Origin of the sequence: Streptomyces sp. TRM68416 (assembly GCF_014596915.1) — a bacterium.
Classification (GTDB): Bacteria; Actinomycetota; Actinomycetes; order Streptomycetales; family Streptomycetaceae; genus Streptomyces.
The window spans coordinates 111,627-169,297 of the sequence record NZ_JACVWU010000015.1 but is presented as its reverse complement, the minus strand read 5'-3'; the positions used below and the strand labels follow the sequence as shown (position 1 = coordinate 169,297).

At 73.0% G+C, this 57,671-nt stretch carries 48 protein-coding genes and 1 pseudogene (2 of these 49 cut by a window edge); 27 read left to right on the top strand and 22 right to left on the bottom strand.

The window, feature by feature from the left end:
• Positions 1–643, bottom strand: the 5' portion of a protein-coding gene (locus ICC28_RS24060; protein ID WP_188290760.1) for a Gfo/Idh/MocA family oxidoreductase. The gene continues 380 nt to the left of window position 1, outside the view; 643 of the gene's 1,023 nt are visible here — the first part of the coding sequence; it begins with the start codon at positions 641–643; its stop codon lies beyond the left edge, outside the window.
• A gap of 128 nt (positions 644–771) precedes the next feature.
• Here ICC28_RS24060 and ICC28_RS24055 point away from each other — a divergent pair, with 128 nt between their 5' ends.
• The 8 genes from ICC28_RS24055 (at position 772) to ICC28_RS24020 (ending at position 12,041) form a co-directional block, all read left to right on the top strand.
• Positions 772–1,509: a GntR family transcriptional regulator gene (locus ICC28_RS24055; protein WP_188290824.1), complete on the top strand. Its 738-nt coding sequence runs from the start codon at positions 772–774 to the stop codon at positions 1,507–1,509.
• Positions 1,510–1,668: 159 nt separating this feature from the next.
• Positions 1,669–2,673 carry a sugar ABC transporter substrate-binding protein gene (locus ICC28_RS24050; RefSeq protein WP_188290759.1) on the top strand — a complete coding sequence of 335 codons (1,005 nt, stop codon included), beginning with the start codon at positions 1,669–1,671 and terminating at the stop codon, positions 2,671–2,673.
• Positions 2,670–3,701, top strand: a complete 1,032-nt coding sequence (locus ICC28_RS24045; RefSeq protein WP_188290758.1) for an ABC transporter permease — start codon at positions 2,670–2,672, stop codon at positions 3,699–3,701. The genes ICC28_RS24050 and ICC28_RS24045 overlap by 4 nt, the downstream gene beginning before the upstream one ends.
• Positions 3,698–4,468: an ATP-binding cassette domain-containing protein gene (locus ICC28_RS24040; RefSeq protein WP_282701320.1), complete on the top strand. Its 771-nt coding sequence runs from the start codon at positions 3,698–3,700 to the stop codon at positions 4,466–4,468. The genes ICC28_RS24045 and ICC28_RS24040 overlap by 4 nt, the downstream gene beginning before the upstream one ends.
• 183 nt (positions 4,469–4,651) lie before the next feature.
• On the top strand, positions 4,652–5,800 hold the full coding sequence (locus ICC28_RS24035; RefSeq protein WP_188290757.1) for an ROK family glucokinase: 1,149 nt from the start codon (positions 4,652–4,654) through the stop codon (positions 5,798–5,800).
• Positions 5,797–6,390 (top strand): sugar kinase, encoded by a 594-nt coding sequence (locus tag ICC28_RS24030; RefSeq protein WP_188290756.1) that lies wholly within the window; start codon positions 5,797–5,799, stop codon positions 6,388–6,390. Before ICC28_RS24035 ends, ICC28_RS24030 begins: the two co-directional genes overlap by 4 nt.
• A gap of 324 nt (positions 6,391–6,714) precedes the next feature.
• The gene (locus ICC28_RS24025) at positions 6,715–9,537 is read left to right on the top strand and encodes a DEAD/DEAH box helicase (protein WP_188290755.1); all 2,823 of its coding nucleotides are present in this window, start codon (positions 6,715–6,717) and stop codon (positions 9,535–9,537) included.
• Positions 9,538–10,142: 605 nt separating this feature from the next.
• Positions 10,143–12,041, top strand: a complete 1,899-nt coding sequence (locus ICC28_RS24020) for an SWIM zinc finger family protein (protein WP_223189355.1) — start codon at positions 10,143–10,145, stop codon at positions 12,039–12,041.
• A 68-nt stretch (positions 12,042–12,109) separates the two neighbouring features.
• Here ICC28_RS24020 and ICC28_RS24015 read toward each other — a convergent pair whose 3' ends face one another.
• From ICC28_RS24015 to xylA, 4 genes are all read right to left on the bottom strand, one after another.
• Positions 12,110–13,162: a Gfo/Idh/MocA family protein gene (locus ICC28_RS24015; RefSeq protein WP_411158622.1), complete on the bottom strand. Its 1,053-nt coding sequence runs from the start codon at positions 13,160–13,162 to the stop codon at positions 12,110–12,112.
• Between the two features lie 125 nt (positions 13,163–13,287).
• Positions 13,288–16,548: a glycoside hydrolase family 3 N-terminal domain-containing protein gene (locus tag ICC28_RS24010; protein WP_188290753.1), complete on the bottom strand. Its 3,261-nt coding sequence runs from the start codon at positions 16,546–16,548 to the stop codon at positions 13,288–13,290.
• A 24-nt stretch (positions 16,549–16,572) separates the two neighbouring features.
• Positions 16,573–18,066: an MFS transporter gene (locus ICC28_RS24005; protein ID WP_188290752.1), complete on the bottom strand. Its 1,494-nt coding sequence runs from the start codon at positions 18,064–18,066 to the stop codon at positions 16,573–16,575.
• Positions 18,067–18,108: 42 nt separating this feature from the next.
• Positions 18,109–19,257 (bottom strand): xylose isomerase, encoded by a 1,149-nt coding sequence (xylA, locus tag ICC28_RS24000; RefSeq protein WP_188290751.1) that lies wholly within the window; start codon positions 19,255–19,257, stop codon positions 18,109–18,111.
• A gap of 285 nt (positions 19,258–19,542) precedes the next feature.
• On the opposite strand from xylA, the gene ICC28_RS23995 reads away from it, so the two are divergent.
• The 7 genes from ICC28_RS23995 to ICC28_RS23965 all read left to right on the top strand — a co-directional run bounded on the left by ICC28_RS23995 (position 19,543) and on the right by ICC28_RS23965 (position 29,319).
• Positions 19,543–21,468 carry an FAD/NAD(P)-binding protein gene (locus ICC28_RS23995; protein WP_188290750.1) on the top strand — a complete coding sequence of 642 codons (1,926 nt, stop codon included), beginning with the start codon at positions 19,543–19,545 and terminating at the stop codon, positions 21,466–21,468.
• A 256-nt stretch (positions 21,469–21,724) separates the two neighbouring features.
• Entirely contained in the window at positions 21,725–22,996 is a 1,272-nt protein-coding gene (glyA, locus tag ICC28_RS23990; RefSeq protein ID WP_188290749.1) for a serine hydroxymethyltransferase, read from the top strand.
• Between the two features lie 180 nt (positions 22,997–23,176).
• Positions 23,177–24,598: a glycosyltransferase gene (locus ICC28_RS23985; protein WP_188290748.1), complete on the top strand. Its 1,422-nt coding sequence runs from the start codon at positions 23,177–23,179 to the stop codon at positions 24,596–24,598.
• Positions 24,583–25,227 carry a hypothetical protein gene (locus tag ICC28_RS23980; RefSeq protein ID WP_188290747.1) on the top strand — a complete coding sequence of 215 codons (645 nt, stop codon included), beginning with the start codon at positions 24,583–24,585 and terminating at the stop codon, positions 25,225–25,227. The genes ICC28_RS23985 and ICC28_RS23980 overlap by 16 nt, the downstream gene beginning before the upstream one ends.
• 94 nt (positions 25,228–25,321) lie before the next feature.
• Positions 25,322–26,890, top strand: a complete 1,569-nt coding sequence (locus tag ICC28_RS23975) for a GMC oxidoreductase (protein ID WP_188290746.1) — start codon at positions 25,322–25,324, stop codon at positions 26,888–26,890.
• Positions 26,891–26,973: 83 nt separating this feature from the next.
• A complete protein-coding gene (locus tag ICC28_RS23970) occupies positions 26,974–28,122 on the top strand; it encodes a Gfo/Idh/MocA family protein (protein WP_188290745.1) in 1,149 nt (382 codons plus the stop codon).
• An 87-nt stretch (positions 28,123–28,209) separates the two neighbouring features.
• Positions 28,210–29,319 (top strand): Gfo/Idh/MocA family protein, encoded by a 1,110-nt coding sequence (locus ICC28_RS23965; RefSeq protein ID WP_188290744.1) that lies wholly within the window; start codon positions 28,210–28,212, stop codon positions 29,317–29,319.
• A gap of 297 nt (positions 29,320–29,616) precedes the next feature.
• Here the strand turns inward: ICC28_RS23965 and ICC28_RS23960 are convergent, their stop codons facing one another.
• A complete protein-coding gene (locus ICC28_RS23960) occupies positions 29,617–30,834 on the bottom strand; it encodes an ROK family transcriptional regulator (RefSeq protein WP_188290743.1) in 1,218 nt (405 codons plus the stop codon).
• Between ICC28_RS23960 and ICC28_RS23955 the strand changes: the two genes are divergently transcribed.
• Genes ICC28_RS23955 through ICC28_RS23940 form a run of 4 tightly spaced genes read left to right on the top strand, consistent with a single transcriptional unit; the run spans position 30,833 to position 33,848 of the window.
• Positions 30,833–31,030, top strand: coding sequence for a hypothetical protein (locus ICC28_RS23955; protein WP_188290742.1), 198 nt, complete (start codon positions 30,833–30,835; stop codon positions 31,028–31,030). The two genes, ICC28_RS23960 and ICC28_RS23955, sit on opposite strands and share 2 nt — an antisense overlap.
• A 30-nt stretch (positions 31,031–31,060) precedes the next feature.
• Positions 31,061–32,368: a 4-carboxymuconolactone decarboxylase gene (gene pcaC, locus ICC28_RS23950; protein ID WP_188290741.1), complete on the top strand. Its 1,308-nt coding sequence runs from the start codon at positions 31,061–31,063 to the stop codon at positions 32,366–32,368.
• Positions 32,369–32,402: 34 nt separating this feature from the next.
• Complete coding sequence (locus tag ICC28_RS23945) at positions 32,403–33,038, top strand: MBL fold metallo-hydrolase (RefSeq protein WP_188290740.1); 636 nt, start codon at positions 32,403–32,405, stop codon at positions 33,036–33,038.
• A gap of 30 nt (positions 33,039–33,068) precedes the next feature.
• Entirely contained in the window at positions 33,069–33,848 is a 780-nt protein-coding gene (locus ICC28_RS23940) for an exodeoxyribonuclease III (RefSeq protein ID WP_188290739.1), read from the top strand.
• 11 nt (positions 33,849–33,859) lie between these two features.
• Here ICC28_RS23940 and ICC28_RS23935 read toward each other — a convergent pair whose 3' ends face one another.
• A complete protein-coding gene (locus ICC28_RS23935; protein ID WP_188290738.1) occupies positions 33,860–35,620 on the bottom strand; it encodes an SGNH/GDSL hydrolase family protein in 1,761 nt (586 codons plus the stop codon).
• 129 nt (positions 35,621–35,749) lie between these two features.
• Positions 35,750–36,073, bottom strand: coding sequence for a ferredoxin (gene fdxA, locus ICC28_RS23930; protein ID WP_188290737.1), 324 nt, complete (start codon positions 36,071–36,073; stop codon positions 35,750–35,752).
• A gap of 259 nt (positions 36,074–36,332) precedes the next feature.
• On the opposite strand from fdxA, the gene ICC28_RS23925 reads away from it, so the two are divergent.
• The 4 genes from ICC28_RS23925 to ICC28_RS23910 all read left to right on the top strand — a co-directional run bounded on the left by ICC28_RS23925 (position 36,333) and on the right by ICC28_RS23910 (position 39,148).
• On the top strand, positions 36,333–37,292 hold the full coding sequence (locus ICC28_RS23925; protein ID WP_188290736.1) for an EamA family transporter: 960 nt from the start codon (positions 36,333–36,335) through the stop codon (positions 37,290–37,292).
• Between the two features lie 210 nt (positions 37,293–37,502).
• Positions 37,503–37,658: a hypothetical protein gene (locus ICC28_RS23920; RefSeq protein ID WP_188290735.1), complete on the top strand. Its 156-nt coding sequence runs from the start codon at positions 37,503–37,505 to the stop codon at positions 37,656–37,658.
• Positions 37,655–38,971, top strand: a complete 1,317-nt coding sequence (locus ICC28_RS23915; protein ID WP_282701306.1) for a glutamate-5-semialdehyde dehydrogenase — start codon at positions 37,655–37,657, stop codon at positions 38,969–38,971. The genes ICC28_RS23920 and ICC28_RS23915 overlap by 4 nt, the downstream gene beginning before the upstream one ends.
• A 15-nt stretch (positions 38,972–38,986) precedes the next feature.
• A complete protein-coding gene (locus tag ICC28_RS23910; RefSeq protein WP_188290734.1) occupies positions 38,987–39,148 on the top strand; it encodes a hypothetical protein in 162 nt (53 codons plus the stop codon).
• A 73-nt stretch (positions 39,149–39,221) separates the two neighbouring features.
• On the opposite strand, the gene proB is transcribed toward ICC28_RS23910, so the two are convergent.
• Genes proB through ICC28_RS40735 form a run of 3 tightly spaced genes read right to left on the bottom strand, consistent with a single transcriptional unit; the run spans position 39,222 to position 42,750 of the window.
• A complete protein-coding gene (gene proB, locus ICC28_RS23905) occupies positions 39,222–40,421 on the bottom strand; it encodes a glutamate 5-kinase (protein WP_282701305.1) in 1,200 nt (399 codons plus the stop codon).
• Positions 40,418–41,413 carry an alpha/beta fold hydrolase gene (locus tag ICC28_RS23900; protein WP_188290733.1) on the bottom strand — a complete coding sequence of 332 codons (996 nt, stop codon included), beginning with the start codon at positions 41,411–41,413 and terminating at the stop codon, positions 40,418–40,420. Before ICC28_RS23900 ends, proB begins: the two co-directional genes overlap by 4 nt.
• Entirely contained in the window at positions 41,410–42,750 is a 1,341-nt protein-coding gene (locus tag ICC28_RS40735) for a WhiB family transcriptional regulator (RefSeq protein WP_223189328.1), read from the bottom strand. The genes ICC28_RS23900 and ICC28_RS40735 overlap by 4 nt, the downstream gene beginning before the upstream one ends.
• A 423-nt stretch (positions 42,751–43,173) precedes the next feature.
• Between ICC28_RS40735 and ICC28_RS23890 the strand changes: the two genes are divergently transcribed.
• Positions 43,174–44,235 (top strand): type III polyketide synthase, encoded by a 1,062-nt coding sequence (locus tag ICC28_RS23890; RefSeq protein WP_188290732.1) that lies wholly within the window; start codon positions 43,174–43,176, stop codon positions 44,233–44,235.
• A 95-nt stretch (positions 44,236–44,330) separates the two neighbouring features.
• Here ICC28_RS23890 and ICC28_RS23885 read toward each other — a convergent pair whose 3' ends face one another.
• The 10 genes from ICC28_RS23885 to ICC28_RS23840 all read right to left on the bottom strand — a co-directional run bounded on the left by ICC28_RS23885 (position 44,331) and on the right by ICC28_RS23840 (position 54,482).
• The gene (locus ICC28_RS23885; protein ID WP_188290731.1) at positions 44,331–45,056 is read right to left on the bottom strand and encodes a TetR/AcrR family transcriptional regulator; all 726 of its coding nucleotides are present in this window, start codon (positions 45,054–45,056) and stop codon (positions 44,331–44,333) included.
• Between the two features lie 168 nt (positions 45,057–45,224).
• Complete coding sequence (locus tag ICC28_RS23880) at positions 45,225–45,791, bottom strand: TetR/AcrR family transcriptional regulator (RefSeq protein ID WP_188290730.1); 567 nt, start codon at positions 45,789–45,791, stop codon at positions 45,225–45,227.
• 130 nt (positions 45,792–45,921) lie between these two features.
• Positions 45,922–47,547: an FAD-dependent oxidoreductase gene (locus ICC28_RS23875; protein ID WP_188290729.1), complete on the bottom strand. Its 1,626-nt coding sequence runs from the start codon at positions 47,545–47,547 to the stop codon at positions 45,922–45,924.
• A complete protein-coding gene (locus ICC28_RS23870; protein WP_188290728.1) occupies positions 47,531–48,799 on the bottom strand; it encodes an MFS transporter in 1,269 nt (422 codons plus the stop codon). Before ICC28_RS23870 ends, ICC28_RS23875 begins: the two co-directional genes overlap by 17 nt.
• A gap of 22 nt (positions 48,800–48,821) precedes the next feature.
• A complete protein-coding gene (locus ICC28_RS41315; RefSeq protein ID WP_317454083.1) occupies positions 48,822–49,667 on the bottom strand; it encodes an SAM-dependent methyltransferase in 846 nt (281 codons plus the stop codon).
• Position 49,668: 1 nt separating this feature from the next.
• On the bottom strand, positions 49,669–50,466 hold the full coding sequence (locus tag ICC28_RS23860; RefSeq protein WP_188290727.1) for a class I SAM-dependent methyltransferase: 798 nt from the start codon (positions 50,464–50,466) through the stop codon (positions 49,669–49,671).
• A 44-nt stretch (positions 50,467–50,510) separates the two neighbouring features.
• Positions 50,511–51,227, bottom strand: coding sequence for a hypothetical protein (locus ICC28_RS23855; RefSeq protein WP_188290726.1), 717 nt, complete (start codon positions 51,225–51,227; stop codon positions 50,511–50,513).
• A gap of 4 nt (positions 51,228–51,231) precedes the next feature.
• On the bottom strand, positions 51,232–52,704 hold the full coding sequence (locus ICC28_RS23850; RefSeq protein ID WP_188290725.1) for a coproporphyrinogen-III oxidase family protein: 1,473 nt from the start codon (positions 52,702–52,704) through the stop codon (positions 51,232–51,234).
• 201 nt (positions 52,705–52,905) lie between these two features.
• Positions 52,906–53,064, bottom strand: a complete 159-nt coding sequence (locus tag ICC28_RS23845) for a hypothetical protein (RefSeq protein ID WP_188290724.1) — start codon at positions 53,062–53,064, stop codon at positions 52,906–52,908.
• A 116-nt stretch (positions 53,065–53,180) separates the two neighbouring features.
• Entirely contained in the window at positions 53,181–54,482 is a 1,302-nt protein-coding gene (locus ICC28_RS23840) for a radical SAM/SPASM domain-containing protein (RefSeq protein ID WP_188290723.1), read from the bottom strand.
• 166 nt (positions 54,483–54,648) lie between these two features.
• On the opposite strand from ICC28_RS23840, the gene ICC28_RS23835 reads away from it, so the two are divergent.
• Together ICC28_RS23835 and ICC28_RS23830 are read left to right on the top strand one after the other, a co-directional pair.
• Complete coding sequence (locus ICC28_RS23835; RefSeq protein WP_188290722.1) at positions 54,649–55,089, top strand: DUF6278 family protein; 441 nt, start codon at positions 54,649–54,651, stop codon at positions 55,087–55,089.
• A gap of 128 nt (positions 55,090–55,217) precedes the next feature.
• A pseudogene (locus ICC28_RS23830) lies at positions 55,218–55,429 on the top strand (ATP-binding cassette domain-containing protein); the annotation flags it as partial.
• 372 nt (positions 55,430–55,801) lie between these two features.
• Here ICC28_RS23830 and ICC28_RS23825 read toward each other — a convergent pair.
• Positions 55,802–56,560, bottom strand: coding sequence for a hypothetical protein (locus ICC28_RS23825; protein WP_188290721.1), 759 nt, complete (start codon positions 56,558–56,560; stop codon positions 55,802–55,804).
• Positions 56,561–56,642: 82 nt separating this feature from the next.
• Here ICC28_RS23825 and ggt point away from each other — a divergent pair, with 82 nt between their 5' ends.
• Positions 56,643–57,671: the 5' portion of a gamma-glutamyltransferase gene (ggt, locus tag ICC28_RS23820; RefSeq protein ID WP_188290720.1), read on the top strand. Its footprint extends 762 nt past the window's final position; only the first 1,029 of its 1,791 coding nucleotides appear in the window; its start codon is at positions 56,643–56,645; its stop codon lies off the right edge, out of view.

Below are 57,671 nucleotides of genomic sequence, written 5' to 3'. Positions count from 1 at the left end.
GCGTGAGGAGCGCCGCCGCGGTGTCCACGTCCCCCGCCTCGCGGAACATCGCGGGCCCCGCGTCCGACCCGGCCGCGTACACATCGACCACCTCGCGCCCGGTCACCCAGCGCAGCACGTCGAAGTCGTGGATCAGCGTGTCCCGGTACAGCCCGCCGGACTGCGGCAGATACGCGGCCGGTGGCGGCGCCTGGTCGCTGGTCAGCGCCCGGACCGTGTGCAGCCGCCCGAGCCGTCCGGACCGCAGGGCCTCGCGGGCACCCGCGTAGCCCGCGTCGAAGCGGCGCTGGAAGCCCATCTGGAGGATCGTTCCGGCCGTCTCGACCTCGGAGATCGCCTGGAGGGTGCCGGGCAGGTCGAGCGCGATGGGCTTCTCGCAGAACACCGGGAGGCCCGAGCGTGCTGCCCGACCGATCAGTTCGGCGTGCGCCGACGTCGCCGTCGTGATCACCACGGCGTCCACGCCCCACTTGAAGATCTCGTCCACTCCGGGCGCCGCCGTCTCGCCGAGCCGCAGGGCCAGCTCCTGGGCGCGCGCTGGATCGGCGTCGGTGAGGATCAGCGAACCGACCTCCCGGTGCCGGCTGAGTGTGTTCGCATGGATGGTGCCGATGCGGCCTGTACCGATGACTCCGATGCGCATGGGACCAAAGTGCGGCCGGATCCCGCCCCTGTCAATGCGTATGTCCGGACAACCGAACTACACGACTTCCCGTCAACCGGCCACGGAGCTACGCTCGGCCCGTGCCGAAACCAGAAGTGGACCCGACCGTGTCGCTCGACCTCAGTGTGGACCGGAGCAGCCCGGTGCCGTTGTACTTCCAGCTGTCCCAGCAGTTGGAGGCCGCGATCGAGCACGGAGCGCTCACCCCCGGCAGCCTGCTGGGCAACGAGATCGAACTCGCCGCGCGCCTCGGCCTGTCCCGGCCCACCGTCCGCCAGGCCATCCAGTCCCTCGTCGACAAGGGCCTGCTGGTGCGCCGCCGCGGAGTGGGCACCCAGGTCGTGCACAGCCAGGTCAAGCGCCCGCTGGAGCTCAGCAGCCTCTACGACGACCTGGAGGCCGCCGGCCAGCGCCCCGCGACCACGGTGCTGGTCAACACGGTCGTCCCGGCCTCCGCCGAGGTCGCGGCCGCGCTCGGCGTCACCGAGGGCAGCGATGTGCACCAGGTGGAGCGGCTGCGCCTGGCCCACGGCGAGCCGATGGCGTACCTGTGCAACTACCTGCCGACCGCCCTGCTCGACCTGGACACCGCGCAACTGGAGGCCACCGGCCTGTACCGGCTGATGCGCGCCGCCGGGATCACCCTGCACAGTGCCCGCCAGTCCATCGGGGCCCGCGCCGCCACCGCCGCCGAGGCCGAGCGGCTCGCCGAGCAGGAGGGCGCCCCGCTGCTCACCATGCAGCGCACCACCTTCGACGACACCGGCCGTGCGGTCGAGTTCGGCGACCACATCTACCGGCCGAGCCGTTACTCCTTCGAGTTCCAGCTGCTCGTGCGCCCCTGAGCGACGCCCCGACCTCCTCGTAATGTCCGGACAATGCGACCGACTCGCGGTCCCCGGTCGTCCGGCGGATGATCCCTGTGTTTGATACTGGGGCGTTTGGGGCTGGTGAGTCACCAGCCCCGTGAGCACCTCAGAACACAGCAAGAAGGGCACCGCCTCGTGGCACGCTTGAGGACCTGGGCAGGAATCGCGCTGGCGGGGGCACTGTGCGTGTCCGTCGCCGGATGCAGTAGCACCGGCGGCAAACGCGCCGAGGACGCCCGCAAGGCCGCGGCGGCCCAGGGGAAGGCGGCGGTCAACACCCCCCGCTGGACCTTCGCGATGATCACCCACTCGGGTGACGGCGACACCTTCTGGGACATCGTCCAGAGCGGCGCGAAGCAGGCCGCCGTCAAGGACAACATCAACTTCCTGTACTCGCACGACGACGAGGCCCAGCAGCAGGCGCAACTCGTCGACGCCGCCGTGGACAAGAAGGTCGACGGCATCATCGTCACCCTCGCCAAGCCCGACGCCATGAAGGCCGCCGTGGCCCGCGCCCGCAAGGCCGGCATCCCGGTGATCACCGTGAACTCCGGCTCCGAGGAGTCCAAGGAGTTCGGCGCCCTCACCCACATCGGCCAGGACGAGACCATCGCCGGCCAGGCGGTCGGCGAGGAGCTGAACAAGCGCGGGAAGAAGAAGGCGGTCTGCGTCCTGCACGAGCAGGGCAACGTCGGCCACGAGCAGCGCTGCGCGGGCGTCAAGGAGACCTTCGACGGGACCGTGCAGAACCTGTACGTCAACGGCACGAGCATGCCGGACGTGCAGTCCGCGATCAGCGCCAAGCTCCAGGCCGACGCGTCCGTCGACGCCGTCGTCACCCTGGGCGCCCCCTACGCCGACACCGCGGTGAAGGCCCGGCAGGACGCGAACAGCAAGGCCGAGATCGACACCTTCGACCTCAACGCCAAGGTGGCCGCCTCGCTCAAGGACGGCACCCTCGGCTTCGCCGTCGACCAGCAGCCCTACCTCCAGGGCTACGAGGCCGTCGACCTGCTGTGGCTGTACAAGTACAACAACGACGTCCTCGGCGGCGGCAAGCCCGTGCTCACCGGCCCGCAGATCATCACCAAGGACCAGGCCGCCGCGCTGCAGGAGTACACCGAGCGGGGCACCCGATGAGCGCGACCACCGTGGACGAGCGGCTGCTGGAGACCTCGCCGCTGCGCAAACTGCTCGGCCGCCCCGAACTGGGCTCGGTCGTCGGCGCGATCGCCGTCTTCGTCTTCTTCGCGTTCGTCGCCGACGGCTTCCTGCGCGCCTCCAGCCTCAGCACGGTCCTCTACGCCTCCTCGACGATCGGCATCATGGCCGTCCCCGTCGCGCTGCTGATGATCGGCGGCGAGTTCGACCTGTCGGCCGGCGTCCTGGTGACCTCCTCGGCCCTGGTGTCGTCGATGTTCAGCTACCAGCTCACGGCGAACGTATGGGTCGGAGTGGGCGTGTCCCTGCTGGTCACCCTGGCCATCGGCGCCTTCAACGGCATCATGCTCACCCGCACCAAACTGCCCAGCTTCATCATCACGCTCGGCACCTTCCTGATGCTGACCGGCATGAACCTCGGCTTCACCAAGCTGATCGACGGCACCGTCTCCACGAAGTCCATCTCCGACATGGAGGGCTTCCCCAGCGCCCACGACGTCTTCGCCTCCACCCTGACCGTCGGCGACGTCGACTTCAAGGTCACCATCCTGTGGTGGCTGGGCCTGGTCGCCCTCGCCTCCTGGATCCTGCTGCGCACCCGCGCCGGCAACTGGATCTTCGCGGTCGGCGGCAACCAGGAAGCGGCCCGCGCCGTCGGCGTCCCCGTCACCAAGACCAAGATCGGCCTCTACATGGGCGTCGGCCTCGGCGCCTGGATCTCCGGCCAGCACCTGCTCTTCTCCTTCGACGTCGTCCAGTCCGGCGAGGGCGTCGGCAACGAGCTGATCTACATCATCGCGGCCGTCATCGGCGGCTGTCTGATCACCGGCGGCTACGGCAGCGCGGTCGGCTCGGCGGTCGGCGCGTTCATCTTCGGCATGACCAGCAAGGGCATCGTCTTCGCCGAGTGGAACCCCGACTGGTTCAAGTTCTTCCTCGGAGCGATGCTGCTCCTCGCGACCCTGCTCAACGCCTGGGTCCGCAAGCGCGCGGAGGCCACCAAGTGACACTCGTCGAACTGACCGACGTCAGCAAGCGCTACGGCAACATCCGCGCCCTGGAAGGCGTCTCCCTCAAGGTCGACGCGGGCGCCATCACCTGCGTACTGGGCGACAACGGAGCCGGCAAGTCCACCCTCATCAAGATCATCGCCGGGCTGCACCAGCACGACGGAGGCGTCCTGCGCCTCGACGGCGAGGAGACGAGGCTGTCCTCCCCGCGCGAGGCCCTGGACCGCGGCATCGCCACCGTCTACCAGGACCTGGCCGTCGTACCGCTCATGCCGGTGTGGCGGAACTTCTTCCTCGGCTCCGAACCGCGCAAGGGCGTGGGCCCCTTCAAGCGCATGGACGTCGACTTCATGCGCCGCACGACCCACGCCGAGCTCCTGCGCATGGGCATCGACCTGCGCGACGTCGACCAGCCCATCGGCACCCTCTCGGGCGGCGAGCGCCAGTGCGTGGCGATCGCCCGCGCGGTCTACTTCGGCGCCAAGGTCCTCGTCCTGGACGAGCCCACGGCGGCCCTCGGCGTGAAGCAGTCGGGCGTGGTCCTGAAGTACGTGGCGGCGGCCCGGGACGAGGGCCTGGGCGTTGTCTTCATCACACACAACCCGCATCACGCGTACCTGGTCGGCGACCACTTCGTCCTGCTGAAGCGCGGCGCGATGGTCGGCAACCACACCCGCGACGAGATCACCCTCGACGAGCTGACCAGGCAGATGGCGGGCGGAAACGAGCTGGACGACCTGCGCCACGAGCTGCAGCGCCGCTAGGGCCTGTCCGGCGGATGGGCGTGCCAGGCCCCGCGTCTGCGGCATGATCCGCCGGACAGGCCCCAGGGGCGCGGGGAACTGCGCGACAAGCCACAAACGACTTGTAGACCGCGTACGGCATCAACCACCCCCATTGCTTCCCCGTACGGCACCGAGCCCGACGGTGAGGCAGAATCGGGCCTGATGAGCACCTACCGCGACTTCAGCGCCCCGATCGGCTCCCGGCGCGCCACCGTGCTCCGCACGGTGGGCACCCGGGAGCGCCGCTCCCATCTGACGGCACCCCGCGTGCCCACCGTGGGGATCGACATCGGCGGCACAAAAGTCATGGCGGGCGTCGTCGACGCCGACGGCAACATCCTGGAGAAGGTCCGCACCGAGACCCCGGACAAGTCCAAGAGCCCCAAGGTCGTCGAGGACACCATCGTCGAGCTGGTGCTGGACCTCTCCGACCGGCACGACGTGCACGCCGTCGGGATCGGCGCGGCCGGCTGGGTCGACGCCGACCGCAACCGCGTCCTGTTCGCCCCCCACCTGTCGTGGCGCAACGAGCCGCTGCGCGACCGCATCGCGGGCCGCCTCGCCGTGCCCGTCCTGGTCGACAACGACGCCAACACCGCCGCGTGGGCGGAGTGGCGCTTCGGCGCCGGCCGCGGCGAGGACCACCTCGTCATGATCACCCTGGGCACCGGCATCGGCGGCGCGATCCTGGAGGACGGGCAGGTCAAGCGCGGCAAGTACGGCGTCGCCGGCGAGTTCGGGCACATGCAGGTCGTCCCCGGCGGCCACCGCTGCCCGTGCGGCAACCGCGGCTGCTGGGAGCAGTACAGCTCCGGCAACGCCCTCGTGCGCGAGGCCCGCGAACTGGCGGCGGCGGACTCCCCGGTGGCGTACGGCATCATCGAGCACGTCAAGGGCAGCATCTCCGACATCACCGGCCCGATGATCACCGAGCTGGCCCGCGAGGGCGACGCCATGTGCATCGAGCTGCTCCAGGACATCGGCCAGTGGCTGGGCGTCGGCATCGCCAACCTGGCGGCCGCCCTCGACCCGTCCTGCTTCGTCATCGGCGGCGGCGTCTCGGCCGCCGACGACCTGCTGATCGGCCCCGCGCGGGACGCCTTCAGGCGCCATCTCACCGGCCGCGGCTACCGCCCCGAGGCCCGCATCGCGCGTGCCCAGCTCGGCCCCGAGGCCGGCATGGTCGGCGCCGCCGACCTCGCCCGCCTGGTCGCCCGGCGCTTCCGGCGCGCCAACCGGCGCCGGGTGGAGCGCTACGAACGCTACGAGCGGTTCGCACAGGCCCGCCGCGCGCCCCAGGGGCCCGCGTGACCCCTGATCTGCCCCGCCAGGCCGAGCCGCCGGACGAGCCGTCCCGGCGCACCGAGGACCGGCGGCACGTGATCCGCCGCCGGTCGCTCACCCTGCTCATCATCGTCCTGCTGATCGGCGTGCCGGCCGGCTACCTGGTGATCTCCGCCAACCAGAGCCGCAACAGCGGCAAGGACAAGGAGGCGAAGTACTCGGCGACCGGCCTCACCGAGGGCTGGCCGTCCAAGCTCCAGCGTCGCCTGTACCAGGTGCCGGTCCCGCACCCGGCGAACCAGGTCGCGTACTACGAGACGAACAACTGGAAGACCAGCCGTCTCTACGTCCAGTTCCAGACCACGCACGAAGGCCTGGACACCTTCCTGGCCGACATCGGCATGAGCCGGGACGACCTGAAGGAGGGCGACATCACCATCGGCGCCCGCGACCGGGCGGTCACCGGCTGGAAGTTCTCCGGCGAGGGCTCACGACCGGGCGCCTACTACGGCCTGGTCCACAAGCAGGAGAACCCGGCGCCGACGCTGGACGTGGTCGTGAACACCGGGAACCCGACGTATCCGATGGTGTACGTGGTCTCGCGCACGGTTCCCTGATCCGGGACGGTCCGCTGGACCTCCCTGAGCGGGAGGGCTCCCCGGGGATTGCCTGAACCGGACGGCTCGCCGGGGGCGCTTGCACCGGACGCCCCGCCGGGAGTTTCCCGAGCCCGACGCCCCGCCGGGAGTTTCCCGGGCCCGACGCCCCGCCGGGAGTTTCCCGAGCCCGACGCCCCGCCGGGAGTCTCCCGAGCCCGACGCCCCGCCGCGAATCCCCGGGCCCGACGGCCCGCTGGGAGCGGCCCCGGGGCCGATTGTCAGACCCCGCCCGTAGAGTCGAAGACGTCTGATCCGACTCACGGCCGGGAGGTGACACAGCGTATGAGCGACATGGCCACGGTGGCCGCGGCCACGGCGGAGACCGTCCCCGTGCGGCTCGCCGCCGTCTTCCTGCCCGCGCCCCTGCCGCGCGAGGGCCGGATCGCCTTCTGGGACCCCGAGGACGGCCCGCTGCCCGCCCGGCACACCGACCTCACCGTCGTACGGCGGCACGGCTCCGGAGTACGCCGCCGCACCACCCCGGCCGTCACGCTCCCGCTCGGTGAGGCCCTGCCGCTGCTCGTGCGCGCCCGGCGCGACCCGGCCGCCCACCCCGCCACCGCCTGCTGGGGCGCCGCCGCCCTGCACGCGCTGCGGCTGGTCGCGCGCGGGAGGCTGCTGCCCGGCCTGACCGCCACCGGCCACGACGCCTGGCGGGCGGGCCCCCTGGACCCCGACGACATCGCCCACCTGCGGGCGATCGCTGCCGCCCTGCCCTCCGAGGGCCACGCGGTGCCGCTCCCGGGTTCCGGCCCGCTCCGGCTGCCCGAACCGGAAGCGCTGATGCGCTCCTTCCTGGACGCGGTCGCGGACACCCTGCCCCGCACCCCGGCCGCGCCGTACGCCTCCGGGAAGCCCTTCGCCGACCGGCGGCCGCAGCGCCTTCCCGAAGCCCACGACTGGGCGGCCGAGGTCGCCGCCGGCATGGATGCGGGCGTCAGGATCTCCCTCCGCCTGGACCTGTCCGCGTACGAACTCTTCGACGGCGAGGGCGGCGTCCGTACCGCCGGGGCCGCGATCGTGCAGGTGCACAGCCTCGCCGACCCCACCCTCGTGGTCGACGCGGCGGCGCTGTGGGCGGGCGAGGCGGACTCCGCCTTCGGCCCCCGCGCACGCGTGGACGCCGCCCTCGCGGTGCGCCGCGCCGCCCGCGTCTGGCCGCCCCTGGACCGGCTCTCCGAGCAGGACGTGCCCGACGTACTGGCCCTGTCCGACGAGGAGTTGGGCGATCTGCTCGGGGTGGCGGCGTCCCGGCTCGCGGCGGCGGGGGTCGCCGTGCACTGGCCCCGGGACCTGGCCCAGGACCTGACCGCGACCGCGGTGGTACGGCCCGCGCCGGGCTCGGCGACCGACGGCACCGGGTTCTTCGAGAGCGAGGAACTGCTCCAGTTCCGCTGGCAGTTGGCCCTCGGCGGCGATCCGCTCAGCGAGGCCGAGATGGACGCCCTTGCCGAGGCGCACCGCCCGGTCGTGCGCCTCCGCGACCACTGGGTGCTGGTCGACCCGGCCCTGGTCCGCAAGGCCCGCAAGCGCGAACTGGGCCTGCTCGACCCGGTCGACGCCCTGTCCGTCGCCCTCACCGGCACGGCGGACGTCGACGGAGAGGCAGTCGAGGCCGTTCCGGTCGGCGCGCTCGCCGCGCTGCGCGACCGCCTGACGGCCGGGATCCGCCCCGCCGAACCGCCGCCCGGCCTGGCCGCCACCCTGCGCGACTACCAACTGCGGGGCCTGGCCTGGCTGGACCTGATGACCTCCCTCGGACTCGGCGGCTGCCTTGCCGACGACATGGGCCTCGGCAAGACGATCACGCTCATCGCCCTGCACCTGAAGCGGGCCCGCACCGAACCGACCCTGGTGGTCTGCCCCGCCTCACTGCTGGGCAACTGGCAGCGCGAGATCACCCGCTTCGCCCCCGGCGTCCCCGTCCGCCGCTTCCACGGCCCCGACCGCACCCTGGACGACCTGGCCGGCGGCTTCGTCCTCACCACCTACGGCACCATGCGCACGGCCGCGCCGACGCTGGCCGGACAGCCCTGGGGCATGGTCGTCGCCGACGAGGCGCAGCACGTGAAGAACCCCTACTCGGCGACCGCGAAGGCGCTGCGCACGATTCCGACGCCCGCGCGCGTGGCCCTGACCGGCACCCCGGTCGAGAACAATCTCTCCGAGCTGTGGGCGCTGCTGGACTGGACGACCCCCGGCCTGCTCGGGCCCCTGAAGTCCTTCCGCGCCCGCCACGCGCGCGCGGTGGAGAACGGCGAGGACGAGGAGGCGGTCGAACGGCTGGCCCGGCTGGTGCGCCCCTTCCTGCTGCGCCGCAAGAAGTCCGACCCCGGCATCGTGCCCGAGCTGCCGCCCAAGACGGAGACGGACCACCCGGTGCCGCTCACCCGGGAACAGGCCGCCCTGTACGAGGCGGTGGTCCGCGAGTCGCTGCTGGCCATCGAGACGGCGGAGGGCATCGCACGCCGGGGCCTGGTGCTCAAGCTGCTGGGCGCGCTGAAGCAGATCTGCGACCACCCCGCGCTGTACCTGAAGGAGGAGGTCCCGCTCCATGCCGCGGACCGCCTGATGGCCCGCTCGGGCAAACTGGCCCTGCTGGACGAGCTGTTGGACACCCTGCTGGCCGAGGACGGCTCCGCGCTCGTCTTCACGCAGTACGTCGGGATGGCCCGGCTGATCACCGCCCACCTCGCCGCCCGTGCGGTCCCGGTGGACCTCCTGCACGGCGGCACACCGGTACCCGAGCGCGAACGCATGGTGGACCGCTTCCAGAGCGGCGCGACGCCGGTGCTGGTGCTCTCCCTGAAGGCGGCGGGCACCGGCCTCAACCTCACCCGCGCGGGCCATGTCGTCCACTTCGACCGCTGGTGGAACCCGGCCGTGGAGGAACAGGCCACCGACCGCGCCTACCGGATCGGCCAGACCCAGCCCGTCCAGGTCCACCGCCTGATCACGGAGGGCACCGTCGAGGACCGCATCGCCGAGATGCTGCAGGCCAAGCGCGCCCTGGCCGACGCGATCCTCGGCTCCGGCGAGTCCGCCCTCACAGAACTCACCGACCGCGAACTGACCGACCTGGTTCGCCTCCGGAGGACGACATGACCCCCCGCCCGTCGGACGAGGCCCGCCGCGCCCTACGGGCCGCACGGGAACGCGACCGGCAGGGGAAGCGGACCGACGGGACGGACCCGGCGGGACCGCGCGAGAAGACCTCGGCCCCCGAGGAGACCCCCACCCCGGCCACCCCGACGCCAACCGAGCTCCACCCCCGCCCGGCGGACGCGGCCCGCGCCGCCCTCCGCCGCGCCACAAGGGGAGACGCGGCCGACGCCGGTGGAAGGGAGGCCATGTCGGGCGGTTCGGATGGGGCCAGTGCCGTCATGCCGGGTGGCGTCGGCGCGGCGGACGCCTCCACGCCGGGCGCCGGCGGCGAGCCGGGTGCGTCCACGCCGGGTGCTGCCGGGGCTGGCACGTCCGCCGTCGGCGGTGCGGTTGAAGCGGGTGGGTCTGCTCCCGGTGGTCCTGGTTGGGTGGATGAGTCCGCGTCGGGTGGTCCCGGCGGGGCGGGTGTGTTCATGCCGGGTGGCGTCGGCGCGGCGGACACCTCCACGCCGGGCGCCGGTGGCGAGCCGGGTGCGTCCACGCCGGGTGCTGCCGGGGCTGGCACGTCCGCCGTCGGCGGTGCTGCCGAAGGGGGTGGGCCCGCTCTGAGGGGGCCCGGTGAGGCGGGTGGGTTCACGCCGGGCGGTGTTGGCGGGCCGGGTGCGTCCACGCAGGTTGCTGCGGAAGCAGGCGGGCCCGCCCCGGGTGCTGCCGAGTCAGGTACGTCCACTCCGAGTGGTGCTGCCGGGGCGGGCACGTCCATCCCCGGCGGGGACTTCATCGCGGGTGGGCCCACCCCCAGCGGTGCCGCCCGCGCGAGTGGGCCCGCCCCGGGCGGTGCCGCTCCCGTAAGTGGGGCCGGGGCGAGGGGGGCCGTCGGTTCGGCGGGTGCGCGGCCCGGGGATGTCGCTCGTGAGGCGTTGCGTGCTGCGCGGCGTGACCGGGAGCGGGGGCGGTCCGAGCGGGATGCGGCGGCCAAGGGGGCCGCGTCGGCCCGCGCAACGCGTCGCCCCGTGCCTCCGGTGCCGCCGGTGCGGAACGAGTCGTCCGTCGCTCGGGCGCGTGAGCTGCGGGAGTTGCTCGCGGGGGCGTTCCGGATGCCCACCGGGGCGGACGGGCCGGAGGAAGAGACCTCCCCGGGCCGGTCGGAGACCGCCCGCACCGAAGCCCACGGGGACACCGCGGCCGACCATGCCGCCCCCGCCCCGGCGCCCCCTCACCTCCCCCGCTCGATGGCCGCCCCCGACCGCGACGGCGACCTGCGCCGCACCTTCCCCGCCTTTCCCGCGCGGAGCACCGAAGGTGCCGCAGGCGCCGCCTTCGCGGAGACGTGGTGGGGCAACGCGTGGGTGTCCGCCCTGGAGGAAGGGGCGCTCGACGCCAAGCGACTGGTGCGCGGGCGGGCGTATGCGGAGCAGGGGAATGTGGACGCCATCACCGTGACGCCGGGGCTCGTCCTCGCGTATGTACGGGGCAGCCGGCCCCGGCCGTACCGCGTCCAGGTGCGGCTGCGCACCCTGGACGACGCCGACTGGGAGCGATTCCTGGACGCCGCCGCCGAACGGCCGGGCCACATCGCGGCCCTGCTCGACAAGGAGATGCCCCAGTCCCTCGCCGCGTGCGGGGTGCCGCTGCTGCCCGGCCCACGCGATCTGGACCCCCGGTGCAGCTGCCCCGACTCCGGCCACCCCTGCAAGCACGCCGCCGCCCTCTGCTACCAGACGGCACGCCTGCTCGACGAGGACCCCTTCGTGCTGCTCCTGCTGCGCGGCCGGGGCGAGCGCGAACTGCTCGATGCCCTGTCCCGCCTGAGCGCCGCCCGTACGGCCCGGGCCGCCCAGGAGCGGGAACCGGAACCCCTGCCGGGCGTACGGGCGAGCCACGCCCTCGCACCCCGCGAACTTCCGCCCCTGCCACAGCCGTTGCCCCCGCCCCCGCACCCCGAACAGCCCCCGGTCTACCCGGCGGCCCCGGGCGGCCCCGACCCGTTCGCGCTGGACCAGCTCGCGACCGACGCCGCCGCCCGCGCCCACGCACTGCTCGCCACCGGCCGCGACCCGGTCGGCGAACTGACCCTGTGGCAGGACGCGGTACGGCTCGCCGCGGCCCGCCCCGGTTCCGGACTCACGGCAGGCAGCCGCGCCCTGTATGCCTCGCTCGCCTCCGCCGCCGGCCGCACCCCCGCCGAGCTGGCCCGCGCGGTCGCCGCCTGGCGGCAGGGCGGCCCGGCCGGCCTCGCCGTGCTCGAAGAGCCCTGGGACCCCCCGGCCGGCCGCTTCGACCGTGCCCGCCCGCTCCTCGTCGCCGCCGACCTGCCGGCCTTCCGCCCCTGGCGCAACCACCTCACCCACCCCCGAGGCCACGTCCAGCTCCGCCTGGGCCGCGACGGCCTCTGGTACGCGTACGAGTCGGAGCCGGGCCACGAGGACTGGTGGCCCCGAGGCACCCCGGACCTCGACCCGGTCGGCGCCCTGACCGGACTGGGCGGTCCCGGCGAACCATGACGGCACCCGGCGTCCCCGGTGACGGCGGGTCCGGGCCGCCCGCGGTCACCGACCCGGCGCCACCGGCATCAGCTCGGGAAAGGCTCGTCGCCTCGCCCCAGAGCCCCGCCGACCGTGTCAGGGACGAGACGGCGCTCGCCCGGCGAGGCCTCGCCCGGATAGCGGACCCCGGCTCGCGCGCGGATCGCGTCCAGCGTGGCCATCACGGCCAAGGTGCCGTCCAACGGCACGAGCGGCGACTCGGTCAGCCCGGCCCGCAGGCAGCGCATGACCTCGGCGGCCTCGAAGTGGTACCCGAGCCCCGGGGAGACGGGGCACCGGAACGTCTCGGGGCCGGTGCCGCGGCGGTGCAGGGTGAAGCCGTCGGCGGCGAAGAAGCCGCGGGGGAGATCAATGCGTCCCTGCGTACCGGAGATCGACGCGGCCCCCGCGTTCTCGGCCCCGATCGAGCAGGTGAGCGTGGCGACCGCCCCACTGTCGTACCCCAGTAGCGCACCGGTCGTCTCGTCGACGCCCTCCGGCGTGAGGCCGGCCCACGCCTCGACGTGGTCGGGGGCGCCCAGGATCAGGTGGGCGAGCGCGACCGGGTAGACGCCCACGTCCAGCAGGGCGCCCCCACCCGCTCGTGGGTCGCGCAACCGGTGCCCGGGGTCGGAAGGGGCGACGAACCCCAGGTCGGCCTGTACACACCGCACCTCACCGATCGCGCCCGCGCGGACGAGTGCGGCGATCTTGCGAACGGCCGGCAGGCAGTACGTCCACATGGCCTCCATCAGGAACAGACCGCGGGCCCGGGCGGTCGCCACCAACTGCCCGGCCTCGGCCGCGTTGAGGGTGAAGGGCTTCTCGCACAGGACGTGCTTCCCCGCGTCCAGGCACAGCCGGACGGCCGGGTGATGCGCCGCGTGCGGGGTCGCGACGTACACGACGTCGATGTCCGGGTCCGCGGCGAGCCCGGCCCAACTGCCGTAGGCCCGGGAGACGTCGTGCCGCTCGGCGAACCGCCGCGCCGACGCCTGCGCGCGCGACCCGACCGCGAGCAGTTCCGCGTCGGGCAGCGGCGCCAGCTCCTGAGCGAAGGCGGCGGCCATGGCGCCGGTCGAGAGAATGCCCCATCGCACAGTGCGGTACCTCCGTCGTCGGGGGAACGGTCGGCGGTGGGCCGGGACGCAGCACTCCGGCCGGCCGCCGACCGTGGCCCGGACGGGTGCCTGCGGGTGTACGCGATGTCTGCGGCAGCGTCCGCCTACAGCGGCCGCACGGTCACCGGCACCGTGAGCACCCGGTCCGTCCCGAGCACCCGTTCCGGGCCCTCGATCCGGTACGAACCGCGCAGCGGCAGGTCGGTGCAGGACCGGCCGACCTCCACACCGATCTCTCCGGGCTCCACGACGCGCCGGAGGTCCTTCCCGGTGAAGGAGACCCGGTCGGCGTGGACAGCGAACTCGACGCGGGCCGACCGGGCCGGCTCCAGCCGCACCCTGGCCCATCCGGCGAGGCGGCGGACGGGACGCACCGTGGAGGCGACCGGGTCGGACAGATAGAGCTGCACCACCTCGGTGCCGGCCCGTTCACCGTCGTTGCGCACGGTGACGCCGATCCGCACGGTGCCGTCGGACGGGATCACCTCGGAGTCCAGGTCGAGGCCGGAGTACCCGAAGGTGGTCCAGGTGAGCCCGTGCCCGAACGGATACAGCGGTGTGGGGTCGAGGGCGCTCACCATGGTGGGACCGGCGGTCCTCGCGTGCAGGTAGGTTCCCTCGTGGCCGCCCGCGTGGCGGGGGACGCTGACCGGGAGCCGTCCGGACGGCTCCACCCGGCCGGACAGGATGCCGGCGACGGCACCGGCCCCCTCCTCGCCGGGGAAGAACGCCTGCATGACGGCCGCCGCCCGCTCCGCCAGGCCCCCCAGGGCGTAGGGCCGGCCGGAGATCACCAGCAGGACGGTGGGTGTCCCGGTGTCCAGCACCGCCTTCGCGAGTGCGGCCTGGCGGCCGGGCAGAGCCACGGTTCCGGCGTCGCAGCCCTCGCCGGAGGTGCGCCCGTCGATGCCGAACAGGCCCGCGCGATCGCCGAGCGTCAGGACGCACACGTCCGCGTCGCGCGCCGCGGACACGGCGGCGGCGATGTCCTCGTCACCGTGGACCCCGGCCACGCCGGCCGCCGTCACCTGGATCTTCGCGTCGGGCAGTTCCTCGGCCAGGGCGTCGCCGAGGGTCTGGATCCGCACCCCCGTTTCCAGTCCCGCGCGCGCCGACATCTCGTCGAGGAAGTCGAGGGAGTTGTGATTGGCGAAGGCATAACAGCCGAGCAGGGCCTCCGGCTGCTCCACCAGCGGTCCGACCAGGGCGACGGTGCGGCGCTCGCGCAGGGGGAGGACGCCGTCGTTGGCGAGCAGCACCACGGACTCCTCGGCGAGTCGGCGTGCCAGCGCCCGGTGCTCGGGCGGGTCCAGGTCGCCGGGCTCCGGGGCGGGGAGAGCGTCGAACTCGTCCTTCCAGGTCGCGTCCAGCATGCCCAGTTCGCACTTGAGCGCGAGGACCCGGGACGCCGCCCGGTCCACCAGCTCCTCGGCGACCAGCCCCTCGCGCACCTTCTCGATCAGCGGAGGGCCGTAGCAGTGGATGGTGGGCAGTTCCATGTCGACGCCGGCCTCCAGAGCCAGCGCGGCGGCGTCCCCGCGTCCGGCGGCCACGCCGTGCTCGTGCTTGAGGTTCCAGATGCCGAAGTAGTCGGCCTGGACCACACCGGTGAAGCCCAGCTCGTCGCGGAGCAGGTCGGTGAGCAGACGCCGGTCCGCGGTGGCCGGGACGCCGTCGACGTCGTTCTGGGCGACCATCACGGACCGGGCCCCGCCCAGCCGCACACCGGCCACGAACGGTTCCAGGATCACGTCGGCGAACTCGCGGGGCCCGCAGGTGACGGGAGCCATGTTCCGTCCGGCGGCGGCGGCCGAGTATCCGGCGAAGTGCTTGAGCGTGGCCACGGTCCCGGTGCTCTCCAGCCCGCGGGCGTAGGCGGAGCCGATGATGCCGACGAGATACGGGTCGTCGCCGATCGTCTCCTCGGTGCGGCCGAAGCGGTAGTCCCGGGTGACGTCGAGGACGGGTGCCAGGCCCACCTGGGCGCCGATGGAGCGCAGTACGCCGCCGATCGCGGTGGCCATCTCCTCCACCAGGTCGGGGTCGAACGAGGCGCCCCACGCGAGGGGCGTGGGGAAGACGGTGGCGGTCCAGGAGAGGAGGCCCGTGAGGCACTCCTCGTGCACCAGCGCGGGGATGCGGAACCAGTTCGCCTCGATCACGGTGTTCTGCAGGAGGCGCAGCCGCTCCAGCCCCTGCGCCGGGAGGACGGGCTCGGTGCCGTAGACCCGGGTGAGCTGTCCCAGGCCGACGGACGCCGCCTCACCGAGCTGCGGCGGCAGCGGGTCGGTGGCCCCCTCCGGCACCGCGAGCACCGGCTCCCCGGGGCGCATCGGCGCCACCCAGTACGCGCCGAGCTGCCCGACCTTCTCCTCGACGGTCATCCGGCCCAGCAGATCGGCCACCCGGTCGGCCACGGGCAGTGAGGAATCCCGCCAGCGCTGATCGGCCAGGGGTTGTGCTGCGCGGTCCCGGAGCGGTTCGGGCACGGTTGTTCTCCGTCCTTGCGGCTGAGCGGCTGTGGTGTGGGCCGGCGGAGCACCGGGGACCGTGCGGGCGGAGGCAGGGACGCCGAGGTCGGCCGGGTCCCCGAACGGGCCGGGTCCGGTCCCGCCGTGCGGGGGCCCCGCGGTGTCCGGGCCGAGGTACACGGCGCTCTCCGCGAGCGCGTCGAACACGTCCCCTGCACAGGTCTGGAGTTCGACGATGCGCAGGGCCCCGGGGGCCGCGGCCAGGATCCCCCCGGTCGGCATCTCCCCGCGTCCGAGCGCGGTGTGCGGGGCGCCTTTGGCGATCGGCCCGTCCTTGAGGTGCACGGCCGGCACGCGGTCGCCGAGCCGGGTGAGCAGAGCGGGTACGTCGGCGCCGCCGAGGGCGGCCCAGTAGGTGTCGATCTCGAAGAAGAAGCCGGGAACCAGGAGGTCGGCGAGCGCCTCCAGGGCGTGCCGGCCGTCGATTCGGCACTCGAACTCCCACCAGTAGTTGTGGTAGCCGAGCCGGAGGCCGTGGGCGGCCGCCCTCTCGGCGAGGGAGTTGAGCGTGTCGGCGGTCCGCCGGAGAGCCTCGTGATCGGCGAAGGCGGCCTCGGGGAGCCCCCACGGCACGATCAGCAGGCCGGTGCCCAGGGTGAGTGCCGCCTCGAAGACCGGCTCCGGCTCTCGGTCGAGGAGCCGGTGGGAGTGGGTGCTGCAGACGGTCATGCCCAGGTCGTCCGCGACAGCGCGCAGGCCGGCCGGGTCGTCGGTGGCCTCGAACGGCTCGACGGCGCCGTAGCCGAGTGCGGCCAGCCGCCCGAGGGTGCCGTCGCGGTCGGCGGCCAGCTCGTCGCGGACGGTCCACAGGTTGACCGCGGGGGGCGTCGGCATCGTCGGTACCTTTCCGGGTCGGCGTCAGTCGTGGGGGGCGGTGCTCTTCCCGAGAGTGAAGGAGGCCGCCCAGGTGACCACCAGCAGGCAGGCGCAGAGCCCGTAGGCGAGCGTGGCGGCGAAGTACGGCGACGCCCCTTTCCCGACCTCGTTGAAGATCACGGTCGAGAAGACGGCCGCCGCCACCGCGCCGCCCAGTTGCTGGAGGGAGTTGATCGCCCCGTTGGCCAGGCCGAGTTCGCGGTCCTCCACGGCCGCGAGGACCAGGGGCAGGAAGGGCACGAAGAACAGGCCGGTGCCGATACCGGAGACGATCAGCGCCGGCGCCAGGTTGAAGCTGGTCAGCCCCGTGTCCAGGAGTGGTCCATGGGGGCCGGGGTGGGTGGTTTCCCGGGCGTTGAGGGCGACGGTCAGCGCGGTGAGGACCATGCCCACCGCCTGCGTCAGCACGCCGGCCTGCAGCACCTGGCGCGGTCCCAGCCATCGCGCCAGGAGGGGCGCGGCCACCATCGCGGACATGGTGCCCAGGGACCACCAGGCGCCCGTCAGACCGACGTGCAACGGCGACCACCCGATGTAGAGCTGCAGCAACAGCGGGCTGACGATGAACGCTCCCGAGCAGGCGCCGAAGAACAGGAAGACGGTCAGCGTGCCGCCGGAGAAGGAGCGCTTGCGGAAGAGGGAGACCTCGACGAAGGCGTCGAGCGACCTCCTGCGCCGGGAGCGCGCGTGGAGCGCGAACACCGCCAGCACCACCGCTCCGGCGAGCATCATCGCGAAGGTCCACCAGGCCCAGTCGTACTCCCGCCCCTGGATGATCGGGTAGACGACCAGCCCGGCGGCGAGGGAGCACAGGATCATGCCGACGACGTCGAGCCCGGGCCTGTCACTCCGGGGCGGCACCTTGGGCAGCACCCGCAGCGAGACGAGGAAGACGGCGACGCAGACGGGCGGGTTGACGAGGAACACCCACCGCCACGACGCGTAGTCGATCAGCGCGCCGCCGAGGATCGGGCCGAGCGCGGAGGACAGGCTGATGAAGGGCGCGAAGATCCCGAACGCCTTCGCACTGTGCTCCTGGCCGAAGCTCTCGCGAATCATGCTGACGCACTGCGGGATCATCAACGCCGCCGTGCAGCCCTGGAGGAGCCGGGCGCCGATCAGCTCCCCCGGGCTCTGGGCGGCCGCGCACGCCACCGACGTCACCGTGAACCCGGCCAGCCCGGTCAGGAACACCTGGCGGCGGCCGAGGATGTCGCCGAGGCGGCCGCCGGCCAGCAGCAGTACCGAGAACGACAGCAGATAGCCGATGTTGATCCACTGGAACTGCGCGTCGGACGCGCCGAGTTCCAGCTTGATCGCCGGCGCCGCGACGCCCATCGCCGTCGCGTCGAGCATGTCCATCATCGACGCGACGAGCAGGGTGAACAGTACGGCCCAGGCGCCCTTGGGCACCTGCGAGGCTCCCGGCCGGTCGTCGTGGAGGGAGACTCCGGACGCCTCTGCCGTCCCACTCATGACCTCCCCCTCCGCACTCGGGAACCCCGCGGTCGAGCGGTGTCAGCGCTTGCCGAGCATGTGCTCGAGCGCGAGCTGGTTGAGGCGGGAGTAGTGGTAGCCGCGGGCGCGGGCGGCGTCGAGGTCGATCTCCTCCTCGCGCAGCGATTCGTAACTCTCGCCCTCCGCGATGCTGGGCACCGCGAGTTCGTCGATCCGGCAGGCCCGCATGGCCTCCTGGACGTCGGGGTCGGCGCGGAAGGCCGCGGCGCGCTCCTTGAGGATCAGGTAGGTGCGCATGTTCGCCTCGGCGGAGACCCACACGTCGTCGGCGTCCTCGGTGCGCCCGGGCTTGTAGTCGAAGTGGCGCGGGCCGTCCCAGCCGCTGTTCTCCAGCAGGTCGACGAGGAAGAACGCGCTCTTCGTGTCGCCGTGACCGAAGACCAGGTCCTGGTCGTAGCGCGAGCCGTGCTGGCCGTTGAGGTCGATGTGGAAGAGCTTGCCCTGCCACAGCGCCTGCGCGATGCCGTGGACGAAGTTGAGCCCCGCCATCTGCTCGTGCCCCACCTCCGGGTTGAGGCCCACCATGTCGGCGTGCTCCAGAGTGGAGATGAAGCCGAGTGCGTGGCCGATGGTCGGGAGCAGGATGTCGCCGCGCGGCTCGTTCGGCTTGGGTTCCAGCGCGAAGCGCAGCCCGTATCCCTGCTCCTTGACGTATCCGGCGAGGAAGTCGATGGCCTCGCGGAAACGGTCGAGCGCCACGCGCACGTCCTTGGCCGCGTCGCTCTCCGCGCCCTCCCGGCCGCCCCAGAACACGTAGGTCCGGGCGCCGAGTTCGGCCGCCAGGTCGATGTTGCGCATCACCTTGCGGATCGCGTGACGGCGCACGTCCCGGTCGTTCGAGGTGAAGGCGCCGTCCTTGAAGACGGGGTCCTTGAACAGGTCGGTCGTGGCCGTGGGCACCACCAGGCCGGTCTCGTCCAGCGCCTTGCGGAACGCCGCGATCGCCGTGTCGCGGTTCGACTCGACGGCGAGCAGGTCGTCGTCGTGGAAGGTCACGCCCCAGGCGCCGAGTTCGGCCAGCTTGTGCACCGTGCGGACCGGATCCAGGGGCGCGCGGGTGGCCTCCCCGAACGGGTCCCGCTCGCGCCAGCCGACGGTCCACAGGCCGAAGGCGAACTTGTCCTCGGGGGTGGGCTGCAAACTGGTCAAGGCTAGCTCCTGATCAATTCGTCAACGAAGTGGACCAAAGCTAAGCGCGATCCGGGGTGCTTGCCAAGTACTTGCGCACGGTGACTTCCGGCGCGCTCGTCGTGCGACGGTGCGGTCGGAGCGGCGTATACGTGAACTCCACGGCTTCTGAAGAGATTTGACGATCAATCAAGGATGCGCGTGTGGACCGGGGTGACTGGAGTGCGCTCTGTGGCCGGAGGTTCACATGCGCTCCGACAGCGTCCGCGCGCACGCCCATTGAGAATTAGGCAACAGCATGGATTAATGGCAGCCATGTCTTCGGCGACGGAAGCGAAGATCGCGATCATCGGCGCCGGCCCGGTGGGCGTGGGCATGGCCGAGCGCCTGACGGCCAACGCCCCACTCCTGGCGCCGCGCCGGTCGATCGAGATCGTCCTGGTGGACCCTTGTCCTCCCGGCCCCGGACGGGTCTGGCGGGAGGAACAGTCACCGCTGATGCGCATGAACTCCTTTGCCCGGGACGTCACCCTCTTCCCTGGGAAGGCCGTGCGTTGCGAGGGTCCCGCCCGTCCCGGCCCGTCGCTGGCCGCCTGGGCGCGGGACACGGCCGCCGGTCTGCTGCCGCCCGTGGCCCCACGCCTTGAGCGCGACCTGCGCGAGACCGCCCCGGACTCCTTCGCGACCAGACGCCTCCAGGGCGCCTACCTGTCCTGGTTCCTCCGCGAGGTGACGCGCCGGACTCCGCCCGGGGTGCGCGTCACCACGCGCACGGGCCGGGCCGTGGCGCTCACCACCGGGCCGGACGGCGTCCAGCGCGTCCGTCTGGAGCACGGCGGCCGGCTCGACGCCGACGCGGTGGTCCTGGCCCTCGGCCACCTGGACGCCCGGCCGCGCGGTGAGGAGGCCGACGCCGCTTCCTTCGCGGCCGAGTACGGTCTGGCCTACTTACCGCCCGGTCTGGTGGCCGAAGCCGATCTCTCGGTGCTGCCGCCCGGCTCCGACGTGCTGGTGCGGGGCATGGGGCTCGCCTTCTTCGACACCATGGCCCTGCTGACCCAGGGCCGGGGCGGGCGCTACACCCGGGACGCCGCGGGAACACTGCGGTACGTTCCCTCGGGGCGCGAACCGCGGCTGCTCGTCGGCTCGCGCCGCGGGCTGCCGTACCGGTGCAAGCCCACTCGCGCACCTGTGCTCGGTCCGGTCCGCGAGTTGCGGCACCTGCCCGGGACCGTCGAGCGGCTGCTCGCCCGCGGCCGGACGATCGACTTCCGCCGCGACATCTGGCCGGTCGTGGTCAAGGACCTCAGCCACGCCTACTACCGCGAACTCTTCGCCGCCCGCCCCGACAGCACCACCATGCCCTGGTGGCAGTTCGAGCAACTGCACGCCACCGCCTGCCCCCAGGAGCTGGACGAACTCGTCCTGAAGGCGGTCCCCGACCCGGCCGACCGGTTCGACCTCGACGACCTGCGGGCACCGCTGCGGGATGCCGCCTTCCGCTCCGCGGACGCCGCCCGTCGGCACATCGGCGCGATGCTGGAGCACGAGCTGCGACGCGCCAGGGACCCGGCCCGGTCCGCGGACACGGCCGTCTACGGCGCGCTGCTGCTCCTCTACGACCGGCTCCCTCGCCTGCGCCCCCACCTGGACGCCCGTTCCCAGGCCGAGGAGCTGGACGGGGCCTGGCTCTCCCTGTTCCACCTCGTGGCGAGCGGTCCGCCCGCCTTCCGTGTGGAGGAACTGCTGGCCCTGTGCCGTGCCGGGGTGGTCCAGCCGCTCGGCGCGGGGGTACGCGTGCGGCTCGACGCGACGGCCGGCCGCTTCCTGGCCGGTGGTGCGAACCTGCCCGACGAGCATCCGGCCACCGCGCTGGTGGATGCCCGCGTCCCCGACCCGACGGTGACGGACACCGCGGACCCCCTCCTGGCCTCGCTGTACGCCGCGGGTGAGGCGAGCGAGGAGGTCCTGACCGACCCCGGCACCGGCTACCGGGCCCGGACGGGCCGGATCGCCGTGGACGAACGGGGCCGCCTGCGCCGTGCCGTCGGTACGACGCACCCCGCGCGCTACGCGCTGGGCTGGAACACCTCGCTGCGCGGCGCCCGGGCCTTCGCCATTCCCGGCACCGACGCGGCCACCTTCCGGCACGGTGACCGGGTCGCGCGCGAGGTGCTCTCGGGCCTGCCGCGGCCGGGGCGCGGTCACCGCGTATTCGGTCCAACCGATTGACAGTCGAATCACCACCTGATGAATTAGTCCATTGGAGGGACTAATTCTCCTCGGTCGGCCGTCCGTGCCCACCGGACGTCCCGCCGAGCACTGCGCCTCCCGCCCCCGCGGCCGTCGACCGGCACCCTGACCGGCCGCCGCAGGGTGGATGCACTCCGCGCCGACCGGGGCCTTCTGCCGCGTGTGCCGCGGCACCGGCCCCCGACGCCGTACCACGCGCACCGATATCGCCGAACTCCCCAACCCATGAGGTGAGATGATGCTGGATCGGGATCTGTCGCGGCTGCTGGGCCGCGAGGACAGGCACTATCTGGAGAGCATCGACCTGATCGCCGCGTCGAACGCGCCGATCGTGTCCGTGCGCGACAACCGCACCTGGGGCGTCGCCCAGTTCCGCTCCGCCGAGGGCCACGTCGGGCACAAGCCCTACGCCGGCACCTCGATCTTCGACGAGGTCGAAGAACTGGCCGTGCGGCGCGCGTGCGCCGTGTTCGGCGCCGAACACGCCAACGTGCAGCCCGTCTCCGGCTCCATGGCCAACCTCGCGGTCTACCGGGGCCTGATGAAGCCCGGCGACACCATGCTCTCCATGGCCGTGGCGTCCGGCGGGCACCTCTCGCACGGCCACCCCAAGCACATCGTCCGCGACCTGTACCGGGTCGTCCCCTACGCGGTGGACCCCCGCACCGGCCTGCTGCCGTACGACCACCTGAAGGCGCTCGCCGAGCAGGAGCGGCCCCGGGTGATCGTGGCCGGCTTCTCCGCCTACCCGCGGACCGTGGACTTCGCCCGGCTCAGCGAGATCGCGAACGGGGTCGGTGCCACGCTCGTCGCCGACATCTCCCACATCGCCGGACTGGTGGCGGCCGGGCTCCACGACAACCCGTGCGCGTATCCGGGCACCGTGGTGACCACCTCGGTGGAGAAGACGCTGCGCGGTACGCGCGGCGGCATCGTCCTGTGCCCGCAGCCACTGAAGGCACGCGTCGACGCGGCGATCTTCCCCGGTCTGCAGTCGTCCATCGGCATGGCGGGCCTCGTCTCGCTCGCGGCCGCCCTCCAGGACGCCTCGACCCCGGCCTTCCGCGCCTACCAGGAACGTGTCGTGGCCAACGCCAGGCTGCTCGCCCGGCTGCTCCTGGACGGCGGCCTCGACCTGGTGACGGGCGGAACCGACACCCACCTGCTGGTCGTCGACCTCACCCGCACCCCGCTGACCGGCCGACAGGCCGAGGAACGCCTCCAGGACCTGGGCATCCTCTCGAACCGGAACATGATCCCCGACGACCCCAGGTCCCCCTTCGTCGCCAGCGGGCTGAGGCTCGGCACCCCGACGATCACCTCCCGCGGCTTCGACGCGGAAGACGTCCGCGAACTCGGCGACATCGTTATCTCCGCGCTGCGCGCGAAGGAATGGGACGCGTCGCACATCGAGCTGCTGCGCAAGCGCGCGCACGCCTTGCGCATCCGGCCGCGCCCCGACGACGCACTCGCCGACCTCGCCGCATCGGCCGCCGCGGGGCGATGACGCCCGCACCGGGGCCGGAACCCGGCGTCAGGAGGGCGACCCGGCGTCAGGAGGGCGACCCGGTGTCAGGAAGGCGGCCCGGCGTCAGGAGGGCGGCCCGGCGTCAGGAGGGCGGCCCGGCGTCAGGAGGGCGACCCAACGTCAGGAAGGCGACCCAGCGTCAGGAAGGGCGGTACGCACATGCCACACGCACCGGTCACGGGCTTCCACCGATTCCGCAGCTACGCCGGTCACCCCGGCAAGGACGGCGCGAACTTCGCCTACACGGAGGTCGGGCGGCTGCTCTCCGAGAGCCCACAGGTCCGGGCCAGACCGCATGACCTCGTGGACCTCTTCCACAGCGACGAGGCGGCGCGGGAGGCCCTGAAGGACTGCGACGTCGTGGTCGCGACCGTGGGCCCGCACGCCTACCTCTACTTCTACCTGCGCGAGCGGCTCGGTCTCGACTTCACCGTCGTCAGGGACGCGCGCACCGCGCTGTGGAACGGCTATCTCCAGCAGGAGGCCCTCTGTGCGCCCTACCTGCGTCCCGACGACGTGCTCTACCACTCGTCACGCTACTCGCAGGCCCTCTACAGCAAGCTCTTCCCCGGCCTGGCGGCCTCCCGGCAGGCCGTCTGCTATCCGCTGCTGCGCTGGTTCCCCACGGAGTCGGCCGGATCGTGGACCGGCTCCGGGAGCAAGGGCCCCACCCGCATCGGATTCGTCGGGCGGCTCACCGACGACAAGAACCACTCCCAGGCGGTCGCCCTGCAGCGCGAGCTGAACCGACGTGCGCCGGGGGCCTTCGAGCTGGTGGCCGTCGGCGAGGACCCGCGCCCCGGCCGGGCGGCCGAGGCCGACGCCCGCGTCCCGGGATACACCTGGTGCCCACCGGTCGACCGAGACCGACTGTGGCGTGCCTACCGGGAGATGGACGTGCTGTTCTTCCCCAGCACCTCGTCCCTGGAGACCTTCGGCCGCGTACTGGTGGAAGCCTCCTACGTCGGTACGCCGGTGCTGGCCTCCACCCACGCGGCCGCCTCCGAACTGCTGCCGGCCGAGTCCCTGGTGCCCACCGCGCTGCGTGCGGACACCGACTTCACCACGCACTTCGCGGCGCGCCTGGGCGACATCGACGTGGCGCACGCGGCCGAGCTGCTGGTCACCGGGGAGATCCCGCCCGCGGGGAAGGGGCACCAGTTCTACGCCGACCACGACAGCCTCCTGCTGGCGCTGGTCCACGGCGAGCCGCAGGACCCCGCCGAGCCGGGGCCGACCGCCGTCCAGCAGGCGTTCCTCGGCCGGCTGCGGATGCGCGACCTGGACATCGCTCCCGACCGGGCGACCGCGGACCGGATGATCGACAGGATCCGCCGCCCGTTCACGGCCCTGCACCGGCGCGGCACACCGCGGTACTTCCTCGCGCTCGCCGTGCTGCTGGCCCGCTCCCGCTACCGCGGCAAGACCGCCGCGTTCCTGCGCAAGAGCCTGTTCCACGGCGAGGACTTCAGCAACATCGGCGGCGTCGACCTCCAGTTGAGCCACCTCATCGGCTTCGAGCCCCGCTTCACCATCGCTCCCGACCCGGACCCCGCAGAGGAACCATGCTCAACAAGCTGATCGTTTCCTACGACACCGAGCGTTTCGACTTCGCGGGCGCGGTGCGCGCGGCCACCGGAGTCCCGGACCTCGCCGAGTGGCACCGGTTCCACACCCCCGAGGGCGAGGAGCAGCCGGGCTTCGGCAACCAGGCGTCCGAGATGCACCACAAGCTGTACGCCATCGAGACGGTCTCCGCGCTGTACGGGGAGTTCGTCCGGACGCACGTCACCGAACTCGTCGGGGAGAGCGTCCGCTACCAGCACATACCGAACTGGCGCATCCAGCTGCCCGGACGGCACGGCGTCGGCAGCTACCACCGCGACCGCAGCGGCGGCCACAACCCGTGCGAGATCACGTTCTGGGTGCCGCTCACCGACATCACGGCCGCGAACAGCCTGTGGGTCGAGTCGAGCGAGGGCGCCGAGGACTTCCGCGGCCACCCCATGCGCTACGGGCACATGCTCGTGTTCGACAGCGCCAACCTGATGCACGGCAACCAGCGCAACGTCTCCGAGCGGACCCGCCTCAGCTTCGACTTCCGCGTGATCCCCGAGTCGCTGTACCACGACGGGGTCGCGACACCCCACCACACGGGCATCGACGGCCCGATCCGGTGGCGGCCCTCCCACCCGGACGGTGCCGCGTGAACGGGCGGTGCCGCGTGCACGGGCCGACCGCCCCCGCGACGGCGGCCGTCCCGCGGCCGACGCCCGGGGCCCGGACGCAGCGAGAGGCGGACCGATGACCGGCATCGACACCGAGGCGGGACCGGGGTACGACGCGGTCGTCGTCGGCTCCGGGTTCGCCGGCTCCTGGGCGGCCAAGGAGCTGACCGAGGCCGGGGTGTCCACCCTGGTCCTGGAGGCCGGGCCCGCGCGCCGGGCCGAGGAGATCCCGGACCGGGCCGCCTCCTACACCACGGCCGGGCGGGACACGGGCGCCACCTGGCCGCGGCAGCCCGTCCAGAGCCGTCACTTCCACTTCGGTCCGCGCGGCCCGCACCTGTTCGTCGACGACGTGGAACACGCCTACGAGACGCCGCCCGGCATGCCGTACACCTGGATCCGGGGCATGCAGGTCGGCGGCCGGTCGCTGATCTGGGGCGGGTCGGCGTTGCGGCTGTCCCCGTACGAGACGCGGGCCGGCGAGGTCGACGGCTGCTCGCCGGCCTGGCCGATCGGGTACGAGGAACTCGCCGGTGCCTACGAGGCGGTGGAGGGCCTCCTCGGACTGCGGGGCACCGCCGAGGATCTCCCGCAGCTTCCCGACAGCCTCTTCCGGGGCGAGCCGTCCGCGCTCACCCCCGCCGAGTCGGACTTCCGGCGCTCGTACCGGCGGCCCGGCACCCGCCCGGTCCCCGTCCGGTTCGTACCGGCCGAGGCGGGCGGGGGCGGCTGGCCGGGGTTCACCGTCCAGGCCACCGCCCTCGCCCTCGCGGAACGCACCGGGCGGCTGGTGCTGCGGCCGCACGCACGGGTCACCTCGGTGACCGTCGACCCGGCGAACGGCCGGGCCACCGGCCTCCGTTGGGTGGACACCACCACGGCCGTCCGGCACCATGTCCGCGCCCGCGTGGTCCTCCTGTGCGGCGGCACGATCGAGACGGCCCGGCTGATGCTGAACTCGCGTGGCCCGCGCCACCCGCAGGGCCTCGGCAACAGCAGCGGCCTCGTGGGCCGCGGGCTCATGGACCATCCGCTGCTCACCTCCGAAGGCGTCCTCCCGGGCTACTCGCCCGCCGACGCCCGGCCGTGGACCGGGCGCCAGTGCGGGCTGCTCGTCCCCCCGCCACGGCCGCACGGCGGTGACGTCCGGCCCTTCGCCCTGTGGGTCTCGCTCCAGCGGCGGGTGCGGGACGGCGTCGTGCTGGGCGGCATCGACGCCCAGGGGGAGATGCTGCCCCACCGGCACAACCGCGTGCGGCTGGGCAGCGGACGGGACCGCTGGGGCGTCCCGCTCCCCGTGATCGAGTGCGGATACGGACCGCACGAGGAGAGGCTGTACGACGCGATGCGGCGGGAGATCGAGCCGGCGGCCTCGACGGCCGGCCTCAAGGACCTGTCCGTCGCCGACACGCTCACCCCACCGGGCGGGAACGTGCACGACCTGGGAACCGCCCGCATGGGCGCCTCCCCGGCCGACTCCGTCCTGGACCGCGACAACCGCTGCTGGGACGCGCCGAACGTCTTCGTCGCCGACGGCTCCTGCTTTCCCTCCGGCGGCTGGCAGAACCCCACACTCACCATCATGGCGATCGCCGCGCGGGCAGGCCGTCGTGCGGCACGGCTGCTGCGCGCGGGGGAGTGCTGACCGGCGGGCCACCGACCGGCCGCAAGCGGCCCGTTGAGATCTGTTCGGGAGGCGGAAGAGAAATCGGGAGGCGGAGAAGAACCATGGAGCACACCAACCAGCAGGCAGGCCGGTCCTCGCAACTGCCGGACGAGACCGCCGGAGTGGTCTTCGTCGGATGCGGATACGCCGCGGACTTCTACGGCGCCACCATGCCCAACTACCCGCACGTCGAGGTCAAGGGCGCGTACGACCACGACCGGGACCGCGCGGCGACGTTCGTCGCGGAGTACTCGGGCCGCGTGTTCGCCGACTTCGACGAGGTGCTGAGCGATCCGGACGTCTCCGTCGTGGTCAACCTGACGCCGGTGTCGGAGCACTACCGCGTCAGCAAGGCGGCGCTGCTCGCAGGCAAGCACGTCTACTCGGAGAAACCCCTCGCTCCGCGTCTGCCGGAGGCGACGGAACTCGTCGAACTGGCTCAGGAACGGGGCCTGTTGCTGTCGAGCGCCCCGTCGACCGTGTTCAGCCGGTCCGCGCAGACGCTGCTGCGTGCCGTCGGGGACGGGATGATCGGCACCCCGCGCCTGGTGCACGCCTCGCTCGACATGGGCGCGCTGGCCTTCATGCCCTACACCCAGTGGCGCAGCCGCCGCGGGGTGCCCTGGCCCTACCGGGACGAGGTCGCCAACGGCTGTGTCATGGAGCACGCCGGCTACCAGCTCAGCTGGCTGGTGGCCATGCTGGGCCCGGTGGTGCGGATGGCGGCGCACACCTCGCTCCAACTGGGCGGCGAGTGGCCGGACCCGGGCGAGCTCGCCCCGGATGTCTCCCTGGGATTCCTTGAGTTCGCCGGCGGCGCCGTCTGCCGGCTCAGCATCGGCTGGGTGGCTCCGGCCGACCTGTCGCTCACCGTCATCGGCGACCGGGGCGTGCTGTCGGTGGGCGACGTGTGGCAGGCCTCGGCGCCGGTCGTGCTGCGTCGCAACGTCCCCACCCGCGGCAAGACCAATTCCTACCTCGGCGAGCCCGAACAGCTGCCCTTCGTGGCGCCGCCCACGCGATACCGCTACGCCGACACCCACGACCTCACGGTCGGCGCGGGCGTGGCCGACCTGGCCTCGGCGGTGCTCAACAAGGGCGAGCCCTTCCTGAGCGCGGGCTTCTGCCTCCATGTGCTCGACGTCAGCCTCCGGCTCGCCGCGGGCCGGGGCGTCATGGAGGACGTACCGCCTCCGTCCTGTCCTGCCTGACACCGTCCGTCCCGGCCGCGCGGACCGGGGCGGTCCGATGCGCCGCAGGGCGCACCGACCGACGACTGTTCCACCGGAGGAGACGACATGAGCGACCCCTTGCGGATCGGCGTGGTGGGCGCCGGCAACATCAGCGGCGCGTATCTGGAGACCCTGTCCCGGCTGCCGAACGTACGTCCCGTTCGGGTGGCCGCCCGGCGCCCGGAACGGGCCAGGGCCGCGGCCGCACGGTTCCCCGGAGTGCGCGCCACGACGGTGGAGGAGCTCTGCGCCTGCGACGAGGTGGATCTCGTCCTCGACCTCGCCACTCCCGAGGCACACCTGGAGATCTCCCTGGCCGCGATCACGGCGGGCAAGCACCTGTACGGGGAGAAGCCGCTCGCCACCACCACCGAGGAGGCCCGCACCCTCCTCGACGCCGCCCGCACCGCAGGACTCCGGGTGGGCTGCGCTCCGGACACCGTCCTGGGCACCGGCATCCAGACGGCTCGGGCGTGCGTGGAGAAGGGCGAGATCGGGGTGCCGGTCGCGGCGACCGCCTTCATGACCACGCCCGGTCACGAACGCTGGCACCCCGACCCGGAGTTCTACTACCGGCCGGGCGGCGGGCCGCTGCTGGACATGGGCCCGTACTACCTGACCGCGCTGGTACTGCTGCTCGGACCGGTCCGCCGTGTCACCGGCCTGTCCGGCAGCCCCCGCCGGACGCGCACCATCGGCAGCGGCCCCCGCGCGGGCACGACGTTCCCGGTGACGGTGGCCACCCACGTCACCGGCGTGCTGGAGCACCGGGGCGGTGCGCTGTCCACCCTGATGATGAGCTTCGACGTGTGGGACAGCACGCTGCCGCGGATCGAGGTGTACGGCACGGAGGGCACCGTGTCGGTGCCCGACCCGAACAGCTTCACCGGCGACGTCCGGGTGCGTCACGCCGCGGACTCCGTCTGGCACACGGCGCCGGTTCTCGGCGGGTACGCGGACGGCGGGCGGGGCATCGGCGTCGCGGAGATGGCGCACGCCATCGAGACGGGGCGGCCGCACCGGGCGAGCGCCGAAGTCGCCTACCACGTGCTCGACGTGATGGAAGCCATGCTGGCCGCGGCCGAGACAGGTGACAGCCGCCCCGTGGCCAGCGACTTCCCGCTCCCCGAGCCGGTCCCCGCCGCGGCGCGCCCCGGGCACCCGGGCCAGGGCTGAGACACGGCTGCCCCCACGCGGGAGGACGCGCGCTCACGCGCGCGGGGGTGGGGCGTCGCGTCCTATGTGGGGGCGTGTGCTTGTGGGCGGGGGTGGGGGCGTTGCGCCGTATGCGGGGGGCGCGCTCACGGGCGGGGGGTGGGCCGTCGCGTTGTATGTGGGGGGGGCGTGTGCTCGCGGGCCGGGGGTGGAGCGTTGCGTCGTACGCGGCGCGGCGTGCGCCCCCGCGCGGGGGGTGGAGCGGCGCGCCGTATGCGGAGGGTGCGTGCCCGCGCGCGGGGACGGGCCGTCGCGTCGTCAGCGCAGTAGCAGCGCCGGGTCGGCGTACAGGTGCTCGATGATCTGGCCCGCGGCGCCGAGCACGGCCGCGTGCTCGCCGAGCGACGAGACCACGACCGTGGGGACCTGCCCGTAGAGTCCGCCGGCCCGTAGCGCCTCCTCCACCGAGCGCAGGATCCAGGGCGCGATCGTGGAGAAGATCCCGCCGAGCACGATCGTGTCCGGGTCGATCACCTTGACCACGTCCGAGAGCGCCCGCCCCAACGCATCACCGGCCCGGCGCACCGCCTCCGTCGCGGCCGGGTCGCCGGAGTCCAGCAGCGCGGTCAGTGCGGACAACGGCTCCATGGGTCCCGTGAGGGCGTGCTCGGCGAGCATGTCGCCGAGGCCCGCCGCGTGCAGAACGGCGTCCCGGCCCGCGATGCGCTCCAGACAACCGCGGGCCCCGCAGGGGCACGATTCACCGTCCGGGTCGACCTGCAGGTGGCCGAGTTCGCCGGCGTAGCCGTGCGCGCCCTGGAACACGCGGCCGTCGAGCACCACGCCTGCGCCGATGCCTATTTCCCCGGAGACGTGCACGAAGTCGCCCAGGTCGGCGCGTCCGGCCCCGAACCACAACTCCCCGAGAGCCGCCAGGTTGGCCTCGTTCTCCGCCCTGGTCGGCAGCTTCAGCCCGGACAGGCCCAGGTCGGTGAAGGCCTCGGCCGGCACGTCGTCCCACGGGAAGTTGGGCGCACGGAACATCCCGGAGCGGTCGATCAGACCGGGCAGCGCCACGGTCGCCCCGATCACCGGCAGACCCTGCTCCGCCGCCGAGTCCACCGCCTGCCCCGCCAGCCGGGCCAGCGCGACGGCGATCTCGGCGGGATCCCGGTTCCGGTTGTCGGCCGCCACCAGGAGCCGGTAGCGCACCCGTCGGCCGAGGTCGAGCACAGCGGCCGCCAGGTAGCCGACGTTCACCTCGAGCCCGAGCCCCGCGGCGCCGGCGCCGTTGACCGAGACCCCGATGCCCGGGCGCCCTCGGTCCCCCTCGTGCAGCATGTCCCCGTCGTGGACGAGGCCGGCCTCGGCGAGCACCGCGATCAGGTTCGAGACGGTGGTCTTGGTGAAACCGGTGAGCGTGGCGAGCCGTGCCCGGGTGACCGGCTGGTTCGCGGCGATCACACCGAGCAGGACCGCCAGGTTCCGTTCGCGCATACCGGCATGGCGCATCGGCGCGCGGCTTTCGGGTGGCATGCGCCAAGGCTATCCGCCCGCCACGGCGAAGGCGCCGTCGGCCTGCTCCTCGACAGCGCGTCTGAAGTGGGCGGACTGCCCTTGCGCCCCGGCCCCCGACGCGTTGCCGCTCGACGACCGCTCCCTCGCCGTGTTCCAGTACGCCGAGAGGGCGCACCGGCCCCACCGTGACGCCGGATTCACCCCGGCGATGTGACAACTCGTGACAGATGAGAGGGTCTGGCGGGTGAGTGAGACACCGATGAACACCCTGCAATACCGCTTTGACGGGCCCGAAGACGCCCCGGTCCTGATCCTCGGTCCCTCACTGGGCACCACCTGGCACATGTGGGACCGCCAGATACCCGAACTGACGGCCCAGTGGCGGGTCTTCCGGTTCGACCTGCCCGGCCACGGCGGCGCCCCCGCCCACCCCGCGGGCTCGGTGACCGATCTGACCGCACGCCTCGTGGCCACCCTGGACGGCCTCGGCGTGCAGCGTTTCGGCTACGCGGGCTGTGCGCTCGGCGGGGCGATCGGTGTCGAGCTGGCCCTGCGCCACCCCGAGCGGCTCGCCTCGCTCGCCCTGATCGCGGCCTCGCCGCGGTTCGGCTCGGCCGACGAGTTCCGCCAGCGGGGCGTGATCGTACGGACCAACGGGCTCGACCCCATCGCCCGGACCTCGCCGGACCGCTGGTTCACCGGTGGTTTCGCCGCCGCGCAGCCGGCCATCACGGACTGGGCCGTGCAGATGGTCCGCACCACCGACCCCGGCTGCTACATCGCCGCCTGCGAGGCGCTGGCCACCTTCGACGTGCGGACCGAACTGACCCGGGTCGGCGTGCCCACCCTCGTGCTGGTCGGCTCGGACGACCAGGTCACCGGCCCGGCCGAGGCCCGCACGCTGGTCGCGGGCATTCCCGACGCCCGCCTCGCCGTCGTACCCGGCGCCTCCCACCTCGTACCGGTCGAGCAGCCCGCCGCCGTCACCGACCTGCTGGTCAGACACTTCTCCAACGCCTGGCAGCCCGCCTACGACTCGGCCACCGGGCAGGTCGCCCTGCCCGCCGGGCCCGCCCGGCCGTTCCCCGCGGCGGCGACGTCCGTACCCGCGCAGCCGGCGCCCATCGCGGAGATCGCGCCGCCGGTCGCCGCGGAGCCCGCGGGCGGGCGCCCGGACCCGTACGACACGGGGATCAAGGTGCGTCGCGAGGTGCTGGGCGACGCGCACGTGGACCGGGTGCTGGCCGAGGCCGACGAGTTCTCGGGCGACTTCCAGGAGTTCGTCACCCGGTACGCGTGGGGCGAGGTCTGGGACCGGCCGGGCCTGGACCGGCGCACCCGCAGTTGTGTCACCCTCACCGCCCTGGTCGCCGGCGGCCACCTGGAGGAGCTCGCCTTCCACACCCGCGCCGCCCTGCGCAACGGCCTCACGCCCGCCGAGATCAAGGAGGTGCTGCTGCAGGCCGCCGTCTACTGCGGCATCCCCGCGGCGAACAGCGCGTTCCGGGTGGCCCAGCAGGTCGTGCGGGAGGAGACCACCCCGGCCGAGTGAGCCCGCGCCGGCGGCCGGGGGCAGGATGGTCCGCATGAGGTTCACCAAGAAGTCGCACGCCTGTGTCCGCCTGGAGAAGGACGGGCGCACGCTCGTCCTCGACCCCGGAGGTTTCAGCGAGGAGGACGCCGCCCTCGGCGCGGACGCGATCCTCGTGACGCACGAGCACCCGGACCACTTCGACGAGCGGCGGCTGCGGTCGGCCATGGAGGCCGACCCGGCCGTCGAGCTCTGGACTCTGAGGTCGGTCGCGGAGAGGATCGCGGCCGCCTTCCCGGGCCGCGTGCACACCGTCGGCCACGGCGACACCTTCACCGCGGCCGGCTTCGACGTCCAGGTGCACGGCGAACTGCACGCGGTGATCCACCCGGACATCCCGCGCATCACCAACGTCGGCTACCTCGTCGACGGCGGCCGCGTCTTCCACCCCGGCGACGCCCTCACCGTCCCCGACCACCCGGTCGAGACGCTGCTGCTCCCGGTCATGGCCCCCTGGAGCAAGATCTCCGAGGTCATCGACTACGTCCGCGAGGTCGGGCCGCAGCGCGCCTACGACATCCACGACGCCCTGCTCACCGACCTCGCCCGGCCCATCTACGACAACCAGATCGGCGCGCTCGGCGGCTCCGAGCACCTGCGGCTGGCGCCGGGGGAGAGCGCGTCGCTGTGACTGTCAGTGCCGCCGGGTAGGTTGTGGGACATGCGCATCGCGACCTGGAACGTGAACTCGATCACCGCACGCCTGCCGAGGCTCCTGGCCTGGCTGGAGAGCAGCGGCACCGACGTGCTCTGCCTCCAGGAGGCCAAGGTCGCCGAGGCCGCCTTCCCCGTCGACCAGCTGCGCGAGCTGGGCTACGAGGCGGCGGTCCACGCCACCGGGCGGTGGAACGGCGTGGCGGTGCTCTCCCGCGTAGGCATCGAGGACGTCGTCAAGGGCCTGCCCGGCGACCCCGGCTACGACGGCTCGGTGGAGCCGCGCGCCGTCTCCGCGACCTGCGGCCCGGTCCGCGTCTGGTCGGTCTACGTGCCCAACGGCCGCGAGGTGGACCACCCCCACTACGCCTACAAGCTCCAGTGGTTCGAGGCGCTCAAGGCGGCCGTCGCCGGGGACGCGGCCGGCAGCCGCCCGTTCGCCGTGCTGGGCGACTACAACGTCGCGCCCACGGACGACGACGTGTACGACACGGCCGCCTTCGAGGGCCTTACCCACGTCACCCCCGCCGAGCGCGCCGCCCTCGCCTCCCTGCGCGAGACGGGCCTGTCCGACGTGGTGCCCCGCCCGCTGAAGTACGACCACCCCTTCACGTACTGGGACTACCGCCAGCTCTGCTTCCCCAAGAACCGCGGCATGCGCATCGACCTGGTCTACGGCAACGAGCCGTTCGCCGAGGCGGTCAAGGACGCCTATGTGGACCGCGAGGAGCGCAAGGGCAAGGGCGCCTCGGACCACGCGCCGGTGGTGGTGGACCTGGAGGTGTAGGTCCGGGCAGGTCACAGCAGGCGCAGGTCCACCGACTCCGCCAGCGCGGCGAGCCCCGCGTCGCCGGGGTGCAGGTGGTCGCCGCTGTCGTAGGCGGGCAGCAGGCGCGCGGGGTCCGCCGGGTCGCGCAGGACCGCGTCGAAGTCCAGGACGCCGTCGAAGACCCCGGCCTGCCGGATCCACGCGTTCACCGCGACCCGCTCCGCGTCGGCGGCGGCCGTGCACCGCCTCTCGCCCGCGCACGGCACGATCGTGGCGGCCAGCATGCGCAGCCCACGGGCGTGACCCCGGTCGGCGAGCTCCCGCAGCCCGGCGATCACCTGGTCCGCCGTGGCACCCCAGCGCACGTCGTTCACCCCCTCGAACACCACCGCCGTACGCGCCGACGGCTGCGCGAGGACGTCCCGGTCGAACCGGTTCAGGGCGCTCACCCCGGCCGTGTCCGGGGAGGTTCCGTCGCCGGGGTAGCGGTCGCGGAGCACGCGGTTGCCGGAGATGCCCAGGTTGAGCACGCCGTAGTGCGGCACCGCGTCCTGGGCGAGCAGCCGGGCGGCCAGCACGTTCGGCCACCGCCGGTTGGCGTCGGGGGTGGACCCGTCGCCGTCGGTGATCGAGTCCCCGAGCAGCACCACGGACCCCGGCCCGCCGCTCACGTCGACCGCGGCCAGCAGCGGCCAGCCGGTGAGGGTGGAGGTGTAGGCCGCGGGGGAGGGGTCGGCCGTGTGGTCGCCGGGCTCGCTCAGGTACGACCGCTGCTGTGCGAGCCGGTGCACGGGCGCCGCCGTCACCGTCCCGGGCAGATGGAAGCTCACCAGCAGGTTCGTGTCCGCGGGCACGTCGAAGCCGAGGGGATCGCTGAACACCTGGGCACCGGCCGGGATCTCCGCGCCGCCGGCACCGCCGAACGACAGCGGCACCGGCGCACCCTCCGGCGTGGCACCGGAGGCCTGGACCGCCACCGTCGCGGCGCCGATCCGTACCGGCGCCGCCGCGAAGGTGTTGTCGAACCGGAGGCGCACCCGCGGCCCGCCCGCCGAGGTGCGCACCACCAGGCGCAGCGTCCGGTCGGTCCACGGGCCGACGGCCGCGCGACCGCCCGTCGCCGCGGCCCAACTGCCCGTCCAGCCAAGGCCGGTGTCCCGCACCGACAGCGCGAACACATGCATCCCGGTCGCGCGCGGCAGCCGTACGGAGATGACCTCGCGGCCCGCGGCGAGCGGCACCGTCAGCACGTACAGCCGGGCCCGCTCGGCGAGTTGGCCGTCGGGCGTGTTGATGTGCGGCAGGGGCGGCGCCTTCGTGGCGAGCGGGCCGGTGCGCCAGTCGGGGGCGGTCAGCCGGTACGCGGTGCGGCCGCCGTTCGCGTACGCGACCGTGCCGGAGCCGCTCACCGGGGCACCGGCCGTGCCGGCGACGAGGAAGGCGAGGGCGTCGCCGCGACCGCGGACGCGCACGCTCTGTCCGTCGGCGCGGACGTTGTCCGGGGCGCCCGCCGGCCGGTCCGGCCAGGTGAGGCGGGCGCCCTGCACGGTGAGCGTACGGCCGGGACGCCAGCCGGCGGCGGCCAGGTCCTGCGCCGACAGGGAGGCGCCCGAGCCGTCGAAGTCGGCCTCGCCGGGGCGGGCGTCGTCGCTGACCGCGGTGTTGTCGAAGAACCGCGCCAGGGGCAGCGGCTCGGCCGCGGTGACCGCGGAGGCGGTTCCGGACCAGGCGGGCAGCAGGCCCGCGACCAGGGCGAGCGTCACCCCCGCACCCCGAAGACTCGGCCGCACGTCCCGCCCCTCTCCTCGGTGCACACCCCTGGCGAGGACCGGGGCGATGTCGGGCGGGCACGAAGCTAGGGACGTGGCGGGCCGAGGTCAACGAGGGCCGTGCGAACGGCCGGGGAACTCACCCGAACGTCACGGCTTGGCCGTCACCGGCAGCCCCGCGACGACGGCGTGGTCCTTGTCGACGGGGCCGATCCGGCCCGCCCCGCCCGGCGAGCCGAGCTCGGCGAAGAACTCGGCGTCGGCGGTGCGGAAGTCCGACCACTCGCCGGGGAGGTCGTCCTCGAAGAAGATCGACTCGACCGGGCAGACGGGCTCGCAGGCTCCGCAGTCGACGCATTCGTCGGGGTTGATGTACATCTTCCGCGGGCCCTCGTAGATGCAGTCGACGGGGCATTCGTCGATGCAGGCCTTGTCCTTGAGGTCGACGCAGGGCTGGGCGATGACGTATGCCATACCAACTCTCCATGGTCCGGGTGTCGTTGCGGGCGAGATGGGTGCCGCGAGGGTAGGAGGCCGGGCAGGAATGCGCGTGGACGGTGAATGGAGTCCGTCTCGAACGCACGTCGGGGGCGGGCCCGTTGACCGGTTGCTCTGTTCGGACCGGGGGCGACCTCGGTTGCGGAGGTTAATTCAGCGCCCGTAGACTTCAACAAGAGATGAAATACCGAAGATCAGAGATCGGCTCCCGTGCCCGGCGCGGTGGAAGGACATCGTGAACACCGTGCTCTCGGTTCTCGCGCTCGGCACGGCCTCGGCCCTGGCCTATGCCGCGGCCGCCGTGGGGCAGCGGACGGCGGCTCTGCGGGCCGGCGGACCGCACGGCACCGGGCTGCGCCGCTCGGGCGCGTGGTGGATCTCGATCCTGTGCAACGCGCTGGGCGCCGTGCTCCACACCGCGGCCCTGCGCTACGGCTCGCTCGTCACCGTCCAGATGCTCGGCGTGCTCACCCTGGTCGCGGCCCCGCTCCTGTCCTCCGCCGTGCTGCGGCACCGCATGACCCCCGCGCAGTGGTCCGGAACGGCGCTCACCGTGGCCGGGGTGGTCGGTCTGCTCGCACTCGTCCCGTCCGCCGGCACCAGCCGCACCCTGGACCCGCGCGAACTGGCCGGCGTGGTCGGCCTGACCGCGGTGGCCATGGGCGTACCGGCGGTCGCCGCGGCCGTCACCCGGCGGCCGGGCCTCGGCGGCCTGTCGTACGCGGCCGCCGCCGGTGTCGCCTTCGCGGCGGCCTCCGCCCTGGCGCAGACCGCCGTCCTCCAGGTGACCGGCGACGGCTCCGGCACCCTCGCCACGACCGTCCTGGTGGCCGGCGGAGTGATCGGCCTCGCGCCGGCCGGACTGCTGCTGTGCCAACTCGCCTACCGCGACGGCCTGGAGGCACCCCTGGCCACGGTCACCCTGGTCAACCCCGTCTTCGCCGTCCTCATCGGCGTCGCCGTCCTGGGCGACCGCTACGCCACGGACCCGCTCACCGTGCTCGCGGCCCTCACCGCCGCTCTCGCCGCGGCCCGCGGCGTCTACGTCCTCGCCCGCGCCGAGGCGCACGCCGCCCCGGCGGGCGCCCGCCCCCAAGTCGCCGCTCCCGGCGGCCACTTCTGGGGCATACGGTCACGGCGCCCGACGGTCGTACGGCGGTCGGGCGAGGCGAGCGGATCCATGACCGGGAGGTGACCGCCGGGGCGCGTGAGGCTCCGCCGCCCGGCGGATTCACCGCGCCTCAAGCCCCGGCGGAGCGCCGGTCGGGCCCGGGCCGGGAAGGGTTGTCGCAGCTCGGACCACGTGCCAGCCTCCTGAGTGGGCGGGCTCACCCACCGCACGTGGGGACGCCGCCCCGCGCCACGGCGGCAGCCGCATCGCGCCCGGACATTCCAGGGGGTACCTATGAGCAGCACCGCGGGTCCCGGTCTCACCGTTCGCCCCGAGGAGGCCGAGGCGTTGGCCTGGGTGATGCTGGCCGAGCTGTCCGGCATCGTTCCCGGCGAGGACGAACTCCGCAGCGACACCCCGGCCGTGCCGCGGGGCGAGGGCGACCGGTGACTGCCGGCACCTCCCTGGCCGCTGCAACTCCCGTACCGCACCCGGAGGGTGACGTCCGTGCCGCCGCCCTGGCCGCCGGTGTCGCGGCCCGCCGGCTCGCCGCCACCACCGGCGCGGAACGCAACACCGCGCTGCTCGCCGTCGCCCGTCGGCTGACCGTGGACCCGGCGGACATCCTGGCCGCCAACGAACGGGACCTGGCCGCCGCCCGCGAGGCCGGACTCTCGTCGGCGGTCCTGGACCGGCTCACCCTCACCCGCGACCAACTCGCCTCCCTCGCCCGCACGGTGCGCTTCCTCGCCGCCGAACGGGACCCGGTCGGCGAGAGCGCGGACGGCTCCGTGATGCCCAACGGCCTCGAGGTGCGCCGGATCAGGGTCCCCCTCGGCGTGGTCGGCGTGATCTACGAGGGCCGCCCGAACGTCACCGTCGACGCCGCCGCCCTCTGCCTCAAGAGCGCCAACGCCGCCCTGCTGCGCGGCTCCTCGACCGCCCGGCACACCAACGCCGCCCTCGTCGCGGCCGTGCGCCAGTCGCTCGCGGACACCGGCGTCCCGGTCGACGCGGTCCAGCTGGTGCCCGGCACCACCCACGCCTCCGTACGCGCACTCATGGCGCTGCGCGGCCTGGTGGACGTCCTCGTCCCGCGCGGCGGCCGCGACCTGATCCAGGCCACCGTGCGCGAGTCCGCCGTCCCGGTGATCGAGACCGGCGTCGGCAACTGCCATGTCTACGTCGACCAACACGCCGACCTGGACAAGGCGCTGGCGATCCTGCTGAACGCCAAGACCCAGCGCCCGTCCGTCTGCAACGCGGCGGAGTCGCTCCTCGTCCACGAGGCCGTCGCCCCCGCCTTCCTGCCCCGCGCCCTGTCCGCGCTGGCCCGGCGCGGTGTGATCGTGCACGGCGACCCGCGGGTACGGGCCTTCCACGACACGGTCGTCCCGGCCACCGAGGCGGACTGGGGCCGCGAGTACCTCTCCCTGGAGATCTCCGCCCGCGTCGTGCGCTCGCTGGACGAGGCCGTCGGACACATCCGCCGCCACGGCAGCGGCCACACGGAGGCGATCGTCACCGACTCGCAGTCCGCCGCCCGTCACTTCGTCGCCGCACTGGACACCGCGGTCGTCGCCGTCAACGCCTCCACGCGCTTCGCCGACGGCGGGCAGATCGGTCTCGGGACCGAACTCGGTGTATCCACCCAGAAGTTGCACGCGCGCGGCCCCATGGGGCTGACCGCGCTGACCACCACCAAGTACGTCCTCGTGGGCGACGGTCACACGCGAGGCGGAGCTGCCGCCCCGCTGTCGTAGACGGGAGGTCCGTTCATGCAGATACGCATCATCAGGAAGAGGAAGCCGGGGGTCTGGCTCCTGTACCGGGACACCGAACGGCGCAGCCGCCGGCCCGTCGCCCAGGCCCCGCGGCTGGGCCTCGCCGGGGTGGACGACGACCCGGCCGAGTTCCACATCGTCCGCAGCATCGACTGACCGCTCCGCCCCGCCCGGGGCGTACGGCCGCCCGGCGCCCGCCCGGTACTCCGGCGGGCGCCGCGCCGTGCTGTCACTGGGGACCGTGGGCGTCCTGGGCCGCGAACTCGCGTGCGGGGAGGATGCGTACGCTGACGCCTCGGCGCAGTGGGGACGGCAGGCCGGTGCGGGCGGCGGCCGGGAGCAGGACCAGGTCGTCCTGGTGGACCACTTCGCGGCCCGAGCGGCCGCGCAGCAGGGACAGTTCCTGGAAGGCGAGCGAGGCGAGGCCGCGGCCGACCACGTGGCCGTCCTCGTCGAGCAGTTCCACCGGGTCGCCCGCCACGAACTGGCCCGCCACCCGGCTCACCCCCGTCGCCGGCAGCGCACCGCGCTCCTGGACGAGCGCGCGCACCGCGTCGCCGGTCAACTGCACGGTGCCGCGCGGGCTGCTGGCGTGCTCCAGCCACAGCAGATGGTCGGCGCTGCGGTCCCCGGTGCGGTGGAACAGCGTGCCCGTCTCCCGCCCGGCCAGTGCGTCGGCGGCGTGCCGGGCGGCCGTGAGGATCACCGGGACGCCGGCCGCGGTGGCGATCCGGGCCGCCTCCACCTTGGTCACCATGCCGCCGGTGCCGACGCCCGAACTGCCCGCGCCGCCGATCTCCACGCCCGCCAGGTCCTGCGGACCGCGCACGTCCGTCAACCGCCGTGTGCCGGGACGCCGGGGATCACCGTCGTACAGGCCGTCGATGTCGGACAGCAGCACCAGCAGGTCGGCGCGGACCAGGTGGGCGACGAGGGCGGCGAGCCGGTCGTTGTCGCCGAACCGGATCTCGGCCGTGGCCACGGTGTCGTTCTCGTTGACCACCGGCACCGCCCCCATCGACAGCACCTTGGCGAGCGCGCGGTAGGCGTTGCGGTACTGGGCGCGGCGGCCGATGTCGTCGGCGGTCAGCAGTACTTGGCCCACCCGCAGCCCGTAGCGGGCGAACGAGGCGGTGTACCGGGCCACCAGCAGGCCCTGGCCGACACAGGCGGCGGCCTGCTGCCCCGCGAGGTCGCTCGGCCGTTCGGCGAGCCCCAGCGGTGCGAGGCCGGCGGCGATCGCGCCCGAGGAGACCAGCACGATCTCGGTACCGGCGGACCGGGTGCGCGCGAGGACGTCCACCAGCGCGTCCACGCGGTCCGAGTCCAGGCCGCCGACCGCCGTCGTCAGCGACGACGAACCCACCTTCACCACGATCCGGCGCGCGGCCAGCACATCGGCGCGCAGACCGTCCCCGGGCCGCGTCACTGTGCCGCCGCCATCGGCAGGGCGAGGTCCGGCTCCGGGCTCCGGGTTCTCTCGCGCAGGTCGCGCAGGAGCGCCTGAACGGTCTCCACGACCAGGACGGGCCGCTCGTAGGGCAGGTCGTGGCCCTGGTGGGGCACGGTGTGCAAGGTCGCTCCCGGTATGTCGTCGGCCAGCCGCGCGGCCTGGGCGGGCGGTGTGTAGCAGTCCTGCGCGCCGACCAGGATGCGGGTGGGCACCCGGCCCAGCGCGCCCAGGCGGCCCGCGCAGTCGTGCAGGGTGAGGGCGGCGTAGAACTCGGCCACGGTCAACGGCGGGATGTCGCGCAGCGACCGGGCGTCGGCCCGCACCGTCTCGGTCCGCGGGCCCGGCCCGAACAGCGCGCGCCACAGCGGGGCGGCCGAGGGGTGGGACAGGGGGCCGGTGAGCAGCCGGTGCACGGCCTTGGCCCAACTCGGCGAGCGCAACAGCCCGTCGGCGACCCAGCGTTCGGCGTGGGTGCGGCGGTGTGCGGGCCGGTCGGGAGGCTCGGCCGGGACCGGACCCACCTCGTCCAGACACGTGGAGAACAGTCCGACGCCGGACACCCACGTCCCGAACAACTCCGGGCGTAGGGCCGCGAGTTGCTGCACGGCCATGCCGCCCATGGAGTGACCGACCAGCAGCACGGGCCCGTCCTCGGGCACGGTCGCCTGCCGCAGGACCACTTCGAGGTCCCGCCCCAGCACCTCCATGTCGAGCACCGCCCGCCCGCGGGTCGACCGCCCGTGCCCGCGCTGGTCGTAACTGACCGCGCGCAGCGCCGGGAACCCGGGCCGGGGCCGCGTCAGGGCGTCGATGTGCGGCCGCCAGCCCAGCGCGGACATGGTCCACCCGTGCGACAGCACGACGGTGGCCTCCGCATCCGGCGATCCGTGCGTGTATACGACGATCTCGGCGCCGTCCTCGGTCACCACGGTCCCGGCGAGCCGCCGCCCCTGCGCCACCGCGCTCATGCGCTCCCTCCACGCTTCACGAAGACGGCCACCCCGGCCCGCCGCACCACGACCGACACCCGCCCGGACCCACTGCCGACCGCCACCCGTCCGCGCCCGGCCCGCACGACGCTCCGTGCGTCGCCGGATCCCACCGACATACGAACCCGCTCCTGCGGGACACCGGTGGTGATCGAGACGCGGGGGCGGTCGGGGGGCGGAGGCGTGGGTGTGGGTGTGGGCTGAGGGGCGTTGCGGGTGGCGGGGGTGCCCTCCCGGCGTGACGCGGCGGCTCCTCGGGCGTGGGCGGTGCCGGCCGGTTCGCGGCCGCGCGTGGGGTCGGCCTGCCTGCGGCGCGGTTCCGGTGGGGTGGAGCCGGGGCGGCGGCCACCGGAGTCCGACAGCTGGCCGGGGTGGGCGGGGAACGGTTCCCGGCCCCGTTCGGCGGTGGCGGGCGGGCGTACCGGGGCGGGGGCGCCCGGTCCGCGGTCCCGTTTGTAGCCCACCGGCAGGCGAGCGCGTCGGGTGTCGGCGGCACCGAGGACGTCCCGGTCGGCGCTGCGCGGGCGCGGGCCGCTCGGTTCGCCGGCGGCCGGACCGATGCGGCGCTGCTCTCCGCGGGCGGGGACACCCCGCTCGGCCCCGTTGCGGTTCGTGGCGACCGGGCCCGCCGGGTGGTGCGCGGAGGGCCGGAGCCGAGCGCCGTCGCCCGGGGCCGCGGCCGGGGTCGGGTGGCGGTGGTCGGACAGAGGACGGGCGGGGGCCGCGCCGCCGGGTATGGCGGGGCGTTCCGCGCCGACCACCCCCTCGCGCGCCGCCGACTCCGTGGCCGCCGTCCGCCGTACGCGCTTCCGCGGCGCCCTCGGATTCGGCATGCCGCTCACCGGGCCGTGTGTGCACGAGGAGGCCAACTCGGCTAGCTGCCAGGCCTGTTGGACCTGCCCGAAGCTGACGCCGAGGGCGCCCGCGATCCGCCGCGGGGTCCAGCCGTGGCGGCGCAGGTACCACACGTAGGCCGGCCGCTCCCGTGGCGTCGCGGTGATCCGGTGGCCGCCGCCCGCGAGGTACGCGGCCAACTGGGCGCTGGTCGACTCCAAGGTGTCGGCGATGCGCAGCAGTTCACGCCGTTCGCGCGCGTTGAAGCCGCCCCAGATCCCGGCGCCCTCGTCGTTCAGCAGCGCCTCGCGCAGGCACTCGCGGGCCACCGGACAGGTCCCGCACAGCCGCTTGGCGACGGCCTCCTTGTCGACTCCGCCGGAGGTTCCGGGGAGCGGGAAGAAGGTCTCTGGATCGGTGTCGTGGCAGGCAGCGCGTTCGGTCCAGGGGTCGGAGTCCGCGTAGCGCGGTGGTGCATGCATGGCGGTCGGCCCTTTCTCGGTGTGCACCCGGTGGCCGTAGCTCTGGGCTGTCCTCCCGGAGTAAATTCCATACGCGTTGAATTTCGCTCTAGTTGTAGTCAACTGCCGCCTCGTACCGTCTTGTTCAGAGGCGGATCCCGGGAAGAGACCGGAACGGGGATGCCTCGATGGCAATGCTGCGCATTGCCATGAGTCCCGAGCGCGTCGCTGTTCGTGCGTGTGTTCTTCATTGGGGTGCCGCTCAGGCGCCCGTGCCAGAAAGCACCGTCAGACACCCGGGGGAGTGTTCGGCATGCGCGTTTTCCATGGCGAGAGCCCGTACAGCGACGGTCGCGGCGCGGCCCGAGTGCGCACACCGGACCGCATGTGACCAGTGCTCCCCTTCCCCGCGTCCTTCTCTCATCCGACAGCCTTGGAGACGTCGTGCCCGTCATCGCTGCTCCTGTGATCGCCTTACCTCGACACCAGGTCACCGTCGACGACATCATCGATCGCATCGCGGAGCTGTACCCGGACCACCCGAACCTCGAGCGGATCTCGAACATCGTTCGCGCCACCAGCGTGCGGACACGCTGGTACGTCCGCCCCCTGGCGGAGCAACTGCGGTGGAACCGCTCGCTCTCCGAGCAGAGCCGCGAGCACCTGCACGACTCACTGGAGCTGGCGGAACGGGCCGCGCAGGGGGCGCTCAGGGAAGCGGGGGTCAAGCCCGAAGAGGTCGATGCCATCGTGGTGACCAGCGCGACCGGGCACACCATGCCCGGCATCGACGTCCGGCTGGTACAGCGCCTGGGACTGCCGGCGTCGGTACGGCGCATACCGGTGACGCAGATGGGCTGCAACGGAGGGGTGTTCGGGATCTCCACGGCCATGGAGCTGGTGGCCGCCCGTCCGCAGGCCACGGTTCTCGTTGTGTGCGCCGACGTGTTCAGTCACTACCACCACCCCGCCGGCACCGGCCTGGATGCCATGATCTTCAGGGGGCTCTTCGGCGACGCGGCCGGTGCCTGCGTGGTGCGCGACCGGGTGGACGGCCCGCACATGGAACTCATCAGCTCCTGGGAAATGCTCCAGGCGGACAGCCACGACGTGGTCGGAACCCGTACGGCCGACGACGGGCTGCAGGGCTACAGCTCGCGACTCCTGCTGAAGGCGGTCGGCAACGTCCTGCCGCGGCTGAAGGACTGGCTGGACTCCAGCGCGCCGCCCGGGACGAGCAGCGCACCGGAGTTCATCGTGTCGCACACGGGAGGCCCCAAGATCCTGGATGCCCTTGCCGACGGCCTGGGCTGTGCACCCGAGATGTTCGGTCTGGCCCGCGACTCGTTGCGTGACGTGGGCAACGTCGGCTCGGTCTCCGTGCTGGAAGTCATGGAGCGCACCTTCGCCAAGCCCCCCGCCGAGGGAGCGCAGGGGCTCGTGCTCTCGGCGGGACCGGGAGTTTCCCTGATGGCGGTGAGGGCCGTCTGGCGCGACGGCGTCTGACGGGGCTCCGGGCGGCGCCGCTGCTGTCGGGATGACCGGGAGGGCCTCGGGACGGGCCTTCCACATCTCCTCGACGGGCGTGGCCGCTCAGCTGATCAGTCCTGCGCAGGTCGCTCCGGCTTGTGGGGGCCCAGCTCCGGTGACATGCGCAGCTCCAGGACGGGCAGCACCCAGGAGAGGAACTCCTCGTACTCCATGTCCGCCAGCGGCTTGACCTTGAGCACGTAGCGCAGGATGGCCAGTCCGATCATGTGCCCCGAGCCCAGCATGGAACGGATGTCGAAGTCCTCGCGTTCCTTGTAGCCGGTTGCGCTCAGCCAGGCACGGGAACTCGCCTCGATGCGCGACTTGAGCACTTGCGAGGTGTCGCTGTCGGCAAGGCCCGCGCGGTAGATGGCCGTCATGGCATACCGCGTCCGCTCGTTCTCCCAGAACGCGTAGTACGTGCGGACGGCCCAGGCGGTTTCCGAGGCGGCGTCGTCCGCGATCGGCATGCCGTCGAAGGCCGTGGAGACGCTGAAGGAGGAGTTGACCGCCGCGTCGAACACCCCTTCCTTGTTGGTGAAGAAGTGGTGGACCAGCGCCGGATCCACCTTCGCGTCCTCGGCGATGGCGCGGATCGTGGTGCGGGCGTAGCCGCGGTCGGCGAAGAGGTGGAGGGCCGCTTCGAGGATCTGCTCCCGGGTGCCGCTCTCCCCAGGGCGGCGTCCGCTGCGTGCGCGTTTCGGCCGGCTTCGCCGCGCACTCGAAGTACCGGACCCACTCGCGTTGTTCGGTACGTCGGGTGTGGAAGCGGAACCGTCTGTGCGCCTGGATTTCATGACATCACTGCACTTCGCGTGGGGAGTCTCGGAACAGGTAATTCACTGTATAGTGAAAATATCTTAGCAGGCGGGACACCGGGAATCCATGACCTGTCGGAACGCCGCATTCCCCTGTCGCGCCCGCCTGTACCCCTGGACGTCCCCCGCGGACGAGCGGTTGCACCCTCACCCCGACGCCAGCACCGTCCGCAGCGACGGCAGCACCAGCTCCGCCAGCGCCGCCACCGGCAGGTCGGCGATCGGCCGGAGCCGCAGTACGTAGCGGGTGTAGGCCACCCCCAGCAACTGCGCGGCCAGCACACCACCGCACGCCGCGGCGCGCTCGGCGCCGAGCGCGCCGCGCAGACTGTCGGTGAACTGCTCGTGCAGCATCTGCCGCAGATGCTCCGCAGCCCGCTCGTTGGTCGCCGCGCACCGCAGCAGCAACCGCATCGAGCCCTCGTCGGAGTCGTTCTCCCAGGGCGCCAGGAAGTGCGTGATCAACGCCTGCGGAAGCAGCTCCTCCGGCGTCCCGGTCAGATCCGGAAGCTCCAGGTCGACGTCGAGCGCCGCGTCGAAGAGCCGCTCCTTGCTGCCGAAGTACCGGATGACCAGGGACGGGTCGATCGAGGCCGTGGCGGCGATGGCCCTGATCGTCGACCGCTGGTAGCCGTCCGCGGCGAAGTGCATGCGCGCGGCCCGCAGTATCGCCTCGCGGGTCCGCTGCGAGCGTCTGGTGAGGAGCTGGGCCATAGGGTTGCCGGCCTTCCTGCGTCGGGTCCTTGAGGGCCCGCGCGCCGCCCTCGCACCGCGCGGGTTTCCGGTCGGGGGACGGAAACGGGGACGGGGACGGGATGCGGTGCGGGCCCACGGCGTCCTCTCGTCACATCTTCTCGGCCCTGGCCGGTTCCGCGTCGGCCGACGGGGTCGGTTCCGCGGGGCATGCGGCGGGCGCGCCGGCCTCGGCGGCGGAGCCGGCCTGCCGCTGTGGCGTGGGGCCCTCCGCACCGCACCAGTGGAGCAGCGCCCGGCGCACCCGCTCCACCTGTCCGGCCGGGTTCGACCGGCCGTCCACCCACGCAGCGTAGCCGTCGGGGCGCACCAACACAGCGCCCACGCCGTCAAGTTCGGCAACAGGTTCGGTCACCCGGACCGGGCAGACCCGCGAGCCCCAGGCCTCGGCGAGCGCCGCGCCCGCGCCGTCCTCGCCCAGGTCGAGCAGGAGGAAACGCCCGTCGCGCATGAGCTCGTACAGCCGCACCGGCTCCGCCGCGGGCCGGGACACCGTCAGGTCCGGCATCCGCTGCCCGGCGCGCAGCCGCGGACCGTCCGGCCGGCGCGGGCCGCCCGGCCCGGCGTACCCCGTGCGCAGCCCCGAGAGCGTCTCGGCGGCCAGCTTCCTGATCCGGCTGTTCCCCAGCAGCCGCGGCAGCGCCCGGCGGCGCACCCCGCTCACCAGCGGCGAGGGGTGCGTCCCCATCCTGGTGGCCCGGTCGGTGGCCCGCAGCACCCGCTCGGCCTGCGGCCGGCGCTCGCTCTCGTAGGTGTCGAGCAGCCCGGACGGCGCCCAGCCCTGCAGAGTGGCGGCCAGCTTCCAGCCGAGGTTGACGGAGTCCTGGACGCCGAGGTTCAGACCCTGGCCGCCCAGCGGCGAGTGCAGGTGCGCGGCGTCCCCGGCGAGCAGGACCCGGCCCGCCCGGTACCGCTCCGCGAGCCGCTGATGGATCTTGAACCGGGCCAGCCACTCCGGCTCGTACGGCTTCGGGTCGAAGCCCAGCACCCGGGTCACCAGGTCGGACAGTTCCTCCAGGGTCACCTGGTCCCGGGTCCACGGCCGGTCCCGGTGCACCACCGCGAGGCGGTACAGGCCGTTGCCGAACGGGATCGACACCATCAGCCCGCCGTTGCAGGACAGCATCAGCACGTCGTCCGGCGGCGGCGTGCGCAGCCGCACGTCCGCGAGGACGGGCGCGAGCTCGTACGTACGGCCCCGGAAGGCGATCCCGGCCAGGTCGCGGACGACGCTGTGCGCGCCGTCGCAGCCCACGACGTAGTCGGCGGTCTCCTCCCACTCGCCGGACTCGGTGCGCACATGGAGCGTGACGCCGGTGTCGTCCTGGGCCAGGCCGAAGACCTCCGCGCCGCGCTGGACGATCACCCCGAGCTCCACCGCGCGCTGCTGGAGCACCTCCTCGGTGCGGCTCTGCGGCACCACGTGCAGGGCGGGGAAACGCGTGTCGAGTTCGGTGAAGTCGACACGGGCGCCGGGCGCCGGGACCATACGGCCCACCGGGCGGCCGGCCGCGACCAGCGCGTCGGCGTGCCCGCGCAGGTCGAGCACCTCCAGTGTCCTGCTGTAGAGCGCCATGGCGCGGGACTGCGCGGAGGTGCTCAGACGGCGCTCCAGGACCGTGCAGGACACACCGGCGGCGGCCAGTTCACAGGCCAGCGCGAGCCCGGTGGGTCCGGCTCCGACGACGATCACGGACTGCTCAGGGGTGGGAGCCATGGGTTCCTCCTTGGAGGTCGGTCAGCGGCACGGCCGGCTCTGCGGGCGCGTCGGCGGCCGGCCGGCCCACGCGCGCCGTCCAGACACCGGCACAAAGGACGAGGGCGCCGAGCAACAGCCATCCCACCGCGCCGCGCTGGACGACGAGGAACGTGACGACCAGGGGCCCGTACGTGTTGCGGGCGGCGTTGCCGAGGCCGAAGAAGGCCAGGTAGACCTGGCGTCGGTCCTCGGGGGCGAGGTCGTAGGAGATCGCCCAGGCGCCCGCCTGCTGGTGCATCTCCGCGAACGCCTGGAAGGCCACCGCGCCCAGCAGCAGGGCGACCGCGGCGGCGGTCGGCAGCGCGCCGGTGGCCGACAGCGCGCAGCAGCACAGGGCCAGCAGCAGCCCGCTCAGCCGCAGCGCCCGGCCGCCGTCCGCGGCCGTCTCCACGCCGCGCGTGGCCCGTACCTGGAACAGCACGACCACCACCGTGTTCAGCACCAGCGTCCAGGCGATCACGGCGCGGGGCAGGTCGTCGTGGGCGAGCACCCACAGCGGGACGCCCACCGTCAGCACCGTCACATGCAGGCTCACCACGGAGTTGAGGACCGTCAACAGCGTGAACCGCCGGTCACGGAAGACGGCCAGGCGCCGCCGCCAGGGCAGCGGACGGCCGCCACCGCCGCGTCCCGCGCGCAGCCGCACCACGAGCACCGCGGCGAACACGAACGACAGCGCGTTGCCGTACACGACCGTGAGATACACCGCGTCGCTGTCCGACAGCAGCGCCCCGCCGGCCGCCAGGCCGCCCAGCGCGAGACCGAGGTTCTGCAGCGACCGCGCCTGCCCCATCGCCCGCACCCGCTGCGCGCCGGCCGGCACCACGTCGCCGAACAGCCCCTGCACCAGCGGTGAGGCGGCCCGGTCGGCGACCGCGAGCACGGAGACGACCAGCAGGAAGGGGACGAAGCCGGACGCGAACGGATACACCGCGAGCAGGGCGGCGCGGGTCAGATGGGCGGCGATCAGCATCCGCCGCGGCCCGATCCGGTCCGCCCAGATCCCGGTGGGCACCAGCATCGCGAAGGACACCGCGCCCGCGACGGCCAGACCGGCGCCCACCTCGCCGCTGCCGAGATCCAGGTAGCGGGTGAGGAAGACGACCGAGACGGCCATGTAGAGCCCGCTGCCGAGCGCGTCGACGAACACGGCGGTGAGCAGCGCCAGCGCCGTGCGCGGCAGCCGCTCCCGACTCGCGCGCTCGCTCATCTCGGCTCCGTCCTGGGGGAGTTCAGTAGTAGTTCCGCATCAGATCGTCCACCCAGTCCGGCTGTACGACCTCCTCGCGCGGCGCGAACTGCCGCAGGTACGGCTTGATGTCGAGGACGGGCGTGCCGTCTACGGCGTCGAGCCCGCGCACATGGAGGTCCAGCCCGTCCACCTTGAGCAGCCGGCAGCGCGACACCCCGATGCGGTTGGGTCGGTTCTTGGCGCGCTGGGCGAAGATCCCGGCCCGCGGCCACTCGGGGTTGCCACGCGGATGCCGGGCCCCGGTGTGGATCTTCTCCGGCTTGACCCGGTGGAAGTGGAAGACGATCTCCAGATGGGAGAAGGAGTCCAGGGCGAGCAGCGCCTCGGGCGTGAACCGCTCCGCGTCCAGCCGGACGACCGAGGTCACGTCACCCCAGTAGTCGTCCGAGAGCTCCGTGCGGTCGGTGTGGACGTACGCGATCGGCACGATTCCGCTGATCATGTCCGGCGGCTCCTCCTCCAGGTGCGCGAACCACACCTCGTCCCGGACCAGCAACTCGCCCTCGGCGGCCCGCTGCACCGTCAGATAGATGTCGTCCGCCCGGACCTCCAGCAGCTCCGCCAGCCGGCCCTGGACCAGCCGCAGCAGCGCGCCCACCTGCTCCTTGCTGTACGTCTCCTTGCACACCACGAAGCCGACCGGTGCCGGGGTGACGTCCGCCGCGCGCCACTCGGGCCGGTAGTAGGTGCCGGGCTCCAGGCGCTGCCACCACAGCCAGCAGTGACCGTCGGGCAGTTCGAGCAACTCGGTGACGTCGGAGGCCAGTCGCGCCAGCGCGGTGCCGCCGGGACTCTCGGCGGGGGAGAACAGCCTGATGACGGGCATCTCAGTGCCTCCCGCCCAGCGCCTTGACCCCGATCACCATGCAGGTGCGCACCGGGATGAGGAACTCCTCGCCGTCCTCGCGGATCCCGAGGGCCTCGCGGTGGGCCTCGGGCGCCGCGGCCAGCCGGCGCCGGATCGCCGCCTCGGCCTCCGCCCCGGACGAGGCGATCTCGCACCAGCGCTTCACCGGCACCCCCGTGCGGCTCTCGGCCTGCCCGCCCCGGGCCACCGGGACGTTCAGGCCGGCGCCCTGGAGGAAGCCGATCCACTCCGTGAGCGTGTAGCTGCGCCGGTGCGTCGGGTCGTGCAGGACCTCCAGCTCGTGGTTGAGCGCGTCGATCTCGGGGTCCTCGTGCCCCTCCAGGTCGATCACGGCGAGCCGCCCGCCGGGCCGCAGCAGCCGGGCCATCTCGCCCACCGCCCGCGGCATGTCCTGGAAGTGGTGCGGGGCGAGCCGGGACACCACGAGATCGAACGAGCCGTCGGGGAAGGGGAGTTCCTCGGCGGCGGCCTGCGCCGTCTCCACGGTGACCGAACGTTCGGCGGCGAGCTTCCGGAAGGAGTCCAGCATCGAGGGCGCCGGGTCCACGCCGACGAGACGGGCCGGGTACTCGTCCGCGAAGGACAGCGCCAGATGGCCCGCGCCGCAGGCGACGTCGCAGATCGCGCTGCCGGTCTGCGGGCCGAGCGTCTCGTGCAGTGCCTCCATGGTCGGGCTCGACCGGTGCACCTCACTGGTGGCGAAGTTGTTGGCGATCTTGTTGAAACGCCGGCTGGAGAGCGTCTCGCTGGCGGGCATGTCGTTACCTTTCCTGGTCGTGCTGCGGGGGGAACCGAGTGGGGTCATGGGCCGACGCCCACCAGGGAGGTGAGCGCGGGCAGTGGATCCCGGGACGGTCCCGGACCGCACGGGTGCAGGGTGTGGCCGAGTCCGTCGAGCACATGGACGCGGACCGCGGGTGTGGGGGTGCCGATGACATGCCGCGCGGACCAGTCGCCGTAGACGCCCGGATCGAAGACGGCGGGCTTCTGGGACGGGTCGGAGTCGTCGACCAGATAGCCGACCAGGTCGTTGCCGCCGTAGACGAGTTCGACCGAGGGGACCCGGGAGGCGAGGAAGACGTCCTCGTCGACCACCGTGCCCACCAGGACGACGCGGTCGGCCTGCCTCGGGGCGCCCGAACCGAGCAGGCGCAGCAGGGCCTGGCCGCCCAGCGAGAACCCCACGAGGGTGAACGGGCCCCTGGTCAAGTGCTGGTTTCCCTCGACGAGTTGCTCCAGCCGTTCGGCCCTGGCCCGGACATCCTCCTCGCTGACGGGGGACTTGGGGTCACGGGCCGGCATGTCGCAGTCCAGTACCTGGGCGCCGGAGGCCACCAGACGGTCCGTCAGCCGGGCCAGCAGCCGGTCGTCCCGGCCGTCGCCGTCGAGGACGGAGACGGTTCCGGGACCGGCGAGCAGCACGGTGGAACGCGCCGGAGCCGCGGGGAACGACCGCCTGGTGCGGTACGCCGTCCCGTCCGGGTCCCGGCGCCACTGGACGCGGCGATGGACGCTCATCGGTTCACCTCCGGCACACGGCTTCGGCGAAGCTGCCGATGCGCTGGTGGAAGTAGACGCTGATGATCTCCTCGTGCAGGGCCTCGCCGTCCAGCGTGGGCGCGACGCTCTCCACGGCCCCCGGCACCGGCTCCACCAGCCCCCGCTCCCGGAGTTCGGCGAACACGGCGGCGAACGGCTCGTCGTGGAACAGCTCGACACCGAACCGGCGTCGGTACCGGGCCGCGTCGATGGGCTGGTTGGCCTTGAAGTTGAAGCCGAGCACCAGTCCGATCGCCTCCGGGCCCGCCAGCCGGCGCCCGAAGGCGAGCGGCAGCCCGGGGCCGGACTGGAGCTGCCGGGCGTAGCCGCTGATGTCGGCGGTGTTGTGGGTCTGTACGACCGTGTCGTCGTCGCCGGTGAGCCAGCCGTAGGCGCCGGGGCCGTAGGCGATCATCGTGTCGTGGCGCTGCCACTTGTTCCGCGAGACCCGCGGGATGTTGCCGTCGGGGTAGAGGCCGGGCCGGTTCCACCAGCCGCACGGGCTCGGGTGGTAGCCCGCGTCCAGCAGCAGCTCGACGATGGCCTCACGCATCTCGTAGGTCTCGTGGAGGCCGGGGAAGCGGTGCTCCTCGCGCAGCCGGTCGAGGACGCTCTCCACGTTCCACAGGGCGCGGTTGCCTATGCCCATCTTCGCCCGGTCGGCGTTGCGCAGCCGGTAGATGGTGATCGTGGGCACGCCGAGGTCGGTCAGCGCGCGGATGTCGGCGGCGACCTTCGCCGGTGTCTGGAACGGCAGCCCGAACATCATGTCGACGTTGAACGGCTTGCCGGTCGCCCGCAGTTTCTCGATCGCCCGCAGCGACATCGCGGCGTCGTGCCCGCGTCCCGCGAACGCGTTGACCTCGCTCTGCAGCGACTGCACGCCCACGCTGAAGCGGTTGAAGCCGAGGTCGCAGGCCTCGGCGAGCTCGTCGTGCTGGAAGTTGTCGGGGTTGCCCTCCAGGGAGATCTCGCAGTCCCCGGTGAGCGAGTAGTGCGTCCGCATGTGGTCGACGAGCCGCGCCAACTGCTCGGTGCCCAGCAGGGAGGCGGTGCCGCCGCCCAGGTACACCGACTCGACGCGGGCCTCCGCCAGCCACGGGGCGTGCGCCAGCCGCCGCACGGACTCGTCGAGCAGCAGATCGGTCCAGAGCCGGGTGGAGCGGTCGCCCTCCGCACCGCTGGGCACCTTGCGCTTGACGTAGTTGCAGAAGTGGCAGATGTACGCGCACAGCGGGACATGGAAGTACAGATGGGCGGGCCGGCCGGCGCCGGGGTGGTCCCGTACCGCGTCGGCGACCTCGGCGGGCGTGAGCCGGTCGCCGTAGTTGGCCGTCACGTTGATGTTGTAGTCGTCCTGGCCGATGCGCAGCGCGGGATTCTCCTTGAGCAGCCGCGCGAGTCCTGTGCCGGGGCGCACGGCGGTGGAGCCGGCTGAAGCAACCGTCTTGCTCATCGCGACCTCGTCTCATCGCACCTGGTCGGCCACGGTCCCTTCCCGGCCCGTCCCTCTACGGGCCGGGAAGGCCGTGCAGCGCCCGTGTGCGTCCTCGCCCCGTCCCCACGGTCGAGGTACGCCGAGCGCTCTCCTGGGCCCGTCCCTCTACGGGCCCGGAGGGTTGTGCTCCGCTTCGGTTCCTGTCACCACGGGAAGGGGTCAGATCTCGACCTCGATGACCGTGGCCTCGGTGATGTTGGTGGCCTCCACGATGGTCTCCGCGGGGGCGGTGGCCGAGGCGGCGCCCACGGCGCTCAGGGTCACGCCCTCCTCGCCCGGCTCCAGATGGATGCGGATGACCTTCTTCTCTTCGGGCATGTCCGTATTCCCTTCGGTGCGGGGCGGCAGCGTTCGCGCCGCCCGCGGACGGGTCCCGCTCGCGTCGTCGGAAGCGGGGTCGGTGGGGCCCGGCCGGCGGGCCGGGCGGGGTGGTGCTAGCGGGGAGTGAGCGTCAGGCGTACGTCCCGTTTCCTGCGGTCGCGCCAGTAGCGGCCGGCGCGCAGCATGAACTCCTGGAGGTACTCGGTGGCTCCGCAGCCCTGTGCGTCGCCGGTGAGGTTGCGGGCCAGCGGGGGGCAGCGGAACTGACACCAGATGTCCTCCGCCGCCACCGGGCAGGTCCCGCACACGGTGTGGTCGCTGAAGCGGATGTCGCGGAACTCGTCGAAACCGGACTCCCAGATGCCGGCGAACGGCCGCTCGGCGATGTTCCCGGCCTTGTGCAGCTGGCCGGACATGCAGTTGCTGCACGGGTAGACGTCGCCGCGGCTGTTGACGTAGACGACCGACCGGCCGCACTTCTCCTGGCCCACGGCGCGTTCCAGGCGCTGGCAGAACTGGATGGTGTCCACCCCGCGGATCTCGTCCGCGGCGCGTCGGCCCGGCGGGGCGGGCGCGGCCTCGGGCTGGATGTCGGGGGAGGTCGAGTACCGCTCCATGCACCGCCGGTAGACCTCGAAGACCTCGTCGACGTCCTCGGGGCGCAGCAGCATGTCCGGGTGGAGCAGGGCGCGGCCCACGGGGTGGGTCTCCAGCCACTGCGGCCGCGGATAGCCCCGCTCGGCGCACCACTCGAAGATCGCCTCGGCGTCCTGGATGTTGTTGCGGTGGACGGAGATCGCGGTGCGGAAGACATGGCCGTGCCTGCGCATCATCTCGAAGGCGTGCTGGAGCTTGGGGAAGTCCATCCGCCCGCGGACCGTGCGCTCGGGGTCGGCGGTGTCGAAGCTGATGAAGAACGACTGGCCGGGCGGGATCGCGGCGAGGCGCTCCTCGGTGATCAGCAGCCCGTTGGTGAAGATCTGGGTGCTGAACGGCTTGCTGCGGGCATGCCGGATGATCTCGACCGCGTCGCGGTGCGAGAAGATCTCGCCCCCGGTCAGGAAGACCTGGAGCACCCCCATGTCGGCGAACTCGTCGAGCAGGGCCTTGATGCGCGGGGTGGACATCTCGTCGGGGCGCTTGAGCGCGGAGTCCGCGTAGCAGTGCTTGCAGCGCAGGTTGCAGAGATTGGTGGTCTCCACGAACGCGATGGCCGGAGCGGACAGATGGAACCGGTCCAGGGTCACCAGCGGATCGCTGAGCGCGTGCGTCATCAGCTCCTCGGCCGACACCGGGCGCCCGGCGTTGTGCCGCATGATCGGCGCCCGCGCCGAGTCGGCGAGGAACTCGACATGGCCGTTGGGCAGGAGGGCGACCAAGCCGCCCTCGTTCACCTGGAAGGGGATCTTCTGCACGAGTTCCCGCCTCTCGGACGCCCGAAGTCAACGTGCAATGAAATCATTACGTGATGAACTCTACGGACGTTGAATAACTTTTGGCAAGGGGGGTCCGAGTGCCGTGTCGCGCCCGAGTCCCGCGTGCCGGTGGTGCAGGTGGCGCCCTCGGTGCGAGGCTGGACGTATGAACATCCCTTTCCTCGGCAACTGGCGGAAGAGGCACGGCCCCGCCTTCGGCGTCGCGGTGTTCCCGGACGGTGACGACGGCCACGAGGGCATCGCCGAGCTGCTCTCCGAGTGCGACCTGCTGCGCTCCCAGGCGGCCCGGGAGGGGTTCCAACTCGACGACACCGCGGCCTCGTTGGAGGCGCTCGACCAGTTGCTGCCGCGCTGGCGGGACGACGAGGAGGTGCTGCCCTGGCTCGGCAACGACGCCGGTCTCTACCTCGGCACCGTCATCGTGCGCACCGTCCCCGGCGCGCTCTGGGAGATCTGGCCCAACGGGCAGCCCGTCGTCCGTCTCGCCTCGGGGCGCGAGTTCGACGTCGTCGCCTCCGGGCACGAGTGGGCCTCGAGCGGGGCGCCCGAGCTGTCGCAGTTGTACGCGGAGGTCGCGGAGGTGTGAATCCGTGGCCTGAACTGCGGCTTAAATACGGCTAATGCCCGAAAAGTGCGTGTCGTGCCCTAACTCCACTTGCGTCTGGATAGTTTGCGGCAACCACGACACAGCTGGGACTGAGACAGGGCTGGGGCATGGTCGTCGATCCGTTGATCGAGCTACGTGACGTCAACAAGTACTACGGGAACTACATGTCCTGCAGGACATCGACCTCACCGTCGGCAAGGGGGAGGTGGTCGTGGACGCCGGCCCCTCGGGGGCGGGGGAGTCGACCCTGCGCAGGGCGGTCGACCGCCTGGAGACCGTCCGCTCCGGCACGGTCCTGCTCGACGGGCAGCCGCTGCCCGGCACGACCGGCGCGGAAGGCCTCGACTAGGATGTGCCGTTCGTCCCCGTAGCGGCCGCACAGGCCGCCCCGGACCACCGGGGGACGCTGCTGCCGGCCGGGAAACCAGCCACGGCACCCCGGCCGCAGGGGGCAGCAGACAAGAGAGCCATACCCGCCCGGCGCCGGCCGGAGATCACTGCTTGCGCAGCGGGACCGACCCGTACGAAGGGCCGTTCCCCGGCGAGGAGAAGGTCAGCTGAGCGCCGGTCGGGTTGTGCTCGCCGCGGAGCGGCGGTCCGGCCGGCGGCCCGGCGTCTGGAAGGAGGGGCGCCGAGGGTGTGGGCCGAGGCCGGGGCGCGCATGTCGCGACCCTTGCGCAGGGGCTGCGGCTCAGGAGGCGCGGTGGGAGTTTCGCGGGGCCGCAGGGGCCGGCAGGGGCGTCTGCGCGGTCCGCGTGACGTCGCCGACGAGTTCGACCACGTCCGGTCCGTAGGCCTGGGAATTGATGACCTTCAGGAGCAGGACGAAGGAGTTGTTGCCGTACTTGCGGGTCAGGCGCTCGTGGTGGCGGGCCAGATAGCGGGTCGCGGCCTGGTTGGTGATGGCGCGCTGGCCGCAGAAGAGGAAGACCGGACGGCTCAGCTTCGGGTCGCCCGCGGTGAGCCGGGCCAGCAGGACGTACTCCGCCACCCCCGCCTCCAGCCGGTAGCGCTCGCTGCCGATCTGGAAGGCACCCCGGTCCGGGCCGGGTTCGGGGTCGACGTTGACCCGGACCCCGGGCAGCATCGCCGACATGTGAGCCGCCATACGCCGGTTCGACGCCGGACCGCCCACGCAGAACTCGGTGCGTTCGCCGAAGCCCTGATGGACCGAATCCTGGGTGACCACCTGGATGTGGGCGCCGCAGTCCTTGATCAGCGCGGACAGCTCCAGCAGTGCGAACACGTCGAAGCGGTGCACCGCCGGCTCCGACGTGGCCGGGTCGCGGTTGACGACGAGCAGTGACTCCGAGTTCTCCGGCAGCCCGAAGAAGGCCTGCTTGCGGCGGAGCTTGCGCTTCCACAGGTAGGTCCGGGACAGCCAGCCGAGCGCGGCACTGAGGCCGGCGGCCAGCACGCCGAGGACGATGTTGCGCACGTCGTCATTCATGGGCGCGCATGCTAGCGCGCACTCCTGACGGGGTCATGTCGATCGATTAGGCTGCGCGAACGGCCCTTGCATGGAGGTGCGGATGCGTCGTCCCGGAGCGCGGAAACTGGCTGTACTGGCGGTCTCGGCCGCCGTGGTGTCGGTGGGGGCGGCGCCGCCCACCGCCGGCCCCACCGAGAAGGTCCCCGTCGCCGTCGGCTACGGGGGCGCCGTCGCCAGTGTCGACGCGGACGCCTCGGCCGCCGGCATCGAGATCCTCAAGAAGGGCGGCAACGCGGTCGACGCGGCGATCGCCACGGCCGCCGCCCTGGGCGTCACCGAGCCCTACTCCGCCGGGATCGGCGGGGGCGGCTACTTCGTCTACTACGACGCCAAGTCCCGCACGGTGCGCACGATCGACGGCCGTGAGACCGCCCCGCGGAGCGCGGACGCCGCCCTGTTCCTGGAGGGCGGCAAGCCGATCCCCTTCGCCGAAGCCGTCAGCAGCGGCCTGAGCGTCGGCACGCCCGGTACGCCCGCCACCTGGCAGACGGCGCTGGAGAAGTGGGGCAGCAAGAGGCTCGCAAGCCTCCTCGCCCCCGCCGAGCGCCTGGCCCGCGAGGGATTCGTCGTCGACGACACCTTCCGGGCACAGACCGCCGCCAACGAGACCCGGTTCCGCTACTTCCCCGACACCGCCGAGCTGTTCCTGCCCGGCGGCGCGCTCCCGGTCGTCGGCTCCACCTTCAAGAACCCCGATCTCGCGCGCACCTACAAGGAGTTGGGGCGCAAGGGGGTGCGCGCGATGTACCGCGGCGGCCTAGCCGAGGACATCGTGGACACGGTCAACAAGCCGCCCGTGGACCCCGCTTCGGGCTGGAACGCCCGACCGGGCGACCTCACGGCCGCGGACCTCGCCGCCTACCGCACCAAGCTCCAGGCGCCCACGAAGACCTCGTACCGCGGTCTCGGCGTCTACTCCATGGCGCCCTCCTCCTCCGGCGGCACCACGGTCGGCGAGGCCCTCAACATCCTCGAGCGGACCGACCTCTCCCGGGCGAGCGAGGCCCGCTACCTGCACCGCTCCATCGAGGCGAGCCGGATCGCGTTCGCGGACCGCGGGCGCTGGGTC

Bases quoted from the DNA above. Each gene is read 5' to 3' on its own strand.
- ICC28_RS24045 (WP_188290758.1), top strand. From the start codon at position 2,670: ATGAGCGCGACCACCGTGGACGAGCGGCTGCTGGAGACCTCGCCGCTG.
- ICC28_RS24035 (WP_188290757.1), top strand. From the start codon at position 4,652: ATGAGCACCTACCGCGACTTCAGCGCCCCGATCGGCTCCCGGCGCGCC.
- ICC28_RS24025 (WP_188290755.1), top strand. From the start codon at position 6,715: ATGAGCGACATGGCCACGGTGGCCGCGGCCACGGCGGAGACCGTCCCC.
- ICC28_RS24010 (WP_188290753.1), bottom strand. From the start codon at position 16,548: ATGCCGACGCCCCCCGCGGTCAACCTGTGGACCGTCCGCGACGAGCTG.
- ICC28_RS24005 (WP_188290752.1), bottom strand. From the start codon at position 18,066: ATGAGTGGGACGGCAGAGGCGTCCGGAGTCTCCCTCCACGACGACCGG.
- ICC28_RS23995 (WP_188290750.1), top strand. From the start codon at position 19,543: ATGGCAGCCATGTCTTCGGCGACGGAAGCGAAGATCGCGATCATCGGC.
- glyA (WP_188290749.1), top strand. From the start codon at position 21,725: ATGATGCTGGATCGGGATCTGTCGCGGCTGCTGGGCCGCGAGGACAGG.
- ICC28_RS23985 (WP_188290748.1), top strand. From the start codon at position 23,177: ATGCCACACGCACCGGTCACGGGCTTCCACCGATTCCGCAGCTACGCC.
- ICC28_RS23980 (WP_188290747.1), top strand. From the start codon at position 24,583: ATGCTCAACAAGCTGATCGTTTCCTACGACACCGAGCGTTTCGACTTC.
- ICC28_RS23975 (WP_188290746.1), top strand. From the start codon at position 25,322: ATGACCGGCATCGACACCGAGGCGGGACCGGGGTACGACGCGGTCGTC.
- ICC28_RS23970 (WP_188290745.1), top strand. From the start codon at position 26,974: ATGGAGCACACCAACCAGCAGGCAGGCCGGTCCTCGCAACTGCCGGAC.
- ICC28_RS23965 (WP_188290744.1), top strand. From the start codon at position 28,210: ATGAGCGACCCCTTGCGGATCGGCGTGGTGGGCGCCGGCAACATCAGC.
- ICC28_RS23955 (WP_188290742.1), top strand. From the start codon at position 30,833: ATGCGCCAAGGCTATCCGCCCGCCACGGCGAAGGCGCCGTCGGCCTGC.
- ICC28_RS23960 (WP_188290743.1), bottom strand. From the start codon at position 30,834: ATGCCACCCGAAAGCCGCGCGCCGATGCGCCATGCCGGTATGCGCGAA.
- ICC28_RS23945 (WP_188290740.1), top strand. From the start codon at position 32,403: ATGAGGTTCACCAAGAAGTCGCACGCCTGTGTCCGCCTGGAGAAGGAC.
- ICC28_RS23940 (WP_188290739.1), top strand. From the start codon at position 33,069: ATGCGCATCGCGACCTGGAACGTGAACTCGATCACCGCACGCCTGCCG.
- fdxA (WP_188290737.1), bottom strand. From the start codon at position 36,073: ATGGCATACGTCATCGCCCAGCCCTGCGTCGACCTCAAGGACAAGGCC.
- ICC28_RS23920 (WP_188290735.1), top strand. From the start codon at position 37,503: ATGAGCAGCACCGCGGGTCCCGGTCTCACCGTTCGCCCCGAGGAGGCC.
- ICC28_RS23910 (WP_188290734.1), top strand. From the start codon at position 38,987: ATGCAGATACGCATCATCAGGAAGAGGAAGCCGGGGGTCTGGCTCCTG.
- ICC28_RS23900 (WP_188290733.1), bottom strand. From the start codon at position 41,413: ATGAGCGCGGTGGCGCAGGGGCGGCGGCTCGCCGGGACCGTGGTGACC.
- ICC28_RS40735 (WP_223189328.1), bottom strand. From the start codon at position 42,750: ATGCATGCACCACCGCGCTACGCGGACTCCGACCCCTGGACCGAACGC.
- ICC28_RS23885 (WP_188290731.1), bottom strand. From the start codon at position 45,056: ATGAAATCCAGGCGCACAGACGGTTCCGCTTCCACACCCGACGTACCG.
- ICC28_RS23880 (WP_188290730.1), bottom strand. From the start codon at position 45,791: ATGGCCCAGCTCCTCACCAGACGCTCGCAGCGGACCCGCGAGGCGATA.
- ICC28_RS23875 (WP_188290729.1), bottom strand. From the start codon at position 47,547: ATGGCTCCCACCCCTGAGCAGTCCGTGATCGTCGTCGGAGCCGGACCC.
- ICC28_RS23870 (WP_188290728.1), bottom strand. From the start codon at position 48,799: ATGAGCGAGCGCGCGAGTCGGGAGCGGCTGCCGCGCACGGCGCTGGCG.
- ICC28_RS41315 (WP_317454083.1), bottom strand. From the start codon at position 49,667: ATGCCCGTCATCAGGCTGTTCTCCCCCGCCGAGAGTCCCGGCGGCACC.
- ICC28_RS23860 (WP_188290727.1), bottom strand. From the start codon at position 50,466: ATGCCCGCCAGCGAGACGCTCTCCAGCCGGCGTTTCAACAAGATCGCC.
- ICC28_RS23855 (WP_188290726.1), bottom strand. From the start codon at position 51,227: ATGAGCGTCCATCGCCGCGTCCAGTGGCGCCGGGACCCGGACGGGACG.
- ICC28_RS23850 (WP_188290725.1), bottom strand. From the start codon at position 52,704: ATGAGCAAGACGGTTGCTTCAGCCGGCTCCACCGCCGTGCGCCCCGGC.
- ICC28_RS23845 (WP_188290724.1), bottom strand. From the start codon at position 53,064: ATGCCCGAAGAGAAGAAGGTCATCCGCATCCATCTGGAGCCGGGCGAG.
- ICC28_RS23835 (WP_188290722.1), top strand. From the start codon at position 54,649: ATGAACATCCCTTTCCTCGGCAACTGGCGGAAGAGGCACGGCCCCGCC.
- ICC28_RS23825 (WP_188290721.1), bottom strand. From the start codon at position 56,560: ATGAATGACGACGTGCGCAACATCGTCCTCGGCGTGCTGGCCGCCGGC.